The organism is Bacillus sp. FSL R7-0646 (assembly GCF_037969865.1).
Classification (GTDB): Bacteria; Bacillota; Bacilli; order Bacillales; family Bacillaceae; genus Bacillus; species Bacillus licheniformis.
In genome coordinates this window covers 675,172-732,842 of the sequence record NZ_CP150217.1, presented here as the reverse complement: position 1 = coordinate 732,842, position 57,671 = coordinate 675,172, and the positions used below count along the sequence as shown (strand labels likewise).

The following is a 57,671-nucleotide window of genomic DNA, read 5'->3' as shown; positions in this document are numbered from 1 at the left end:
CGTCATCGCGATCCTTCTGTCTCTGACACCGAATAACACGATCCTTGATCTGGTCGGCTATGCGTGGGCCGGGTTTGGTTCTGCATTCGGACCCGCCATCCTTCTCAGCTTGTACTGGAAGCGGATGAACCAGTGGGGCGCATTGGCCGGGATGATTACAGGGGCCGTGACCGTGCTGATTTGGATTCTGACCGGCCTGCAGGAGAAGACGGGTATCTATGAAATGATCCCTGGTTTCTTCCTGAGCTTGATTGTCGTTTACGCTGTCAGCATGATCACGAACAAACCGGCAAAAGAGGCAAGAGATATGTTTGAAGAAATGGAACAGACGCATGAGGAAGAACATTCTTAAATGATCAGGTTACGAAAGCCGCCGGGCGATATCCGGCGGCTTTTTTGCTCAGACGGAATTCTTTTGATGCCACGCCGGCAATATAATGATAGGAGTATAGGCTTCTTGCAGATGAATGGTTCCAGGACATCCCCCGGCACTTCAAAAACAGTTGTCCATCCAGGGCGTCTGTGAGAAAATCATATCAATCATATAAGATATTGTCGGAAAGGAGATCATGGGCATGGATTGGCATATTGAAACTGAAACGCTGTTAAAGCTTGGAATCGCAACATTAATCGGAATGGTCATCGGTCTCGAAAGGGAGCTGAAAAACAAGCCGCTCGGCTTAAAAACGTGCATCGTGATTGCGATCAGTTCCTGTGTTCTGACAATGATCAGCATTGATGCGGCATACCATTTTCCAAGGTCGAACAGAATCATGATGGACCCTTTGCGGCTTCCCGCACAAATCATATCGGGGATCGGCTTCATCGGAGCGGGCGTGATTTTACGCAAAAGCAACGACGTCATTTCCGGCCTGACCACTTCAGCGATGATCTGGGGAGCGGCCGGCCTCGGCGTCGCCATCGGAGCGGGCTTTTATAAAGAAGCGTTTGTCAGTCTGATTTTCATTTTAATCAGCGTCGAGTTTTTGCCGTGGATCGTCGGCAAAATCGGGCCCAACCGCTTGCAGGAAAAAGAAATCCGCGTCCGCATGTCCCTGAATGACAAGGATAAACTGACGGATATCTTAAAGGAAATGAAAGCGAAAAAAATCCGGATTCATTCCGTCCGGATCGATGATATGCGCGATAATGAATTTCCGATCATGGAAACGAAAATCATGGTTCATAAGAAAAGGTATGTCACCGATGTCTATTACGATATCAAAGCGATCGACGGCGTTGTCGGAGTTAAATGTGATACGCTGTAAACGCAAGCTTGATTCAAAAGAAGCAGCCGAAAAAAAGGCTGCTTTTTCTTTTATGAATCATCAATATGAACGGTCGGTTCTTGAGGATGATGGCTTCCTCTCGCCTAGAATTGATTATCCACTCTTCTCTCCTTTTCAACTGTTCGAGTAAACAATATGAGGACAATCAAAACCTGTATATGTAAGTCCTTATCAACAAGATGGAAATTTGCTATATTCAGTCGTTTTTTGGCTGATTGATGGCTAGAAGATACCTCAAAGCAATGCCTTGTGTAAATTTTCAATGTAATTAACCGATTTTGTCAGTCATTCAATTTAATGAATTTTATTTAAGGCTGCGTCATCTGCCATCACCGTCACATCTTTATGTTTCCTTAAAATTGAAGCAGGGAACTCTTGGGAGACACGGGTGCTGTTCAGCAGCCGTGCCAAGGCTTCAGATTTTTCATTTCCAGACACGAGCAGAAGGATCCGCTTACTTTCCATTATTGTTTCAATGCCCATTGTTAATGCCTTTGTCGGTACTTCGTCCAAGGAACGAAAGAACCGGGAATTTGCCTGCCGGGTTGATTGATCCAAATCAACGATATGGGTTCTGCTTTTAAAGCTTGTCCCCGGTTCATTAAAACCGATATGACCATTCAATCCCATTCCTAATATTTGTATGTCAATTGCTTTTTCAGAAACAAGTCTGTCGTAGCTGAGGCATTCTTGTTCCAAATCTTCCGCCATCCCATTGGGGATATTGATATTCCTTCGACTAATATCCAGATGTTTGAATAATTTTTCATTCATATAATAATGGTAGCTGTTTTTATTTTCTTTAGCCAATCCAACGTACTCGTCTAAATTAAAAGCAGTAACATTCCTAAATGAAATTTCCTTTTGCCGATACTTTTTTATCAGGCATTTATATAAACCAATCGGTGTCGAACCTGTTGCAAAGCCGATAACAGGATTATTTGAATTTTGAATGAGCTCAGCCATTAGATCAGCCGATTTTCCACTCATTTCTTCATAACCTGATACATGAATAATTTTCACGTTTTTCTCCTTTCCACAAAATAAAATGTCCAAGACTGACTACTGTATTAAACTGCACTGCAAAAAGGCCAAGCATTTTCGCCACACCTTTTTCAGTAAGACAATCCATTATTCAGGCACTTCTGCCGATAACGATCATTCACTCGATTACATTTCCTTTAGAATCATATACACCGATAAGTTCAGGATCTTCAGCAACGTTTTTTAAGATGGCTATATGTGCATTCGTGACAAAGACTTGTGTACGAAAAGCAAATATTGCCGTATCGCCGACTTTTGCTTCAACTGTGTTTAATGAACCGTAATAATCAATATGATCAGGCGTCATTTCAATAGCTTGAACCTTCTTAAGATGATCTTTGTTTGTTCCAACGAGCGCCGCTTTCATATGTGAACGCGGATAGAAACCGCCGCCGAAAACATAAGCATGATGATTAGATATGTGGGACACTTCGGTTACATATACCATCGCAGGCCTTTCTGCAAGTTGTTTCGTTGCATGTATGGGTGTCGTTCCAATTAAAGCATGGCCGGGTTCGCCTTGAGTTGCACCATTTTCCTTTAACAATTTCATTGTTGCACAAGATGTTGCACTTGGCATATTCATCTCAAGCTTTTTATACCCTCTTTCCATTAAAAACGATTTTACGGTTTGCATGGATGCTACATTCGGAGTAACTGCTGGAAGGCCGTCTTGGATCAATATGCAAGGAAAGCTTGTTAAACCTGCAATTTCAAGTCCTTCTAATTGTTCAATCGATTCGATATCCTTAACGATTTGCTCAAAAGTGAACCCTCCCTCTTGACCTTTATATATATAATCCTCTTTGTTTGCGATACGCAAAAAAACTTTTTGTTTTCTTCCCATTTTCTTAGCGACTCTATTAATGTTTTGAGCATTTTCAAGGCTGAAAACCGTAACATAATCAGGATGAAGCTCCAATATTGCGGGTATCATATGAATAGGTATTTGAACAAGATGTCCGACATGCCCAATTTTGATTCCATTTTGGCTGAGTGTGATTGCTTCCCACGGGTCTACAGCAACCGCTTTGCCGATTCCGCTTTCGGCTATAGCTTGTGCCACCAACGGATTACGACCAAATTGCTTTGTCATAAAAAACAGTTCAATATCCTGTTTTCTGGCTTTTTCACTTAACACTTTTGCATTTTTTTTGACGGTGTCCAAGTCTAATACATAAGTGTTAGGTGAAATGATTCCCTGCTGATGAAAACTCAATGCAGCCTCTATTAATTTTTTGTTATATTTTAATGTAGATTCCAAAAACATCAGTATGTCTCCTCTTTTCCTTTTTGCATTAAATGAAGGAATGAACTGCCGTTTTCAGTATTGCGAAGCCCTAGATAATCAGCAGAAGTTGCAGCAATGTCGGATAGCGTTTTTCTTTCCCCGATGTGAACAGGCGATAATTTTTTGTGATAAGCCAGCAAATATGTTTTTTCCCGTGTGTGTTGGTTGTGGCCGATCGTGGGATCATTCCCGTGATCTGCACTAATCATCAGCAGATCCTGATCTGTCATTTTCCGGAGAATTTCCGGCAAATATCGATCTACCATTTCAATCCGATTCGCATAACGGACGGGATTCTGTGCATGTCCGGCCAAATCGGTTTCTTGTACTGTGGCAGCAATCAAGCCTTTTTTGACGCGGTCCATCTCCTGAATAATATCCTTCATGACTTGTTCTGTATCTACACCTGGAAATCTATTTGCACCTTCACAATAAATGATGTCCTGCATTTTTCCGATAAGAGAGACTTCCATTCCCCTATTTCTCGCCAATGTCGGCAACTGATTTTCGGGAGAGATACCAAATCCTAAGTGACGAACTTGATATCCTTGCTTGTATACGTTAGATTTAGGCGAATTCACCCCTATTAATCCGTCTTCTCTTCTTTCAACCGATCTCTGCAAGTGTTCAGGTGTTACGTTTTCTCCTCCAAGAACAATCACGCGATTTACTTTAACATGATGACGGACGCATCTTCCTATTTTCAATACTTCATCAAACGGAATATAATCCAGCGGAGCGCTTACATTATAAATTTGCCCGTAATCTGTTTCGATATTATCAGCCACGACCACTAAATCGTTTACCAATAGATACGGCAAATCTGAATTCGGTATGTTAACTTTATAACCTTGATCTTCCAAAGCGAGTTTAACATGATTGAGATGTTCCGCAAAAGGAGCTAAATATGTCTTTTTAGGCTTTGTTCCCATGATTTCATTATGTCCTTCAAAACTGTCCGCTCCTTGATGCATCAGGTTTAAAACACCATAGCTGGCAATATGATCTGTTTTTTTCAATTTAGGATGGTGCAATATTTTATTAATACCCAATTTTTCGAGATTCGGAATGTTTAAAGAGGGCACCGTATCAAGTATGTGATAGAAAGTATTGGCGCCAACATCTGAAGGATGATAATCGCTTGCATCTTCCATATAACCGACACCTAAGCTGTCTAATATTATGATAATGACTCTTTTATTCATTTATATCATCGCCTTTTGAAGAATTTACGCTGAGATCTTCTGTTGCTCGATGAACGGATGTGTTTAGAATTCTTAAAATGGTCTCAGGACCGCTTCTTAATGGATTAATGCGGATCATTTTTTTTGCCAGTGATGGATCCGCAGATAAAAAAGTGCCAGACACTCTATAAAACATTGGTGCAAACTCGTATTTTGATTCAGCACCTATCGGATGGGGTGCTGCTCCCAATTCATTAGCATGATGAAGCACTTTTTCTGCAATTGGTTTAACAAACTCTACAAGTAAGACTTTTGATTGTGCATTTGCCAAATAAGCCTTTTTAACACCCTTAATGGCTCCATTATTAAGCGAGTGAACTAACTGATCATTGACACTTGCTTGTATTGCCAGCATAACCGGAGCATATATCAGACCCCTTAAAGCTTCTAAAGCTTCATAACCTTGAACTTGGCTTCCGCCTGAATAGTTTATTTTTTCTATTTTTTCTATTAAATTTTTTCTTCCTAAAATGACTCCAATACCTTCCGGACCTAATAGCTTGAACAATGAAAAGGTGGACAAATCGGCTTTGAGTTGCGCTCCAATCTTTTCTGCTTTCATCGCAGCATAGTTGTCATCCGTAATAATAACTAGATCAGAATAAATGGAACGTATTTTTTTTATCGTTTCAGCCAAATCATAATGGTCATCTATTTTTTGCCTCGTATGCTGAATCAATACACCTTTTAACTTCGGGTGTTTGAGGATGGCTTCTTTTATTTGTTCAGAATCGTGAAAATCCGCGTATATTGGCAAGATCCCCATCGACTCTAACGTTGTTTTACTTGTTGGATATATCGGTGCATCATGGACAAGGATCTCGTCACCCGGCTTTAAAAAGCTCATAAAACCAAACCTCAATGCCCCTGTTCCTGCACCACGAACTAACATTGCTTTCTCTGTGCCAAAGAAATCAGCTAGTGTCTCTTCTATTTTTTTTGTGAACCGCGGTTTATTGATTCCTTTTACAACGCCTAAATCGCCAAGTGAAAGCAATTCTTCTCCTCGAAAATGTCTTGTCATGACATCAACCAATTTAAATTGTCTATGCATGGCTTCTTCAATTGATAGGCTATCTAGAGGATAAGTATCCATGCTCATTCACTCTCCCCTTTCATAAAAGCGCGAGGATTTTTAATCAACATCTTATCAATTGATTCACCAGTTATTCCATAGGTTTGCAAGAGAGGGATAAACGTGTCTATCAAATATGAATAGCCCACCCCGCCTTTATATACAAGATGTGATTTTCTTGTGATATCCATGGACAACAGAACCTTGTCTATATACCCTTTATCCTGTATTTTTTTCAATATTTCGGCCCGAACACGATCAGGCATATAATTTTCTTTACCTATTGTATCGAATTCTACATATACACCTTCTCTCAGCATTTTCAATATATAATCGGCATCCCCAGATAAATCAACATGCCCTATCACCACTCGGTTTAAATCAACTTCATGTTTTTTAAAAAATTCTACTTGTTCATGTCCTAATGTTCCTATGGAAGTATGGGTTGATATTGGTTTTTTTGTTTGCTTATGTGCCACAACAACCGCTTCAAAAACTTTTTGTTCGGTTTCCGTCCATTTATTGTAACTTGTTCCAATTTCACCGATGACCTCGGCATTGGCATCTGTTCCTCTAATTCCTTCAACAATCTCCATAATCATTCTTTCTGCCAGCTTTTCTTTCGATTCACGAAACACATGGATCGGGTAAAAAGAATCTTGATAGAAACCAGTTGAAAAGACAATATTAATGCCTGTTTCTTTTGCAACTTTTTGGACGTATGTAATATTTCTCCCCATTCCAATATTCGTAACATCAACAATATTCCGTACGCCCTTTTCGTATAAACTTTTAAATTCTCTGACGGTTTCAGGAAATACATCCAACTTACAATCCTCATTGTTTTTTACTTTGGAAAGGTCTATCGTTGTATGTTCATGCATATAGGTCATTCCGTCTTTCAACATTCGGAAACTTCCCCTCTTTCGATGATTTAGCCAACCTGCCATAAACCGACTGCATAGAGAAGATTAGCGACAATCCCCAACAATATAACTGCAATTGGGCCGACAGCCAATTCAACAAGCGGTTTTGATGCTATTCGGTTTATTAAATAAAATCCAATAACCCAGAAGAAGCCAATGCCAGGAGCAATTTTTTCCCCTGCCATCGCACTGCCAATTAATATAGCCATTCCTAGAACATCTGACAGCGAAGTGCGGATATGCTCTCCCATCTCCCTTACACCAGGCAGTTTGTCCATGCTTTTTGATACTGCGGATAATGATATGACCTCTAAATACATGACTAAAAAGCCCAACAGAAATGCTAAAATCGGTATATCCCTGAAAATAAGACCCACTGCAAATACCAGTGTGGTACCAGCTAAACCATAAACCCCCGTTACGATTGCAGTTGAAAAAACTAAAGGGATGAAACCAATTCCACGTGCAAATGTAGCGATTGCCGCCTCTGTGTAAAGCTCTTTATTAATCAATGCTTGAGGCATTGCATCCACTGCTAAAATCAGCATAGATGATGTTAAAGAAACAAGCCCTCCCATAAGAGCTAATAACCAGCGGTTTTTCTTAATTCGATTTACACGCTCATTAAATATATTCACTAAATTTGCATTAGTAGATTCATCTCCTCCTCTAATTCTCGCTGCATAATAAATCATCATTAACATTCCTGCTAATAAAGCCATCCCTTCAGGACTGAGCGAAATTTCATATCCCGCCGCTTGAAATGTTCCAAACTTTTCGAATAAGAGAAAAGAAGCTAAAGTTACAATTGCAGTGACGGCGGCTTTTTTTAAACCGTGCTGATATCCGACCGCTACAGCTGGAAATACTGTAAATGCGATAATAATAGGCTGGCCAATAAGACTTAAAGAGTCTATAAAATTCACGGGAAACTTGCCAAATAAATCTACTACAAATTGCAATCCTAAAACGATCCCAATACTATAAACGGCACCAATAACTCCTGCAGTTGCCATGCCTATTTTGTTTTCCGGAGTCCAAATGCCAATGATGTCACAAGCCAATAAAATACTGTGTCCAATAATGATTGTTGCTCCTATGGAAAGCGGAATACCAAACCCTATGATTAATCCAAAACTTAATGCAAAGCTTGTTGCAGCAAGCTCCCCTCTTGTCATTCTCCCCTCTAGGTATTCGGGCATAATCGGACGCAAACCATCATTAAATACAGCTACCCCGCGATTGACTAGTATAGAACCTAATGCACCAACAGCCGCTATGACAAGACATTGAATCAAAGAAAGGTCCATTACATTATTCACCTCTATGATTTTTCTCACCTTCTGTACATCATGTCATCCACGCTTCTTTTATTTCGAGCATCCAAGAAAGCGCTTTCCTTAACTGAAAAAAATTTAAGCCTGTATAACAAAATATATATTGGAAAAGTTCGCTTATTTTAATAAATAAGGAATTAAAATGTTTAATATATTTTGTGATGTTGAAGCGGTGAAACCAAAAGCAATTTTGCCGCTTTCTACTTCCTTCTCGATCTCTTCCTTGTTTTTTATGGTACTTGGAGAAGCCAAGGTGACGCATTTATCTTTACCTAATAATGCAATTGCCATTGCAAGAGCACCGCCAGATCCGGTTTCACAGGCGCCAATATAATAATCTGCCTTATTGTTTTTCACAGCCATAACAGCGTCCAAATCACCTTTGACCAATACTTCTACATTATTTCCCCCAATTTCTTTAACAAGTTTTTCAATCGCTTGTTTTTTCAACTGTCCGCCTATTACAATTCTCACCATAATAAAATCCTCCTATTTATTAGATTCTATGACTTTATGAAGATGAAGATAAAAATAAACGAGCTCACCTTCTGGAAGTTCTAGACCTGCCAGTGAATGTATAAAGTCTATCACTTCTTCTATTGCACTTTTATATGGTGTTTCATACATTTCATTGATGATGGCATTTGCAGGAACTTCTTCGCTTTCTCCCTCCTTAATTCTAGTTAAAGCCATCGCCATGTGCGTCCAAAACATTTCAGAGTCTTTGATCACCTCCTTTTTCAGCTTTTCTGATAAGAAAACAAATGTGTTCAATGTTGTGTTGAAAGCATTTTTTGTAATCACTCGACTCGTTAGTAAAATAGACAACTTTTCTTCCAGCTGTATTTGATTCACGCCAGTTCCTCCAATATACTGTATTTAGTATTTTAAATTAGATTTTAAATGCTAACCCATCGCCTCATTTATTGAATGACAAGTCGGATGGGCCGGCATTTTAGTAGCGCGGTATTTTCTCTCCCTTTTCTACGCTTTTTTGGGTGTCTAATATCTGTTTCTCATTAACCAAATTCCACTTTTCTGCTATTTCTTTTTCTCTGTCTCCTTCAATAACAATAACGGCTTCTGTTGTATCCTTGGAAATTTTCTTTGCTTTCGGTGAAAAAAAATCGATTGCTTTAAACGTTTGAATCATTCTTTTGTCATCAGCATTCCAAACTGCTGCATCAATTTGTTTTGAAAGAAGCATATCAAAGAGCTGCATATAATTCACATTGACAAATTCAGCATTTTTGTTTTCAAATTCAGCCAATGTTAATTGTTTCTGATCTAGAGATTCCAAATCAACACCTACTCTTACGCCATCCTTGCCTATTTCCTCATCTGGATGAGCTAAGAAGATTTTATGGGAAGATACATAACTACTTTCCCTGAATTTTTTGAAAATTTTCAAATTTGGATATTCTGCTATGATATGATCTGCCGTCATCTTAGAAACAATTGCAAAATCACTTCTTTTTGTTCGGACTGCTTCGATTCGATTCACTCCGCCACGCATGTAGATCAAGTTAACTGTTTTTCCGGTTGATTCAAACCCTTCCACAATCCCTGTTGCCAGACCCTCATATTTTCTTGAATACGGAAGTGGCATTGAGCCGATTAATGGTGCAATACCTGCAATCTCAAGTAATAAATTGTTATCCTTACTTACCAAAAACGTTCCTAAATGCCCTCTAGCCTCCAATTGAATCGCTTTCATATCAACTAATAAATTCAGCGCACTTTGCACAGTCCCCCTGCCGATGGATAACTTATGACAGTAGTCTGAGATACGGGGAATTTTTTCACCTGCTTTGATATTCATCAATTCTTTAGCAATATTTTTAGCTGCCAAACCATTTTTAGAGTAAAATTTTTCCCACATAATTAATCTTCCTTAAAACAATATACTATATTCTGTATAATCAATTATAAGAGTTGTGTCCTAATTTTGCAATAGTATTTTATTCAGAATACGTTAAGAAAAATTTGTTGGTGCTTCATAAATGAATGATAGGTCTCCATATCCCTTTTCTGCGTAATAAAAGAAGCAGCCAAAGGGCTGCTTCTTTTTTATGAATCATAAATATGGACGGTCGGTTCTTTGTCTCCCGGCTTTTTCAGAATGACGGCTTCCTGCCCGGCTGACGAATTAATGTTGATCTCAACGTTCAGTCCGCTTTTGCCGTAGTAGTCCATCACTTCACCGGTCAAGAACTGGGTAAAGGCGATGACTTCGCTTTTGCCGTAAAACTGCATCGGGATGTTGATTTTCATGTCCTGCATTTGGTCGTCTTTATAGAGAGCCGTGCCGACAACCCCTGTGTAGTTTGGAAAATACGTATCGACTTTGTTTTTAAAGCGTTTGAAGAGCTCCGCGTCATCCGGATGCTTCTCCGAACCTTCTGTTGAAGGGAAGAACGTGTACTCTTCATTGATTTTATCCCAGCCGCCGATCTCGCTTGTCCCTGCTTTCACATCGGTTTTGGCGATAAAGTTTCCAGGGACGATCGATGACTTAGGCGCCTGCTTGTAAAGCATGATCGTCAGCGGAATATTTTTTAGATCATCCATGTTTCTGATCCGTTTCGCCACTTCTTCAGCGATTTTTTCGCCTTCCTGCCTCAGCTTTTTGTCGCTGATGGTCACTTCTTTTTGCGGGTCGCCGACATTTTCGCGGTAGTAGTGGACAGAGTTCAGCGCAAGGCCGATCACGACGCCTCCGAGCTCAATCGTATCCTTGTCTTTGCGGATGAGGTAGTCGTGCTCAAGCATATGGGCGAGGTATATCGGGCTTTCTTCGTTTTGCTTCTCTGTTGATCCGCTTCCGGAAAGGGCCGGGTTCAGTCCGAGGTTTTTGAAGTTTTTATCGTCTTTCTCCGCTTTTTTCAAGTCGTCCCCCGTTTTTTTGCGGGCGAGCCAGCTCGATACCGTATCCTCATCCAGGTATTGTCCTTCTTGAAAAAGGTAATCGTCAGTAGAAAATGAATCTTGCGCAAGGCGCATCATGCCTGTCTCAAATTCATCGATATCCAGCCGCGTATTCAGGCGTTCGGTCGTCAAGCCGCGGGCTTTCCCCGCCTTGAAAGGAAGAACCATTTTATAATAAGAATCGGAGATGTTGTATTTCGGAATGATGGCTTTTTCTTTCGACTTATCCGTTTTCTGCACCATCTCCTGCTCTTCTTCTCCCCCAAAATTCGGCGCACAGGCTGAGAGCATGAGCATACCCGCAGCAGCCGCCAAACATAATATCTTTTTCAATAGAAAACACTCCTCTTATTTCTTTAGCTCACTGATCAGTCTTGCCTCATCCCATACTTCGATGTTTAGGTCTTCAGCTTTCGCCAGTTTGCTGCCTGCCGCTTCGCCGGCAATGACGAGATCGGTTTTTTTGCTTACACTGCCTGTGATTTTTCCGCCGAGCGCTTCGATTTCCGCTTTCGCGTCATTCCGCGACATCTCGCTGAGCTTCCCGGTCAGGACGATCGTTTTCCCCGCAAAATACGAATCGCTCGCTTCAGCGGCCGCTTTTTTCGGGCCTTTATACACGGTGTTGACCCCGAGTTCTTCAAGCTCGTCCAACAGCTTCAGAATCTCTTCTTTTTCAAAATAGGTGACGAGGGCGTCCGCCATCTTGTCGCCGATTTCATCGACTTCGATCAATTCTTCTTTTGTCGCTTTTTTAAGCTTATCGAGCGTTTCAAAATGCATCGCCAGCGTCTTGGCCGCTTTGGCGCCGATGAAGCGGATGCCGAGTCCGAAGAGAAGCCGTTCCAATGAGTTCTTCTTCGATTTTTCAATCGAATTCAATAAGTTGTCGGTCGACTTTTCCCCCATCCGCTCGAGATTGATCAGCTGCTCGCGCGTCAGCTTATACAGATCGGCGACATTATGGACGAGGTCTTCGCGGAACAGCTGGGTGATGACGCGCTCGCCGAGACCATCTATATTCATCGCATTCCGGGAAACAAAATGGATCAGGCCTTCCCTGATCTGAGCCGGACATTCCGGATTAATGCAGCGAAGCGCGACTTCTCCTTCGATTCTGACAAGCTCGCTTCCGCATTCCGGGCATTCCTTCGGCATGTTGAATTCTTTTTCTTTGCCCGTCCGCTGTTCGACGAGGACGTTGACGACCTCCGGAATGATGTCTCCCGCCTTTTTGACGACGACTTTGTCCAGCAGTCTGATATCCTTCTCTTTAATTAAATCTTCGTTGTGGAGAGAAGCTCTTTGGACGGTCGTTCCCGCCACTTTTACAGGTTCGAGAATCGCAGTCGGGGTCACTGCGCCCGTCCGGCCGACGCTTAATTCAATGTCCAAAAGCGTCGTAACAACCTCTTCGGCAGGAAACTTGTAGGCGATCGCCCAGCGCGGGCTTTTCGCCGTAAAGCCGAGCTCTTCCTGCTGGTCAAGGGAATCGACTTTAATGACGATCCCGTCGATTTCATACGGGAGGTCGGCGCGTTTTGTCTTGAGCTCTTCGACAATCTCAATGACTTCTTCGATCGTGCTGCATTTTTTTCTTTCATGATTGGTTTTGAAGCCGAGTTCGTCGAGGAAATCGAGTCCCTGGCTTTGCGTTTCAACGCCCATTTCATCAAGCTCCGCTATACTGTAGACGAAGATATCGAGATTTCGTTTCGCGGCAATTTTCGGATCGAGCTGCCTTAATGAACCGGCAGCGGCGTTCCGCGGGTTGGCGAACGGCTCTTCATCACGTTCGATCCGCGCTTTGTTCAGCAGTTCAAAGGAGCGCTTCGGCATAAAAGCTTCGCCGCGCACTTCAATAGAAAGATCGCGTTTCATTCTGAGGGGAATGTTTCTGATGGTTTTCAAATTTTCCGTAATATCCTCGCCCGTCGTACCGTCGCCTCTCGTCGCACCTCTGACAAATACGCCGTTTTCATAGCGCAGTGAAACAGCAAGACCGTCTATTTTAAACTCGACGTTGTATTCAACGTCTCCGACCGCCTGGCGGACGCGGCGGTCAAAGTCGCGCAGATCTTCTTCATTAAACGCGTTGCCGAGGCTCAGCATCGGCGTTTTGTGCTGCACTTTTTGAAAGGCGTCCAAAACGGCTCCGCCGACGCGCTGAGAAGGAGAGTCCGGCGTTTTCAGGTCGGGATGCTCTTCTTCAAGAGCAATCAGCTCTTTCATCAGCTTGTCATATTCGGAATCAGGCACGCTTGGATCGTCAAGGGTGTGATATTCGTAGTTGTATTTGTTAATCAATGCATGCAGTTGTTCCACACGGCGTTTAGCTGCTTCTTTTTCCATTGGTTTCGTCCTTTCATTTCAGGTCTTTTGCCATTATTGCTTTTCAATTGGCGCAAAGGCCGCGAGAAGACGCTTCACTCCGGTCGGGCTCGGAAAGGCGATGTCAAGCTCTGTCGATTCGCCGGATCCCTTGACGCTGACAACGGTTCCGACGCCCCATTTTTTATGGGAGGCTTTGTCGCCGACTGCCCAATTGACGCCGTCGCCGCCGGTTTTGCTGTACGATGCAGCCGGACGGGTAACGGGGCCTCTCCGCTCGGGCTTTCTTCCAAACGGCGTTTTCAGATCTTTTTTCTTCTCGTTTAGATTGTCCAATAATTCCTCCGGTATTTCCGCAATGAACCTTGATTCCGGGTTCATATTCGTTCTTCCGAACAACGTCCGCATCCGCGCGTTCGTTAAATAAAGTTCTTCCTCAGCCCTCGTGATGCCGACGTACGCGAGTCTCCGCTCTTCTTCCATCTCCGCTTCCTCCATCAGGGAGCGGCTGTGCGGGAACACTCCTTCTTCAAGCCCCATCAGGAACACGACCGGGAATTCGAGTCCTTTTGCAGCATGAAGCGTCATTAAGATGACCGCGTCTTGATTTCCGGTCTCTTCTTCCTTCTGATCAAGCTGATCGATATCGGCGATGAGCGCCAAATCGGTCAAAAAAGCGACGAGCGATTTGTCTTCGCTTTGCTGCTCAAAGTTTTTCGTTACGGAGAGAAATTCGTCGATATTCTCAAGGCGGCTCTGCGCCTCCAAGGATTTTTCCGCTTTCAGCATTTCGCGGTATTCGGTTTTTTCAAGGATTTCTTCCGTAAGCTCTGTGACGGATAAGTATTCCTGCATATTCGTCAGGTTTTCGATCGTCTGTCTGAACTCATCAAGCGCGTTGGCCGCTCTAGCACTGAGGCCGATAAAGTCAACCTGGCCGAGCGCTTCAAATAAAGACATACCGTTCATGTCGGCATAGGCCGCGATTTTATCGACTGAAGTCGCACCGACGCCGCGCTTCGGGACGTTCACGATCCGCGCAAAGCTGATATCGTCGTCAGGGTTTGCGACGAGGCGCAAATACGCGAGGATGTCCTTGATTTCTTTTCTGTCATAGAACTTCGTGCCGCCGACGATGTTGTAGTTGATGTTCGCCTTCATCAGCGTTTCCTCAATGACCCGCGACTGGGCGTTCGTCCGGTACAAAATCGCGATATCTGAGAAGGATCGTTTTCCAGAGCCGACGAGCTCCCTGATTTTGCCCGCGACAAATTGGCCTTCGCCAAATTCGTTGTCGCCTCTGAAGTAGGAGATTTTCGCCCCTTCGTCATTTTCGGTCCAGAGGTTTTTCGGCTTTCTGTTTGAGTTGTTCTGAATCACTTCATTGGCCGCGTTCAATATCCGCTTTGTCGATCTGTAGTTTTGTTCGAGCAGAATGACGCTCGCATTCGGATAGTCTTTTTCAAACGACAGGATGTTGGCGATATCCGCTCCGCGCCATCTGTAGATCGACTGGTCGGAGTCCCCGACAACGCAGATGTTTTGGAAGCGCTGCGCCATTTTTTTGACGAGCAAATACTGCGCCCTGTTCGTATCCTGATACTCATCGACATGAATGTATTGGAATTTCCGCTGGTAGTATTCAAGCACTTCCGGCACCCGGTCAAACAGGACAATCGTCGTCATAATCAAATCGTCAAAATCGAGCGACTGGTTTTTCCGCAGTTTCTTCTGATAATCTTTGTAGACATCGCTGACGACTTGTTCAAAAAAACCGCCGGCTGTTTTCTCGTATTCTTCCGGGGCGATCAACTCGTTTTTCGCACTGCTGATTGATCCTAGTATGCTTCTCGGATCGAATTTTTTCGGATCGATGTTTCTTTCTTTCAGGATTCCTTTAATGACGGAAAGCTGGTCAGACGTATCAAGAATCGAGAAATTCCGGTTGATGCCGATTCTGTCGATGTCTCTCCGCAAAATTCTGACGCACATGCTGTGGAACGTCGAAATCCAGATGTCATCCGCTCCCGGTCCGAGAATGCTTTCCACACGTTCTTTCATTTCTCTGGCCGCTTTGTTCGTAAATGTAATCGCCAGTATGTTCCACGGGGCAACGCGCTTCTCCGCCATTAAATACGCAATGCGGTGCGTCAATACCCGCGTCTTTCCGCTTCCTGCTCCTGCCATGATCAAAAGCGGACCGTCCGTCGTTTTGACCGCTTCCTGCTGCATCTTGTTCAATCCGCTTAATAATTGGTCGCTAATGTAATTCAATTCCGTTCACCGCCTATTCAAACATATGTTCTATTATAAACCAATCCGGTTCGTTGTGCTCATCCTTTTACGGCCTGTACCGTTTTCAGCGCTTCTTCGAAGTTCTCATAAATCGCGTTTCCGACTACGATCACATCGGCGTGTTCAGCCATTTTAACCGCCGTCTCCGCATCTTTGATGCCGCCGCCGTAAAACAGCGTCGTTTCCTGAAGCACGGCTTTCGTTTCCTTAACGGTCTCTGAATCACCCAGCATGCCGCTGTATTCAAGATAAAAGACCGGAAGGCGGAAAAGATGTTCAGCTACGCGGGCGTACGCTTTAATATCCTCAATGTCAAGCTCGGTATCTGCGTTCGTCAAAGCGGCAGCCTTGCAGTCCTGATTCAAAATACAGTACCCTTCAACAACAATCTCTTCCGGCGACATCAGCTCGCCGTATTCTTTCATCGCCTTTTTATGTAAGCCGGCAATCCAGTCTGTATCCCTGCTGTTGAGCACAGTCGGAATAAAATAGAGGTCAAACCCCGGGACGATCGCATCGATCGTCGATACTTCAAGAACGCACGGCACTAAAAAGCGGCGCACCTTTGACATCAGCCGAAGGACGTCATCTTCTGTGACATGGTCGCTTCCGCCGATCAAAACCGCGTCTGTTCCGGATTCGCACAGCTGTTCAAGCTGATCATCCGTAATATCTTTATTCGGATCGAGTTTAAAGACGTGCTTCCACTCGGTAATATCGTACATGAAAAAGCTCCTCCATTCGCGTTCTTACCATTTAAATATTATAACAAATTCAGCCCCTTTCGAAAAACGGATAACAAATAAACGATAAACGGGCAGAAGCACAAAAAAACCGCCGGTGCTCAGTGCCCTGAGCCAGGCGGTTTCATGACATCATGAAGATGATTCAGATTGATTTGCTTTGACGCGGTCCAGCGCCATGATATAAGCGTCATTTCCGTAGTTCAGGCAGCGCTTTACCCTGGAAATGGTCGCGGTGCTCGCTCCGGTTTCCGTCTCAATTTTATGATACGTGTTGCCGTCGCGCAGCATTCTGGCTACTTCGAGCCGCTGAGCCAATGATTGAATTTCATTTATTGTGCATAAATCATCGAAAAAACGATAGCATTCTTCGAGATCTTTTAGTGATAGTATGGATTGAAAAAGCTGGTCCAGCTCTCTCCCGCGCAATTTATCGATCTGCATCTTTACACACCTTCTCCTTTGCTAATAGAAACCTTGCTGAGATCGGGAACGATATTGATCCACGTTTTTCCCGGCACGAACGGAACGGTTTTGCCGTCCGCCGTCGGTATGATCCGGCCGTTTTCGTTCTTCCAGCTGATCCGATGGACTTCCCCGTTTTGCAGAAGGAGTCCTTTTCCGCCTGAACGAAGGTCAATATCCCTTCTCCCGTACGCATCTTTCATATGATGTTCGGCTTCCGCTATTAGAATGTTTTGAAGAACAACCGGTTCTTCTGTTTCAAGGTCTGTTGTCAAAACGCCGTCTGACTTTCTCACATAGCCTTCAACCTTTTTATCATAACCATATTCGACACGGTTTGTAACGGATTTTGTTCCATAGTCTAACCGTATAGAATAAAGCGCATCCGAAGGTTTATCAGGGCTTGCTTTAAAAGTGAGCGGTTCTGTGCGGGTTTCGATGGCATATCCTTTGTCATCTGCTGCTTGCTTTACGTTTTTGTATGATGTGTACGAATTATGCGGCGCTTCCCGAAAATCGGCTCTCCAAAACAGGGTCCCGTCGTGATCCATTCCATTGATATGATCGGCGTCGCCGTTCAACAGGCGGTCTTTTGCCCCCGGACTCCAGCCGTGATGCACAAGGATGCTGTCAAAACCGAGAGCCAAATCAATGAAATACTCCCGGGCGCTGCGGACTGGGCCAACCGCTTCAGGCATATCGCTTTGATAGATCGCCAACAATCGTGTGATCGGTCCTTCACTGAGAGCTTCAATGACAATGTCAGCCTTGCTTAATCCCGACTGCGGCCTTGCTTTTGAATGATTGTTCACCACAACGGCAATGGGCCGCTGCCGAATATCTCCGTCCGCCTTCAACCCTGTCAGCGGATGAATGTTCTTTTCCTTTTCCTGCTGTTCCTGCGACTGGCACGATGCAAGCAGTAAAAGCGAAGCAAAACAAAGCAGTACTCTTACATATCGATTCACCATAGATTAGCTCCCGCTCTTTTATATTTTAACGCATTATCGATGGAAAGAGTACAGTTTTTTTCATCACATCAAAGATCCCTTTCGGCGTCACCCTGATATAAGGCAGATGGGTGCTTTGCAAAAAGAGCAGGGTGTAGATCGGGTCGTCGAACGTATAGCCTCTTTCAAACAGAAGCTCTTTTAACGCTTTTTCCCTTTCAAGCACCTTTTCATACGTCTCAATTGATGCGCCGCCGCTTAAATGAAGAGGAATTTCGTGCAGAATTTTTCCGTTTTCCGCTAATACGATACCTCCTCCGATTTCTTTCATCCGTTTGAAGGCCAAAAGCATGTCTTCCTTGTTTTTGCCGATCGCGATAATGTCTCCCGTTGTCGAATAGGAGCTGACGAAACCTTGGATGCGGGTTGCAAAGCCTTTCAGCATCGTATTGACACGCCACTTTCCGTATTTGTCGAACAGCGAGAGATAGCTTTCATCATGATCAAAAGAAAGCTGGTTCACAGAGTTGTCAATCTCAATCGTATAAGGCTCCATAATGACGGAATTCCTCATTTTCAAGCCGAGCGGCATGGAAAACTGCAAATCATCCATCGTTAGATCATATGAAAGGTTCAGAGGGACAAGACCCCCTTTTTGCCAATCCGGAACTGAAAACGCATTCATATTTATGCCGCCTGATTTGATCAGCCGACCTTTTGCCAAAACCGTCTCCGGATTCGGTTCATCAGGGCTATTCAAAATGTTGAGCGTCGCGTATCTGCCCGGTGCAACCACCCCAAGGATGTCCTCCATATGGTAATACTTCGCGATATTAAACGAAGCCATATTATAGGCGTCGATCAGCGGCACGCCCTCTTCGATGGCGATTTCAATCAGCTTGTTTGTCATGCCTTCTTTATAAAAGTTCGGCGTTGCGCCGTCCGTTGTATAAAACATATGGTCATAATGGTGAAAGCCTTCTTCGTGCAGCTCGCGCAAAATTTTTCGCAAATCAGGGCGGATGGAAGACTGCCTCAAGCCGACGTGGTAACCAAGTTCAAGCCGCTTCAGCACTTCCTTTCCAGTCATGGCTTCATGATCGGCGTCAGCGCCGAAAAGCTTCATCTTCGTCAGCGTTTTTTCCGATGCCCCCGGAAAATGGCCCTCGATCCGCTTTCTCCTTCTTTTCGTGCACTGCATGCAATGAAGGATCAGATCATCGCCGTCCAAAAGGCGCGGCCAGCCTGTCATTTCTCCTCCCTGGATGACATCCGGGTGTTCTCCCCAATGTTTTCGGTAATCGATCGATAAGATTTGATCTTCATTCAACACTTCGGTCTGCAAGTCATACCTTGACCACCAATAGTAGTGGACAGGCTGTTTTTTCAGTTCCTCCAGTATAGAAAACGCTTTCTTTTTTCCGCAATGTAAAAGCAGAAACAAGTTGTCATTTACGAATGTGGTCGTTCCAAACTGTGACACATATTCGGCCAAAGTTTGGGGATTATAAATTTGAAAAGGATGTACATGCGGCTCAATATACCCGGGTACAATGTATTTTCCTTCACAATCTATTGTAGTTTTAACAGCCGTCTTCGGCAAGTCACGGCCGACATAAACGATTCTGTCATGATGAATCCATACGTTTGCTGGAATCCATTGCTTTACATACGGGTTCAGTACAGATGCATTTCGTAAAAGGAGCGTTGGCTGCAGCCTTGAACTTACAACATCAACTTGCGATCTGATGTGCTTGTTTTTCCAAATTAAGGTGCGTTCGGACATTCACATACTCTCCTTTACATGTAATGATCCTATGTTAACACATTTACTATCGTCACGCATTACCAATCCGTTACAATTTTTTGAAAAAACACTTTATTTAATTATTTAAATAGGAGGAATAAAGTATGAAGCAAAACATCGGACTGTTTGACGCCGTTTTTCGGATTGCCTGCGGACTGACGATCCTGTCGGCGGCAGCGGCAAAGTTTACGAGAAAACCGTGGTGCAGAATGACGCTTTTCTGCATGTTTATGGGGGCGATGAAGGCCGCTTCCGGCATTTTACGATTTTGTCCCATGACATATGTTTGCCAAACGTATATGAAGCAACAGGGAGAGACTGGCGAACAATCATAAAAAGCACCTTTTATAGGTGCTTTCAGACCGTTGACAAAATAGGTCGGATTTCTAAGATCCGACCTATTTTTGTCCAGTTTATTTTGTTTTTTCGATGAAAAGGCTGGCGATTAGGGCCTTTCCACGTCCAATTCGCCAGTTTTTTAGATTCATGGCAGCGAAAACAAGCATCGCCTGCATGGACAATTTTTTCTTTCCCCGCAGGGTTGTCCAGCGCAGGCCACGCTTGTGTTTTAAATCCGCAAAAACCCGTTCGATGGTTTCGCGCATGGAGCGATGCCCAAACACGTATTGAATCAGAACCATTTTGATCAATACAACGGGATCAATGCTTGGACGTGCTTTTGAAGAATAAAGAGGGGCAACTTTTTCATAAATAAATGAAAAATCCATGGCTTCTTCCATCTTCCTGACCAGTTGATCTTCAGGGACAAGTTCACTTAAGGCAACGACTTCAAGCTGTTTACGCTGATCTTTTGAGTGCTTGGGCAACATAATCTAGATTCCACTCACATTTTTTTAAAAAAGCTTGTCGATGAAGCCACTTTTTATGACTTTGTCGACAAGCCGAAACATCCCAAACCGGGATGCTTTTTTCTATTCGGTCAATTTTTCAATCTGGCCCATCACATCGCTGATCTGCTGAGCGCTTTGCACCAATTCTGACTGCTCCAGCTTCTCGACTGTTAATTTTCCTTCCTCAACACTTTTCAAAACATCCTCAGCGCTTTTTTGCAGTGTTTCATTATGCTTCTCGATGGTGTTATGAACCTCGGCTGCGGCATCAGGAGGGGTTAATTCATTAAAATCGGCTGCAGCCTGCTGGATAGACTCAAGCTGAGTTTCCAGCTTTTCTTTTGCACCCGTGTCGTTTACAGCCTGTTCAGCCAAGGAAGGCGCCTCCTCCGCAAATGTCTTCACTTTTTGGATATAGCCGGCCGCTTCATTTGTATAGTTCAATCCGTCATTCACCTGATCAAGCATTCCGCATCCGCCCGCACCTAAAAGGCCAATTCCGGCAAGAACTATAAGAACTCTTTTCATTGTTTGCCTCCTTATCGTTTCTTTTTCATTTTTTCTTTCAAAATCGGAATTAATTTTTCTTTCGCCAAAGGCAGACCTTTCTTCACCAATTCACGCTTCAGCCATTTCCCGAGCTTAGACACGGTCAGTCTCCTTTCCCTTTTGATAAAAATGAAAAAACTCCACCGATTTGGTGAAGTGGATAAACAAAAAGACCTTCACCAAATCAGATTTGGCAAAGGTCTCGCTAACAATTAGATTGCCAGTAAAGCCGAGGATCTAGGACATCCCGTAATGACGACTTTACTGTGACAGCTACTCCCCTTTGGAGTATTCATTTTTATTACTTTCATTTTAAAGCACGAGGCTTATCCAGTCAAATTCCTGCTGACCGGCTTATGCAATGAAAGAAATGCCCTGTCCGTAAAAAAACACCTTCTTGGGAAAGAAGGTGGCAGATTGTTGACGAAATCCTAAAACGGTTTAAAGTTTTAGGATTTCGTCACCTTTTCAGCGTGATTGAAAACCTTGCAGTCTAGGAAGGCCGAGCATCGGAGCGGACTTTCACAGGAGGTGATGACGGCGGCGTTCAGGCAGGACGCCTGGGCGGTTAGCCGCCGATCCTTCCTCTATTCGTGAGCACCGACTTAGCAGGCCTGACAACGAATGCGAGGGTTTGTCGACACGCTGAAAGCACCTTTTCGGTGCTTTTCTAATTAGTTAGGCGCCGTTTCCCCTGCTGACTTCACCCGCAGACGGAAATGTTTCAAGCCGTACATGCTGCTGTCGGCCATCGGCACGACCGCAAGCTTTTCCATCGAGGCATACTGCTTTAAGAGCGCCTCAATGGCGATCGCCGCTTCCAGCCTTGCGAGCGGGGCGCCCAAACAAAAGTGGATGCCGTGCCCAAATCCGATATGCGGGTTCGGATGGCGGTGAATATCAAATTCGTGCGCCCTCTCAAATTTCGTTTCATCACGGTTGGCAGAAGCAAGGAAAGCGATCACACCTTCTCCTTTTTTCAAGCTTACTCCTCTGATCTCGGTATCCTGTTTAACGAAGCGCACAATCATCGGCGCTGGCGCCCGGAAACGGACGGCTTCCTCGACTGCCTGCGGAATCAGTTCAGGATGCCTGGCGAGCTCGTCATACACGCCCGGTGTTTCGAGATTGCTGTAGACCGCATTTGAAACTAAATTCGTCGTCGTTTCATTCCCCGCCATCAAGAGCAGATTGCAAAATGGAACCAATTCATCAGGGGACAGCTTGTCCCCTTCTTGTTCGGCTTTGATCAAAAGCGAAATCAGGTCATTGCCGAGGTTTTGTCTTTTCTCTTCAATCATCTTTTCAAAGAATGCGGTCAGCTCTTCTTCGCCTTGGTCCCTGATGTTTTTCCACTCGTTCACATCTTCCGGCCGATCGCTCTTCGGCAGGCTGACCAACAGGTCGGACCATTCTTTGAAATGATGCTTATACACCGAAGGAACGCCGAGCAATTCCGAAATGACGATTACGGGCAACGGATATGAAAAATCCTGTACAAGGTCGATCTCTTCCCTGCCGCGGACATCAGCGAGCAATTCATTCGTCAGTTCGCGAATGCGCGGCTCCCACTCCTTCATGACGCGCGGTGTAAAAGCCTTGTTGACGATCGATCTGATTCTCGTGTGTTTCGGCGGATCCATGCTGATCATCGTTTTCGCAAACGTATTGCCAGTTCCAAGCTGAGGGAATTGATTTGAAAAAAAGTCTTTGTCGCTGATCACTCTTTTGACATCGTCATAGCGGAACACACTCCACACTTTGCTGTCTTCATCATAGTGAATCGGTGATTCGGTGCGCATTTTTTTATACCACGGAAACGGATCATACGGGTCTTGTCTGTTCTTTCCGTTAATCAGCGCTTTCTGAATGGGGTTCTGCTGTTTTGTTTGACTCATTCGCTTTCACTCCTTCGGTTGCTTGTCAGCTGATTCATGAAGTTCAATATGTTAGTTTTAAATTAATAGATTCCATCTGGCCATTCAACCAACAAATGGCAAAGAAGTGTCGAAAAAGTGATTGAGGAGGCGGCTGAATTGGCTGACAGCTACCGCGGGGACAAGCGGATCACAAAATCGAAAACAAACTTAAAAAAAGCCTTGTTTGAACTGCTTGCTGAAAAAGAATGGGGAAAAATCTCTGTGCAGGATATTACGCAACGGGCAAACTTGAATCGAACGACATTTTATCAGCATTATCAAGATAAATACGATTTGCTTCATCAACATATGAGGGATATGTTTGAGGCGATGAAAGAGGATATTTTTTCGCCGCTTGATATAGATAGCAGCGGGAAAAAGCCAGAAGCATACTGGTATGTGCTGCGCTTTTATCATCATTTGCAACAGAACAGCGGCGATTTTGCGATTATCATCAACAGAAGATATGAGCTGAACATTAAGGAGCTGCTCAATGATTTTTGGAATGACAGCTTTTTGACGGGAATCAAAAAAACGGCAGCTGCTGATACTGACCGCTCAGTGCCTCTCGACATTCAGCGGCGGTTTGTGATTTCCGCCTTCGCGGGCACAGCCGCATGGTGGCTTGAAAACGGCATGCCTTATCCGCCCGAATTGATGGCTGAATCGATGATCAAGATCATCCAAAAAAATTGAGCTCAAAAAAAGAGACAAAACGGGTGCTCCCGCTCTGTCTCTTCACCTATTATTTCTGTGCTGCCTTGAGCGCACGCGAGCCGATGTCCATCCGGTAAAACAGCCCCGGTTTTCTTACTCGATCCACCGCTTGATAGGCTGCTTCCCTTGCCGCATCAAACGTCTCTGCAAACGCGGTGACATTGGCGACGCGGCCGCCGTTCGTCACAAACTGATCGCCGCTTTTTTTCGTGCCTGCGTGAAAGACGACGGTCTGCTCCATGTCAGGCTCAAGCGTGCCGATCGGCGCGCCTTTTTCATAGCTTTCCGGATAGCCGTCAGATGCAAGAACAACGGTGACTGCCGCCGTATCCTTCCACTTCAGCTCCACTTCTCTGTCTGCGAGGAGATCAACCAAGACCTGGACAAGGTCTGATTCAAGACGCGGCAGGACGACCTGGGTTTCGGGATCCCCGAATCTCGCGTTGAATTCGATCACTTTTGTTCCTTTTTCGGTCAGCATTAACCCGGCATACAAGACTCCCGTAAACGAACGGCCTTCTTTAACCATCGCTTCGGCCGCCGGCTCCAAAATCGTTTTAACGGCGTCTTCGACGACCGCATCCGAAATCTGCGGCACCGGAGAATACGCGCCCATTCCCCCTGTATTCGGGCCCTTGTCTCCGTCAAATGCCCGCTTGTGATCCTGTGCAATCACCATCGGATACACTTTCTCACCTTTGACAAAAGCCATCAGCGAAAATTCTTCACCGCTCAAAAATTCCTCGATGACGACAGATGCGCTTGCTTCGCCGAACTTTTCATCTTCTAAAAAGTCATGCAGACACTGAACCGCTTCTTCGGCTGTCATCGCGACTGTGACGCCTTTTCCGGCGGCAAGCCCGTCGGCTTTAATAACGATTGGAGCGCCTTTTTCCTCAACATACGCCTTTGCGTTTTCAAAAGATGTAAACGTTTCGTATTCTGCTGTCGGAATCTGGTATTTTTTCATAAGATCCTTGGCAAACTGCTTGCTTCCTTCAATCACAGCTGCATTTTTCGACGGTCCAAACACCGGAAGGCCCGCTTCTTCAAATGCATCAACAAGCCCTTCGATTAAAGGGACCTCAGGACCGACGATCGTCAGTCCGATATTGTTTTCCTTTGCGAAAGCGAGAAGCCCTTCGTGATTGCCTTCGTCAAGATCAACGAGTACGGCGGTCCCGGCCATTCCGTCATTGCCGGGCGCCGCATATACAGTGCCGACAAGAGGGCTTTGCGCCGCTTTCCAGGCGAGCGTGTGCTCCCTGCCGCCTCTGCCGATAATCAATACGTTCACGCTGGTCACTCCCTTAATGTTTGAAATGGCGGATTCCGGTGAACACCATCGCGATCCCGTATTCATCCGCTTTTTTAATTGAATCTTCATCACGAACCGAGCCGCCCGGCTGAATGATTGCCGTCACACCGGCTTTAGCCGCTTCTTCGACCGTATCAGGCATCGGAAAGAAGGCATCTGATCCGAGCGCGCTTCCTTTTGCTTTCTCCCCGGCTTGCTCAATTGCGATTTTCGCCGAGCCGACGCGGTTCATTTGCCCGGCGCCGACGCCGATCGTCATATCGTCCTTTGCCAGGACAATCGCATTCGATTTGACGTGCTTCACGACTTTCCAAGCAAGCTTCAGGTCAGCCCATTCCTGTTCGGTCGGCTCCCTTTTCGTCGGAATCGTAATGTCAGCGTCGTCAAAGCCGTGCATATCCAGATCCTGAATCAAGAGCCCGCCTTGAACAGATGTCAGCTGTTTTTCGTTTTTCACAGGCTGATTGACATCGAGGGTCAAGAGGCGAAGGTTTTTCTTGGATGTTAAAATATCAAGCGCTTCTTGGCTGAATGCCGGCGCGATAATGATTTCCAAAAAGATTTTGTGAAGCGTTTCAGCAGTCGCTTTGTCCACTTCGCGGTTCAGGGCGATGATGCCGCCGAAAATCGATGTTTCGTCAGCGGCGTATGCTTTGTTAAACGCCTCTTCGATCGTGTTGCCCGTCCCGACGCCGCAAGGGTTCATATGCTTGACGGCAACCGCAGCCGGCTCGGTGAACTCGCGGACAATTTGAAGTGCCGCATCCGCGTCTTTGATGTTGTTGTAGGAAAGCTCTTTTCCGTGCAGCTGTTCAGCTGAAGCGATCGACCCTTTGACAGGGAGCGCGCTTTGATAAAAGACTGCTTCCTGATGCGGATTTTCGCCGTAGCGGAGCGATTGTTTTTTCTCAAAAGTGACGGTGAACTGTTCAGGCTCTTTTTCACCGGTTACATTTGTTAAATAGTCAGCGATCAACGCGTCATATGCTGCCGTGTGGCGGAACACCTTCGCCGCAAGCTCGCGTTTTTTCTCAAGAGAGACGCTGCCGTTTTCTTTCAAGTCGTTCAGCACAGGGCTGTAATCGCGGGGATCGACGATGACCGCCACGTCCTGGTGGTTTTTCGCTGCAGCGCGAAGCATGCCGGGGCCGCCGATGTCGATATTCTCAATCGCTTCTTCGAATGTGACATCTTCTTTAGAAACCGTTTCTTTAAAAGGATATAAATTGACAACGACAAGGTCGATCGGCTGGATACCCTGCTCATTCAGCTGCGCCATGTGCTTTTCGTTGCCGCGTACGGCAAGAAGCCCGCCGTGAATATTCGGATGAAGGGTTTTCAGACGGCCGTCCATGATTTCGGGAAAGCCCGTCACTTCAGAAATGCCGATGACGTCAACGCCGTTTTCCTGAAGAAGTTTGCTTGTGCCCCCTGTTGAAATCACTTCAACGCCAAGCTCTGTCAATTCTTTTACAAAAGGGACAATGTTCGTTTTATCAGATACGCTGATTAATGCGCGTTTGATCGTCATTCCTTTTCACCTCTGCCATTTAGTTCAAGAAGCTCTTTGATTACTTCGGGATAAAGTTCATGCTCCAATTTGTGTATCTTTTCTTCAAGAGACGCGAGTGTTTCGCTTTTTTCAAGCTCAACGGCGCGCTGGGCGATAATCGGACCGGTGTCCATGCCTTCGTCAACGTAGTGAACCGTGATGCCTGCCACTTTCACGCCTGCTCTGTACGCTTGTCCGACCGCGTCGATGCCGGGAAACGCCGGCAGGAGCGACGGATGGATGTTGATGATTTTATTCCGGTAAGCCGAAAGAAGCGTATCGCCGATCAGCCTCATATACCCCGCCAGCACAATCCATTCCGCTCCGTGAAGGCGGAGCTGTTCAACGATCACTTGTTCAAATGCAGCTTTATTGTCGAACGATTTCGGCTGGAAGGCGAACGACGGGATTCCGGCTTTTTCCGCCCTTTCAAGCACTTTCGCATCGGGCTTGTCACAGACGACGAGGACAATTTCGGCATCCCAGTTCTCTTCTCTCATTCTTCTTTCGATTGCTTCAAAATTCGTTCCGCTTCCTGATGCAAATACCGCGAATTTTTTCATGAAAGACCGGCACCGCCAAACACAACGCCGCTTCCGGCTTTCACTCTGCCGATGAGATAGGCTTTTTCACCGTTGTTTTCGAGCGTTTGGATCACGTCTGTCATATCCTCTTCTTTCACCGCAAGAACAAAGCCGATTCCCATATTGAAAACATTAAACATTTCCTCGGATTTCAGGCCGCCTTTCTCCTGAATGAACGGGAAGATAGGAGGAACGGGCCAGGAGCCGATGTCGATTTCAACGCCGAGGCCATCGGGCATCATGCGCGGCAGGTTTTCGATAAAACCGCCGCCGGTCACGTGCGCCATGCCGGCGATTTTGCCTGATTTCACCGCTTCAAGGACAGGCTTGACATAGATTTTCGTCGGCTCTAAAAGCTCTTCGCCAAGAGGCCGTTCAAAAGGTGCATACGTCTCATCAAGGTTCAGACCGGCATCTTCAAGAAGAACTTTCCGAACGAGAGAGAAGCCGTTGCTGTGAAGGCCGCTTGAAGATAGTCCAATTAAAAGGTGCCCTTCGCTGATATTTTCGCCCGTGACGATGCCATCTTTTTCGGCAGCTCCGACCGAGAACCCGGCGATATCGTATTCATCCTCTGTATAAAGCCCCGGCATTTCCGCCGTTTCTCCGCCGACAAGCGCTGATCCCGACTGTACGCAGCCTTCTGCGACGCCTTTTACGATCTCTTCAATTTTGACGGGATCGGCTTTTCCGACCGCAAGGTAATCGAGGAAGAAAAGCGGCTCCGCTCCTTGAGCGAGCACATCGTTGACACACATCGCGACGGCATCGATGCCGATCGTGTCATGCTTGTCCATCGCAAAAGCGAGCTTCAGTTTTGTGCCGACACCGTCCGTTCCCGAAATGAGAACCGGCTGTTTGTACGGCAGTTCCGACAGGTCAAACATGCCGCCAAACCCGCCAAGTCCGCCCATTGCGCCGATTCGCTTCGTTCTTTCCACATGTTTTTTCATTCGTTTTACGGCTTCATATCCGGCTTCAATATCAACCCCGGCGTTTTTATAGCTTTCAGACAACACAATCACTCCTTATTCCGCGCTTGTCCATTCGTGATATTCAAAATCAAAAGAGCAGCCGCATTGCCTCTGCTGCCCTTTATTCATTTCAGCAGGCCAGGCGCTTCAATCGCGCCGGCCGGTTTATTTTGTCAAAACGATTTCTTTCACGTGAGGAAGAACAGTATCCTGATAAATTTCGGTCGGATATTTTCCTGTAAAACAGGCCATGCACTGGCCGCAGTTTTCACCTTCATACTGTCTTCCGATCCCGGAAAGGAGTCCTTCAATGCTCAAGAATGACAATGTATCGGCGCCGATTTCCTGACGGATTTCTTCCACTGAATGAGAGGACGCGATCAGTTCTTCGTGCGTCGATGTGTCAATTCCGTAAAAGCACGGATGGGCAATAGGCGGGGAACTGATTCTGACGTGCACTTCCGTCGCTCCGGCTTCGCGCAGCATCGTCACAATCCTGCGGCTCGTCGTGCCCCTCACGATTGAATCGTCCACCATGACGACGCGCTTTCCTTCAACGACCCCGCGGACGGCTGACAGCTTCATTCTCACGCCCTGCTCCCTGAGCGACTGTGACGGCTGAATGAACGTTCTGCCGACATAGCGGTTTTTGATCAATCCGAGTTCGTAAGGAATTCCCGTCGCTTCGGCATAGCCGATCGCCGCTGAAATGCTTGAGTCAGGAACGCCTGTCACCACATCTGCTTCAATGCCTGATTCCTCGGCGAGCTTTTTGCCGAGATTCTTTCTCGCGCTGTGGACGTTAATGCCGTTAATATTGCTGTCAGGTCTTGAGAAATAAATGTACTCCATGCTGCAGATCGAACGGTTGATGTTGATGGAGAACCGCTCTGACTTCATGCCTTCATCATTGATGATCAGCATCTCGCCCGGTTCTACATCGCGCAGATATGTCGCGCCGACCACATCAAATGCGCACGTTTCAGAAGCGACGACGTACGCGTCGCCAAGCATTGCGACAGATAGCGGTCTGAGTCCGTTCGGATCAAGCGCCACGATCATTTCCTTTTCCGTCATGATCAGGAAAGCATAAGCGCCTTTCAGCATAGAAAGAGCGTTTTTGATTTGATCTTTCAGCTCGAAGTGGCCGCTTCTTTTAATTAAATGGGCGAGCACTTCCGTATCTGAAGACGTTTGAAAAATGCTGCCCTGGTTTTCAAGCTGCTGTTTTAGCTGAGTGGCGTTCACTAAGTTTCCATTGTGCGCAAGCGCAAGGCTGCCGTTGTTTTGCGAATGGAAAAGGAACGGCTGGACGTTTTCGAAGCCGCCGCCGCCCGCCGTTGCATAGCGGACGTGGCCGATCGCTCCCTTTCCTTTCACCTTTTTGAGCTCACCGTTTTGAAAAACTTCGGTAATCAGCCCCTGGCCTTTGTGGGCGGACATTTTTTCGCCGTCTGTCGCGACGATGCCGGCGCCCTCCTGGCCTCTGTGCTGAAGGCTGTGAAGGCCGTAGTACGTAATTTGCGGTGCTTCTTCATGCCCCCAAATCCCAAATACGCCGCATTCTTCATTTAAGCCTTTGATTTCAGCAAGCATGGGATAGCTCCTTTCCATGCGCTTTCGAGCTCTTCTGTCTGCGCATGAATCCATTGTTGTCCTTCCTGGCTTTGAACAGCCAGCACGCTGTCTGACGTTACTTCACCGATTAGATCGGCGTCTTTGACAAGCTTTTCGAACGCTTCTTGATGGTCTTTTTTCACAGAGACGATAAACCGTGATTGTGTTTCGCTGAATAACAATGCAGGTTCGCCTGCAAGCGTCACATGGGCGCCGAGCCTTTGAGAAGATATAACGCTTTCCGCCAGCGCCACGCCGATGCCGCCTTCTGAGACGTCATGCGCCGATTGAACGAGTCCGGAGCGGATCGCTTTCAGAAGAGCTTTTTGACGCGATTGTTCGACATCCAGGTCAATCGCAGGCGCTTTGCCGTAAATCTTTCCTTCGGTCAGTTTTTGCAGCTCGCTTCCGGCGAACTCAGGGAATGTTTCGCCGATGACATAAATCAAATCGCCCGCTGCTTTAAAGTGCTGTGTCGTAATATGCTCCGTATCTTCGATCAATCCGACCATTCCGATGACAGGCGTCGGGTAGATCGCGCTTCCGTTTGATTCGTTGTAGAGAGAGACGTTTCCGCCGATGACCGGTGTGCTGAGCACGTTGCACGCCTCGCTGATCCCGTCTGCCGCTTTTTCGATCTGCCAGAAGATCTCCGGCTTTTCCGGATTTCCAAAGTTGAGGTTATCCGTAACGGCAAGCGGTTCTGCTCCGGAGCAGACGATATTGCGGGCCGCTTCTGCGACGGCGATTTTCCCGCCTGTTTCCGGATCAAGGTACAAGTAGCGGGCATTGCAGTCCGTTGTCATGGCGAGCGCTTTTTTCGTGCCGCGAATCCTGAGGACGGCTGCATCAGAGCCCGGTGCGACAACCGTGTTCGTCCTGACCATGTAGTCATATTGGTCATAAACCCATTCTTTGCTCGCAATGGTCGGCTGCTTTAGCAGCTCGAGAAGCGTTTCTTTCGCATCTTCGACTTTTGGTGCAGGGACGTCTGTTTCAAGGAACTCTTTGTAATAATCCGGTACTTTTGACGGCTTATGGTAAACAGGCGCTTCCTCTGCAAGAGCATCGACCGGAAGCTCGGCAACCATTTCTCCGTTATGGAAAAGGCGCAGCATCTTGTCATCAGTCACATGGCCGACAGCAACGGCTTCAAGATCGTACTTGTCAAAAATATCGATGATTTCCTGTTCGCGGCCGCGTTCGATAACCAAAAGCATGCGCTCCTGGGATTCCGAAAGCATCATTTCGTACGGCGGCATGCCTGTTTCGCGCTGCGGAATCAAGTCAAGGTTCATCTCGATCCCAGACCCGGCTTTGGATGCCATTTCCGCGCTTGAACTTGTCAGGCCTGCCGCACCCATGTCCTGAATACCGACCAAAGCGTCAGATTTGATGACTTCCAGACACGCTTCAAGAAGCAGCTTCTCCATGAACGGATCGCCGACTTGAACGGCCGAGCGCTTTTCTTCTGATTGGTCAGACATTTCCTCTGAGGCGAACGTTGCGCCGTGGATGCCGTCGCGCCCCGTTTTCGCGCCGACGTACATGACGGTATTGCCGACGCCTTTCGCCTGCCCTTTTTTAATATCTTCATGGTTGATTAAACCGACACACATCGCGTTGACAAGCGGATTGCCTTCATAGCAGCCGTCAAACTGAACTTCCCCGCCAACGGTCGGAATGCCGATGCAGTTTCCGTATCCGGCAATGCCCGCGACTACTTCTTCAAACAAGTACTTCACACGCGGTGAAGTGAGTTCGCCAAACCGGAGAGAGTTCAAAACAGCGATGGGACGCGCGCCCATTGAAAAGACGTCGCGGATGATGCCGCCCACACCCGTTGCAGCTCCCTGATAAGGCTCAATCGCTGACGGATGGTTGTGCGATTCGATTTTGAAGACAACCGCCTGATTGTCGCCGATATCGACGATTCCTGCGCCTTCCCCCGGTCCTTGCAGGACGCGTTCGCCTTTTGTCGGGAACTTTTTCAGGATCGGCTTGGAATTTTTGTAGCTGCAGTGCTCTGACCACATGACTGAAAAAATCCCGATTTCCGTATAGTTTGGAAGCCTTCCGAGAATCGATTCAATCATGGCAAACTCGTCATCGCTGACACCCATTTGCTGATAAAGTTTCTCTTCCTTAATTTGTTCTTGACTTGGTTCAAGCAGTAGCGACATGAGTTTCCCTCCAATTTTTCACGATAGATTGAAACAGTTTAAGACCGTCGGCGCTTCCGAGCAGAGAATCGACTGCGCGTTCTGGGTGAGGCATCATGCCTAATACATTGCCTTTTTCATTGACGACGCCTGCAATATCGGCGACGCTTCCGTTGATATCCGTTCCGTATGTGAAAGCGATTTGATTGTTTTCTTGTAATCCGGCAAGCGTTTCTTCATCACAGTAGAAGTTTCCTTCGCCGTGAGCGACCGGAATCGTGATGGATTCGCCTTTGCCGTAGGAAGATGTAAAAAGCGTTTCATTGTTTTGGACGATCAGTTCAACCGGACGGCAGATAAATTTCAAATCTTTGTTGCGTCTCATTGCGCCCGGCAAAAGACCGAGCTCCTGCAAAATTTGAAATCCGTTGCAGACGCCGAGCACCGGCTTCCCTTCTTCAGCCGCTTTTTTGACGGCCGGCATAATATTTGCGAAGCGGGCGATCGCGCCGCATCTTAAATAATCACCGTATGAGAATCCTCCCGGAATGAGGACGCCGTCATATTCATCAAGACTTGTTTCTGTATGCCAGACGTATTCAGCTTCTTCGCCAAGCTCATCCTTAATCGCGTGGAACATATCGATATCGCAGTTTGAGCCAGGCAGCACAATCACCGCAAATTTCACTGTGCGACAACCTCCTCGACTTCGTATCTGTAATCTTCAATCACCGTGTTGGCCAAAAGTTTTTCGCACATTTCTTTGACGAGAACGTCAAGGTCGCGGTCCGATTTTTCGATTGTGAGCTCCATGTATTTGCCGATGCGGACGTCCTGAACTTCTTTGTAGGACATGCTGTGCAAAGCATGCTGAACGGCGCTCCCCTGAGGATCTAAAACACTCTCTTTTAAGCTGACATACACTTTCACTTTGTACATATTACATGCCTCCAAGTCTTTTGAATATTTCTTCGTATGCATCCGTCAATCCGCCCAGATTTCTTCTGAACACATCTTTATCAAGCTTTTCATTCGTTTCTTGATCCCACAGCCGGCACGTATCCGGGGAAATCTCATCGGCCAGCAGGACCTCGCCGTCTTTATCGAGCCCGAACTCAAGCTTGAAATCTATCAATCTGACATCGCAAGCCGCGAAAATCGTCTGCAGCTCTTCGTTTACCTGTCTCGTAATCGATTTGATTTTCTCCACCTGTTCAGGCTCAGCTGCTTTTAAAATCCGGATATGGTCTTCTGTGATCAACGGATCACCGAGCGCGTCATCCTTGTAGTAAAACTCGATAATCGGCTGCCCCAGCTCCGTGCCTTCCGGAATGCCGAGCCTTTTGGACATGCTTCCGGCAACGACATTGCGGACAACGACTTCAAGCGGGATGATCGTCACTTTTTTAATGAGCTGCTCCGTTTCAGAAATTCGTTCAACAAAGTGGTTGTTGATTCCCTTCTCGTGAAGCCTTGTGAAAATCAGGCTGGAAATTTCGTTATTTAAACGGCCTTTTCCGTCAATCTCGGCTTTTTTTTCTCCGTTAAAAGCCGTCGCTGAGTTTTTGTATTCGACAAACAAAGTGTTGTCATCATCCGTCCGGTAAATCTTTTTCGCTTTTCCTTCGTATAAAAGTTCATTTTTCACAATATTCACAGAAGGCCTCCTAACCCGAATGTTGGAAATATTTAAGCACTTAGACCCCCGCCTGTAAAAGCGGGCGGTCTATTCTATGCCAAGCCTAAACGTTCAAAAATGTAGTCGACATTTTTCAAGTGGTAATTGTAATCAAAGCAGTCGTTAATTTGTTCCGGAGACAGTCGGGACGTAATTTTTTCCTCAGCCTCGACAAGCTGGCGGAACGGCACTTGTTTCTCCCATGCTTCCATTGCTTTCGGCTGAACGGTGTCATACGCTTCTTCGCGCGCCATGCCGGTATCAATGAGAGCGAGAAGGACGCGCTGGGAGTAGATCAATCCGAGTGTGCGGTCCATGTTGCGCTTCATGTTTTCAGGGAACACGGTCAAGTTTTTCACAATGTTGCCGAAGCGGTTCAGCATGTAATTCAGCGCGATCGTCGCATCAGGCAGAATGATGCGCTCTGCTGATGAATGCGAAATGTCGCGTTCATGCCAAAGCGGTACATTTTCATAAGCGGTCAGCATGTAGCCGCGGATGACGCGCGCCATTCCCGTCATGTTTTCCGAACCGATCGGGTTGCGTTTATGCGGCATGGCAGATGAACCTTTTTGGCCTTTTGCGAAAAATTCTTCGACCTCGCGTGTTTCGCTTTTTTGGAGGCCGCGGATCTCAACGGCGAATTTCTCGATGCTTGTCGCAACAAGCGCCAGTGCAGCCATGTAATCGGCGTGGCGGTCGCGCTGCAGCGTCTGCGTTGAGATCGGCGCAGCTTTTAAGCCGAGCTTCTCACATACGTACTGCTCGACGAATGGATCGATGTTCGCGTACGTTCCGACGGCGCCTGAGATTTTACCGACTTCGATGCCTTCTTTCGCTTGCTTGAAGCGTTCCAGGTTGCGCTTCATCTCTTCATACCAAAGGGCGAGCTTTAAGCCGAATGTCGTCGGTTCTGCATGCACGCCGTGTGTGCGCCCCATCATCACCGTATATTTATGTTCCTTTGCTTTTTCTTTCAAGATGTCAATAAACCTCTCAATGTCCTTGAGCAAAATCTCGTTCGCCTGTTTTAATAGATAAGAAAGAGCGGTATCGACCACATCTGTTGATGTCAGTCCGTAGTGCACCCATTTTTTCTCTTCGCCAAGCGTTTCCGATACGGCGCGGGTAAATGCGACGACATCATGGCGCGTGTCCTGCTCGATTTCGAAGATGCGGTTGATGTCAAATGACGCTTTTTCCCTTAAAACCTTCACATCTTCTTTCGGAATGACGCCGAGCTCAGCCCAAGCTTCACAAGCCAGTATTTCAACTTCAAGCCATGCTTGGAATCTGTTTTCATCTGTCCAAATCGCAGCCATTTCCGGTCTTGAATAACGTTCGATCATTGTTTTCGTCCTCCATCTCTTTCAATCCACTTTTCTGTCATCTGCCCGATCCATTCATTGTCGGGTGTTCTTAAAAATGTGATGTGCCCCATTTTGCGGCCTGGTTTGACTTCATGCTTTCCGTATATATAAAGCTTCGCTTCTTTTAAAAGTTCGGGATCTTCTTCAGCCATGTACACTTCGTCCCCGAGAAGGTTCACCATCATCCCTTCCTTCAGAAGATCCGTTTTACCGAGCGGCAGCCCGCAGACCGCACGAATATGCTGTTCAAACTGGCTCGTTTCGCAAAGATCAAGGGTGTAATGGCCGGAATTATGCGGCCGCGGCGCCAGTTCATTGACGAGAAGGCCGCCGTCTTCCTTCAGGAAAAGCTCAACGGCCAGTGTTCCGACAAGCTGAAGCTTTTCGGCAAGCCTGAGGGCAAGTGCTGCCGCTTGTTCCTGAATCGCCTCATCGACCCGGGCCGGGACGATGCTCTGGAATAAAATATTTTGTTTATGGATGTTTTCTGCCGCCGGAAAGACGGTTGTCTCTCCGTGAACCGATCTTGTCACGATCACGGACAATTCCATTTTGAAAGGAACCCAGCTTTCCAAAATGCATGTGCCGTGCTGTAAAAGAGCTGCGGCTTCCCCGATTTGTGCTTGTTCTTTCAGGACGTGCTGCCCTTTTCCGTCATACCCGCCGCGGCAAGTTTTCAGCACCGCCGGAAGACCGAGCTCCGCTACGGACGCTTCCAATTCCGCCCGGTCGTGAATGATCCGGTACGGCGCGACTTTACAGCCCGCTGATGCAATCGCTTTTTTCTCGGTCTCCCTGTTTTGCGTAAGGAGCAAAAGCTCGCTCCCCTGCGGAAGGTAAGCGTGCTCCTTCAGCCAGTTCAGCGCGTCATAATCGATGTTCTCGAATTCGTAAGTGATCACGTCGCTCGCTTCGGCAAGCTTCCGTATCGCTTCCCCGTCATTATAGCTAGCCGTAATCTCAAGGTCGGCGACCTGGCCGCACGGTGATGAAGGAACAGGATCAACCACCGCGATTTTATAGCCCATTTGTTTGGCCGCGACGGCCATCATTTTGCCCAGCTGTCCGCCTCCGATAATGCCGATTGTCGCTCCCGGAAAAATCGTTTGTTTATACAAGCTGATCACTGCTTTCCAACACGGTTTGTCTGATGCTTTCCCTTCGTTCGTCCAATCTTTCGGCAAGCTCTTTGTCAAAAGCTGACAAAATCTGCGCCGCAAGCAGTCCTGCGTTGACCGCTCCCGCTTTGCCGATGGCAACGGTCGCAACGGGTACTCCGCCCGGCATTTGAACGATTGAAAGCAGCGAATCGAGACCGTTCAGCGCTTTTGACTGAACCGGCACACCGATGACGGGCAGCGTCGTTTTGGCTGCGACCATTCCCGGCAGGTGAGCGGCTCCGCCCGCTCCGGCAATGATGACTTTCAAGCCTCTTTCCCGAGCCTTTTCGGCATATTCAAACATTAAATCAGGCGTCCGATGTGCGGAAACGACCTTTTTTTCGAACGGAATTCCCAGTTCATCGAGTATGCCGCAGGCATGTTTCATCGTTTCCCAGTCAGATGTGCTTCCCATGATAACACCAAGAAGAGGCTGCATATCCTTTTGTCCCACCTTTAGCTGTTATTCTTCGCAAATAAAAAGCCCGGCATGTATTGCATTTGTAGGAAGCAACACAAACCGGGCATGGCGCGTGTATCGTCAGTTAGTCCGCTTCTCGCGATCTCCATGTCAGTTTATTGTCCACTTTCCTGCATAGTCCGATGATTTACGGTCATCGGGTAGAGACTTATGGGCCATATTCCCAAGATTATATGAGGATGTGTTTTCATGTCATGTTTATCTTAACAACGGACTGTGATAATGTCAACGACATTATCGAACGATAGTATATTTTGTTGTTCTAATGTTCGGGTTTAGAGTAATTTCCCTTCGAATATAATTTTTCTTCCGCACGGAACAACCTGAATCGTTCCATTTTCCTTTGTTTCTTTGAAGACCGGCTCCTCCATTCGGCGCACCGGCGTGTAGCCTTCTTCCTGCATCTTCGTCAACACGGTTTCGATCGTTTCGCCTTCCGTTACTTCAAAGCGCTTTTTTTTCGGCTTTGTCATTATTCTTTAATTCTCCTTTTCTTTACGGCTTTAACCCAGAATCCGCCGTGTATCGTCTTCGGTTCGTAGGAAATGATAAATGCTTTTGAATCGATTGATTTAATTGTTTCGTACAGCTGCAGCTCGTATTTTCTCGGCGTCAAAATCTGCATCGCCGTTCTGTCTCCCTCAAGTCCGCCGACGACCCAATGGGTGACCCCGTAGCCTTTTTCCCTGAGCTGTTTCGGCAGATCCAAATCAAGCTCTTTCGTAATGGCGTTAACGGTAATATAGCCCAAAGCGAGCTTTTCTTCAATCTTCGTGCCGACGATGATGCCGATTCCAAATCCAACCGCATAAGCGATCACGTTTTGGATTTGATTTAAATTATCTAAAACAAGACCCAGCCCGACGACGTAAACAAGCATTTCGATTGTCCCGATAAAAGCGGCGAGATACCGCTGGCCTTTTAGAGTCAGTATCATGCGAAGGGTTAAAAACGTTACATATATAATATTGATAACCAGAATAATTCCAACCATGATCACACCGTTCAATAGTGCTGAGTGAAGCAATTGAAATCCCTCCTTTAGATGCAAAGCAATCATATTCTACTAGAGAAATTCTCCATACACAATCCTGTAATGGCCCTGCTTCACCACAAAATTTTTCGACATTGCTCACTTCCATCAGTTTACCCTTTTTCTGCCGGTTTCAAAGCATTTAAACGCCATTAAAAAAGACGTTCAAATGAACGTCCTTAGAGCTGGTGTTTATGATCCCGCTGACGAACTTCATCTAATTTGTGCAGCTTCCGGTGTTCCTTTTCCAAATCGCTCAGCGTGTATGACGAGAGGTCTTTCAAATTGTCCAGCCGTCCTGGTTTTGCGAGCTGCCTGATTAAATACTCCTTTTTTTGCTTTACAGCTTTTCGAAGAAAGTTAGCCATCGATCACTCCCCCATCCGTTCGTATGATTGGTTACAATATAATACATATTATTCTTATGAGTCAACTCAGAATTAATGTTAAGAAAAAACCGGTTCTTCTTAAAGAACCGGCTGTATCTCCTTATACAGGGATAAGCGAGGACAGCAAGTATCCGCCCACCAGCTTCCAAGTTGCCCCAACGAATACCAATTCAAGCAAAAAGACGGTAAACACGCAGTACATCAGGTCAAACCGCGGTTTTTCGCTTTTTTCATAAATTGATTGAATCAATGTAAAAGTGCCGAAGGTCAATCCCATAAAGATGACGATCGAGAGAATCACCGTCGCGGCCGTGAAGTTGATAATCGCGAAAATCATCCACAGAGCGGCGGGGACGATAAACGGAACCAGTAAAGAGCCGTACTTTGCCGTGATATCGAAAAATGAAGCTTTATACCTGAGCATAAAATTCGATACAGCCCAGCTCGCTGCCGCCATCCAAAACATGAAAGCCATGCAGTAGATAAACACAACCAAAAACACTTCCATAAACGGCACCGACACGCCGAACCCGAGAATTCTCCCCCGGCCCGCAAGCAGCTGATAAAAGTTGCCGAGCGAAAAGAAAACAGCTAAAAGCGTCATTGAAATAACGGAATACTTAAAATAAGACCGGTCATAATCAAGTGCAGTGCGCACCGGGGACTTTAAAATATCGAGCACAAAGCTGAAATAACGGAACAAAGCGGCAATCACACTCTCCATCACCGATTTGACTTTTGCTGCAGACGGATTCGTCTCCTTGCTCTTCTTCGCTTTTTTCCGGGAATTCCTCGACATCCTCGAAGCAGGTTCTTGTTCTATATCATCTTCGTTTCGTTTGTGATGTTCTTCAATCATATAAGCAACTCCTCTTCTATTCAAAAGCTTTACATAAATGAAAAGCACTTTTATAAATTACATAAGCTGTGTGAAACAGTCAAGACAAACCTCTTTTTATCATAGATGCAGCAGCCCTTATATATGACGAAAAACGAAGGCGGAAGGTTCCGATTTTGATGAATTGGAAATAAAAAAAGGCGCTCGTTCAAATGAACAAGCGCTTTTTCCTACAGCCTATTTCAAGAAAATGAAATAAAGAATAAATACGACAGCCAGTCCGTACATAATCGGATGGATCTCTTTTGCTTTGCCTTTAAAAATCATCGTGATCGGGTAGAAAATAAATCCGATCGCGATTCCGGTGGCGATGCTATATGTCAGCGGCATCGCGATCATCGTGAAGAATGCGGGCACCGCAATCTCAAATTTGGTCCAGTCGATTTTGTTGAGATTCGCCACCATCAGCACGCCGACGATGATTAAAGCAGGCGCCGTCACTTGTGAAGTGATAACGCTGAGTACGGGCGAGAAGAACAGCGACAGCAAGAACAAAACGCCGGTTACAATCGCCGCAAAACCGCTTCTCGCTCCGGCCGCTACCCCGGCGCTTGACTCAACATAAGCGGTCGTTGTCGATGTACCAAGGATCGCTCCGGCCACAGTTGCGGAAGAATCGGCAAGCAAAGCTCTTCCCGCGCGCGGCAGTTTGTTATCCTTCATCAAACCGGCTTGTGATGCAACACCCACCAAAGTACCGGCCGTATCAAAAAAGTCGACGAATAAAAACGTTAAAATGACGACAAGCATTTGCACCGTAAAGATATCATGAAGGTGGATAAAGGCTTGTCCAAATGTTGGCGCAAGACTAGGAACGGCACCGACGATTTTGTCAGGAACGTCAATCTGTCCGAAAATCATGCCGACAATCGCCGTGATCAGCATCCCGAAGAAAATGCCGCCGTTGACGCGCAATACCATTAAAATGACAGTGATGATCAGTCCGAAAACAGTCAAAAGAACGGGACCTGAATGAATATTCCCAAACGACACAATCGTATCCGGGTTGGATACGACGATTTTGGAGCCCTGCAAACCGACGAAAGCGATAAACAGGCCAATCCCCGCACCGACAGCCATTTTCAGCTCATAAGGAATCGAATTGATAATTTTTTCCCTTAAACCGGATAGCGAAAGAACGATAAAAATAAGTCCGGAAACCATAACGCCTGAAAGAGCCGTCTGCCAAGGAATCTGCATATTCAGGATGACTGAGAATGCAAAGAATGCGTTAAGCCCCATTCCGGGCGCCAGAGCGATCGGATACTTCGCGAGCAGCCCCATGATAAAACAACCGACGGCTGCTGCAACCGCGGTTGCCGTAAAGACCGCGCTTTGATCCATTCTCAATGCATCCGGGAAATTTTCCACCGACGCCAGAGAAAGGGTAAGCGGGTTGACGATCAAAATATATGCCATGGACAAAAATGTGGTGAGTCCGCCGATCATTTCTCTCCGATAATTTGTGCCCAATTCTTCAAACTGAAAGTAACGCTTCAAAATGGTATACTCCTCTCGTTTGTCTGTCGCTTTTATTGTTTCATAAACCTTTGCTTTTAAACAAAAAACGCCCCAACTGGCGGGACGCTTGACTACGGCATATTTCATACTGAAAAAATGATTTTTCACGGATAAAATATTGTATACAAGCGTAGTCAAGCTATTTACGGTAGCTTGGTAGAAACTTATGGGCCATATCCCCATGATTATACGACAAGTCTTTTTTAAATTACTATACTATTGTAGCAATATCTAACGTTGAACACAATACAAAAAAACGAACATTCATGATTTTAATGTTCGCTTCGTTCGTTGTTTTTCCAAATTCTGATCGTGGTCTGAAGGGGCTCAATCCCCGGTTTTCTTTCAATTCAAATAAAACACGCTCTTTTTTTAGCGTGATATTCTGTTTCCGCGTCATATCCTCCGACAAGACCGCGCTTCGAACACCGTTTGAACTGTATCGTAGACTTTAATGCCTTGTTCAGTTGTCACTCTGTGATCGGAAGATTCATGGCACAGCGGCTGCGGCGATGAAAACGGAAGATATAAGCGTTATATCATCCAATCTACTGCTCCACCAATAAAAAATGCCCCAGCTTCATGCGGCTGAGGCATTTTTCTTATTCCCACTCGATTGTTGCAGGCGGCTTGCTCGTAATATCGTAAACCACGCGGTTAATGTGCTTCACTTCATTGACGATCCGTGTCGAGATTTTCTCAAGGACATCCCAAGGAATTCTCGCCCAGTCTGATGTCATGCCGTCAATCGATGTCACGGCGCGAATGCCGATCGTATAGTCATAAGTTCTTGCGTCTCCCATGACGCCGACGCTGCGGATATCAGGAAGAACGGTGAAGTATTGCCAAATATCTTTTTCAAGATCAGCTTTGGCGATTTCTTCGCGGAGGATCGCGTCTGATTCGCGGACGATTTCAAGCTTTTCCTCCGTCACTTCTCCAAGAACGCGGATGCCGAGGCCCGGACCTGGGAACGGCTGGCGCCAAACAATTTCGTCAGGGATGCCAAGCTCGGTTCCGAGCGCGCGCACTTCGTCTTTGAAGAGCGTATTCAGCGGTTCGATCAGTTCAAACTGCATGTCTTCAGGAAGGCCGCCGACATTGTGATGCGACTTGATCGTCTGAGCCGTCGCTGTTCCGCTCTCGATAATGTCAGTGTATAGCGTTCCCTGTGCAAGGAAGTCAATTCCTTTCAGTTTTTCCGCTTCATCGTCAAACACGTAGATAAACTCATTACCGATGATTTTGCGTTTTTGTTCAGGGTCTGAGACGCCTTTAAGCTTGTTCAGGAAGCGATCTTTCGCATCCACTTTGATCACGTTCATGTTGAAGCCTTCACTGAACGTTTTCATCACGCCTTCCGCTTCACCTTTTCGAAGGAGCCCGTGGTCTACGAAAATACAAGTCAGCTGGTCGCCGATCGCTTTATGGATCAAGACCGCAACGACAGAGGAGTCAACCCCGCCGCTCAACGCGCACAGTACTTGCTTGTCGCCGACTGTTTCGCGGATTTTCTGCATTTCAATCTCAATAAAGTTTTCCATTGACCATTCGCCGACGCATTCACAAACACCGAAAACGAAGTTCTTCAAAAGGTCGTTTCCGTATTCTGAATGGCGGACTTCCGGATGAAATTGAACGCCGTACCATTTCTTATCCTTCTTGCTCATTGCTGAGTTCGGGCAATGATGGCTTGTCGCATCAACGGTAAAGCCTTCTGGAACTTCAACTACTAGATCACCATGACTCATCCAGACGACTTGTTCGTTTGGAAGATCTTTAAACAGATCCGGTTCACCCTCGATATGAATGTTTGCTTTTCCGTATTCGCGCTGGCTTGCCGCTTCTACTTTTCCGCCAAGGTAATGCGTCATCAGCTGCATGCCGTAGCAAATTCCAAGAACAGGGATGTCCAGTTCGAAAATCTTTTCGTCGCAGCGGAAAGATCCTTCGTCGTAAACGCTGTTCGGACCGCCGGACAAAATAATTCCTTTCGGATTCATTTTTTTGATTTCCTCTGCCGTCAACGTATGAGGATGCAATTCACTATATACACCAAACTCACGAATGCGGCGGGTAATCAGCTGGTTGTACTGACTTCCAAAATCCAACACAAGAATCATTTCATTTACTAACTTCGTCATGGTGTCACCTCTTTATCAAATTGTCTTTTTGCACAGAAAAAATGGCGGCAGACACACGGCCGTCCTGCCCCCATTCACGGGACAAGGCCCGGCTTGTCCGATAGATAAGCCGCCGAGCCTGCCAGCAAGAATATATAAGGGTTTTTAATATTCACTTATTCTAACAATACGACTGAAAGCGGTCAAGACTATCTCTTTTTAATTAAATTTTCCCATAACTCCGCCGAATCATTCCAAAGCTTTGCGGCGTCTTCCTTTCGATACAAAGCCCGTTCATATTGAAGAGTCAAAGCCGTCATGTCCCCGCTTTGAAAGCGTTCATCAACCGTCTTCGCAAACTCGCGCAGCGTCTGGCCTTCTTCTTTTTGCATGCCTTGACGCTTCAGCTGGCGGAGCAGTTCGTCGTAGGCTTTAAAGAAAACCGCTTCATCACGCCGTTTTTTCAGCCTGTTGATGATGATGTGCGGCATCCATTTCACCCTTGTATAGTAAAGCACCGCTGCAAACGCCAGCAACAGACCGAGTACGGCCGCACCAGTCAAAAGAGTACGGTCTGCATCATCGCTTCCGGCATGGGAATCGGCTTTGGCATCACGCTTTGCCTGGGATTCGGGCTTCTCTTTGTTGTCTTGTTCTTTTGCATCCTGCGGACGCTGGCCTTCATCATTTTTCTTATCATCTTCTTTTTTATCAGAAGCCGCGCCGGCTTGCTGACCGCTGGACTCTTCAACGAGCTGCTCGGGATTTAAAAAGCCTTTCGTCGGTTCAAACGTAACCCAGCCTTGTCCTTCAAAATACACTTCAACCCAGGAGTGGGCATTGTTGTTTGTCACCTCGTACATCGTGCGTTTCCGGTCTGCCGTCGTTCCTGCATATTCACCGGATGTGTAGCCTTTCACCCAGCGGGCCGGTATTCCGGCCGACCGCAGCAGTACGATCATAGCCGTGGAAAAATTGTCGCAGTAGCCGATTTTCGTCTCAAATAAAAACTGATCGACGTAATCCTGGTCTCCTTTAGGAACAGCGACATCTTCCGTCTCATAAGAAAATTCGGAAGAACCGAGATACTTCTCAATCGCTTTCGCTTTGTCATATATATTATCTTCGTCTTTCGTTAAATCGTGCGCCAATGTTTTCACGCGGTCGGGAAGGGAAGTGGGAAGCTGCAGGTACTTCTCATGGCTCCTGGCCCATTTCCCCTCCGACTCCAAGCTGACTTTCCTCAGCTGATCGACATCAAAGACGGGTGATTTATAGGTGACCGAATAGCTTTCCAGATTCTGAATGTCCGCGCCTGTCTTGCCGGCCGGTTTTATTTTCTCCGTATTTAAGTTCATGCGGAGCGGCACAAAGAAATTATTGAGCTTGATTTCGGTCGTCCCGATCGGATACAGGACATGATCGTACCGGTAAGCGGGATCGATATCGACGATCGCTTTGCGCGTTTCGGTCTTCACGCTTTCGTCGTACCACTGGTAATCCAGTTTATCCTCTTCAAGCTGAATGGATGCGCCTGATTTTTCGTCTTCAATCCAGCCTTTTCCTGTATAGCGGCTTTTTGTTTCCACCCTGAAATAGCTTCGTTCATTTCCCTGCCATGTAAATACCCATGTATCGTCTTTTGAAAATGGACCGCCCAATGCCTCATCATTCGTTCCATAGCCGACTTTGCTTCTGCCTGAGGAAGCAAAATCGCCGGTCGCAGCCGTCTGCAGAAACGGCACCGGATCAGGCCAGACGGGATCGGCTTTTGGCGAGACCGCGCCGATGCACACGGCGGCGGCAGTCATCAATAAGAGCGGTGCAAACCATTTGGCAAACCGCGATTTCGAGGATTTGAGCGCTTCTGATTCCCTGATCCGTTCCAAATACAGCAGGCCGAGAAGCAAAAAGCCGATCAGCACGATCCTGACGATCGCATATGACGCGTCAAACGGCGTAAATGTATCGATCACCGCGACATAAACAACGGTCATAATAAAAAAGAATAAAATTCTGCGCTGATAGATCACCCAGTAGTGCAGCAAGTATACGAGCAGCCAAAGAAGGACGTAAAAGAGCAGCGTCCGAAACAACGGCGACATATCCCGCCACATGCCGGAGAAAATATAGGAGAAATTTCGCTTTAAATCCTGGAAAAACAGGGCAATCCATGAAGGTGAAAACACCGATCCTTCGTAAAAAATCGTGTGCAGTGCAAACAGAACGAAGCCAAGGCTGACCGGAAATCTGATAAACCAAGGGACCTTAAAAAATGTAAGCAAAAATACAAGAGCGATAAATAAAATAAAAAAGACGGTGTGCCCCGTATCGGTAAAATACTGCAAAGGACGGAGCCACTCCCACAGCAGCAAAAAAGTCAGCACATAAAAAAGCAATAAACCGAACCTGTTTCTTTTTCCCCCGGACAACATTTTCTCACCTCGCTTCAGCCAAACCCCGGGAAAAATGTTCCCCGTAAATGACGTTTACTTCGATTCCCCGCGCTTTTAAATGCTGGACAGCCGCGCTTTCCTCGCTTGATAGATCTCCGCCTTTTTTCTTCACCAAACAAATGACGGGCCGCCCGCCGGAGAGCGGTTTCTTCAAAGCCTGCACCAGTTCGATCGTGATGCGGCTTGTCACAATATATTTGACGGCTTTTCTCATATCGGAATGTCCCAATTCCCCCTCTATCAGACTGTGAAACGGCTGGACTGCATTGCAGTCGGCAATCGCCAAGTAGTAGAACAGCTTTCTCAGCTGCTCTTCCCCCTGCCGAACCGGGAAGACATTCCGCTCCTTACCAATGGAAACAAGCCCTGCATTCGTCCCGCTCCGCATTGCCGAACGAATGATGGAAGCGGTAAACGTGACGATCTCTTCAAAAGCCTCAGACGGGGACTGATCCATAAAGACGAGCAGGTCATCCCCTTTCGTCTGCTCAAATTCCTTCGTCATCAGCTGGCTGCGGCGGGCTGACGTCTTCCAGTCGACCCATGCAAAACGGTCGCCCGGCTGATATTCTCTGATACCTGACGCCAGTGTACTGTCCTTGCGGCGAAGCTCTGAAACGCGGCCTGCATGCTCGTCATAAGAGCCTCCGCTGGCGCGGTAAGCGATCTCCTGATAGGAAGGCAAAACGAGAAAGGAAGCTTCCAATTGAATCTCGCATTCCCTTTCCAGCAGGCCGAGCGGATCACCTGTACGGACTCTGATTTTTGCTAAACGGTGGTCTCCTCTCGGAACCGAATCGATCGTGTACGCCATTTTAATTTCTTTTTTAAACCAAGGAAAGAGAAGCTGTTTGGCCTCTGCCGAACCCCTGTTTTTCCCCAGCGAATCAGGCAGGCAGTCTTCCACGATCATAAACATGATCGGAAAAGGCCATTTTCTCTTCAGCACGACGAAAGCCTCCAATTGATCACCGGCTTTATACTGCCCTTGGCTCAGCCTCCGCTCCGCTGTCAAGTTCTTCAGCGGATAAAAAGCAAACAGGAAAGCATAAAGCGCAAAGGGGAGAAATGAGTAGAACAGAAACCAGCTGACAAATCCCCCTTGAAACATCGCATAGCAAAACGTTGAAGCAAACAGAAGAAACAGAATAAACAGCTTCCATCCGTACATCACAAGACCGATGCGCTCTCTCATCAGCTGCTCATCGGCCTTCCGACGGGAACTTCGGTTTTTGACATGATGTCCTGAAGGACAGCTTCAGGCCGCTTTCCTTCAAATTTCGCCTCTGACCGCAGGATCATTCTGTGCGCAAGGGTAAAAGGCGCCAAATACTGAATATCATCAGGAATGACATAATCGCGGTTATATAAAAATGCAAACGCCTGAGCCGCCTTCATCAAGGCGATTGAGCCGCGCGGACTCACCCCGAGATAAACGGCGGAATGACTCCTCGTTTTTTGGGTGATCCCAACAATGTATTCTTTAATCGCAGCGTCTACATACACCTTTTCAGCTTCTTTTTGAAATGCGGCAAGCTCTTCCTTCTCTATGACAGGCTCAATTTCCTCAATGGGGCTGCGGTTTTCCTGAAGATCGAGCACTTGAAGCTCTTCGCGGACTGTCGGATATCCCATTCTCAGCTTGAATAAAAAGCGGTCAAGCTGAGCTTCCGGCAGCGGGTATGTCCCCTCATACTCGACAGGGTTTTGCGTGGCCATCACAAAAAAAGGCTTTGAGAGCGGCATTGTCACACCGTCTACTGTCACACTTCCTTCTTCCATCGCTTCCAGAAGCGCCGACTGGGTTTTCGGCGATGTTCTGTTGATTTCATCGGCGAGGATGATGTCCCCCATAATCGGACCTGAACGGTATTCAAATTCCAGCGTTTTTGGATTATATATGGAAACCCCTGTTACATCTGAAGGCAGTAAATCAGGCGTAAACTGGATTCTTTTAAATTCAGCGCCTGTTGATTTTGCCAGGGTGCGAACCATCATCGTCTTTCCGACGCCGGGTACGTCTTCCAGCAGAACGTGTCCGTTTGCAAGAATGGCAGTCAGGCTTAAAACGGCAATATGTTTCTTTCCTACCATTACTTTGTCAATATTATCAGCTACTTTTCCCAAAACGGGATGCAGCATTTCTTCGTATGACATCCTCTTCCTCCTCATTGCTGACGAATCGAATTTATTTAACTTTACCATAAACGATGTGCTCCCAGAAAACAACTGACTGGCGGAAAATAGAATTTTGTCTTTTTTCATTTCGAATTTACAGAGTGATGAAAGTAAAAAAAAGCGGTCAGTGACCGCTTTTTATTTTTCTTTAGAAGGCTCTATGTGAACATGGGAATGAACGATCGAGTGCTCCTCCTGCATTCTTCTCTCTATTTCATCGGCGATGTCATGGCTTTCTGCAATGTTGAGATCTGACCTTACCTCCACGATAATTTCCACGTGGATGGCGCTGCCCAAATAACGCGCTTTTACATCTTTGATGTTGCCGACGCCGGGAACTTTCCGGATCGTTTCTTTATAGGTTGAAATATGTTTAATATCGAATCCGTCCGTCAAGGAATGGGCCGCCTCTTTAAAAATCCCCCAAGCCGTTTTGCAGATGATTAATCCAATGATAAACGCGGCTGCCGTATCGACCCATGCAAGGTTAAATTGCGAAGCAAAGATGCCTGCGAATGTTCCGATGCTGACATAGGCATCTGATTTATTATCGGCGGCGGCTGCATAGAGGGCATGGCTGTTCACCTTTTTTGCCAGCCTTTTATTGTAGAGGAAAACCAAAAACATCACGACGGCGCTGCCTGCAGCCGTCCAGGCCGCAATCATGTCCGGTGTCGTTTCCTTCGGATTAAACAGCATTTCGCCCGAGCTGTACAGCACTTCAAGACCGACCACCATCATGATAAATGAAGCGATCATCGAGGCGATCGTCTCAGCGCGGAAATGTCCGTACGGATGGTCTTCATCAGGCGGCTTCTGCGAAATCCTGAGGCCGATCAGCACCGCTAATGAGGCGATAATATCGGTTGTATTGTTCAGTCCGTCGGCTCTGAGGGCTTCGGAGTGAAATGCAAGCCCGACGGCCAATTTAACAGCCGACAGTACAAGGTAAGCGATGATGCTGACCCATGCCCCGGTTTCACCTTTTTTTAATTCATCATACCGTTCCATAAAAAGCTTCCTTTCCCATCCGAGTTTTCGCTTTTAATCATACAAAGCAAAACTTGAGTGAGTCTATAGAAACATGATTCACTTCTTGCAGAAATATAGTCAGAGTAGAACTTTTTTTATTTAAGGAAACAAATTTCAGTTTGGTCAAAACCGTTAAAACCCGCTCTATATAAGGATTTTTCGAAAACCTCAAATTATTCAAGCGTCATAGGATGGAAAGGACGGTTTCTTCTTTCAGAATATTTTTTCTTTAGAATCCATGAATGATTCTTCTGAAAAACATTAAACAAACTCAAAATTTAAACGATATTAAAAAAGTCGAAAATAGTCCTTAAAGCTCTGACGATTAAAATATCATAATAAAATAGACTTTTTCCTTTTTTTGGATTATTATGTTTCAGACATTATTACATAGATTATGAGGTGGACATTACGATACATGCACCGACAATGGCCAGCGCAGATAGCAACCTTTTTATATCGCTGCTGCAATAGGAGGAACTGTCGGCGTCAGCCTGGCATATATCGTTCCGCTTATCCTGCTTTTAATCGGCGGATGTAAAGCATTGTTCAGTGGCGGGAATAAAGGCCTTGTCTATAAAAATGGTGGTTCTATGTCACGATTATTGGCTCCATCGTATTCGTCATGATGTTCGCTTCAAGCGGCTCTTCTACTCAAGAGAGCAAATCGTCCGGAAGCAGCGCAAAGACGACAGCCGCAAAAACTAGCGAAGAAAAAAGCAATGACGATGCCAAAGAAAAAACTGAATTCGGTTTAAATGAAACAGCTGATCTTGACGGCACACACATCACAGTTACTAACGTTAAAAAATCGATGGGCAATGAATATTTCAAACCAAAAAACGGTAATGAATATGTAGTTGCAACACTTAACATAGAAAATAAAAGCGATAAAGATATTTCCTATAACCCGCTCGATTTTCAAATTCAAAATGAAGATGGACAAATTACGCACAATACGTTTGGACCATCAGATGATAACGACCTATCTTCTGGAAATCTGACACCAAACGGCAAGGTATCTGGAACAATCACTTTCGAGACTAAAAAGAGCAAAACATATAAAGTTATCTACACTCCTGAATTTTGGAATGACAAAAAGATTACTTTCAACCTTAAATAATTCAAAAAAACTTGCAAAGAAAACTTTGCAAGTTTTTTTAATTGCATTTCTTCCGCCCAAGTACGATCGGATACCGGTTCAACAAAAAGATGCAAGGCACCATTACAAGCAATGTCATGCCGGTGTAAAGCGCGCTCCACAACAGGGAGCCGTATGTCTCATCAAGGGAAACCTGTGTGAAGTAGTAGACGACGGCTTTCAGCATCCTGATGACCGGATAGTGCAGTACGAGAATGATCAGCGAGTTTTTGCCGAGGAATTGGAGAAGCCTTGCTTTTTCAAGGTGAAAGCTGCTGAAAATGACGCCTGCCGTCCCCAGAAATGAGGTCATATAAAAGAGCGCCATGTTTCCGTACTCATTGGCCCTCATATCCACTCTGACGTTCAGGGTCTGCAAGCAGCCGACCGCGATGAATACAAGAAGCGTGAGCAGCAGCATTCTTCGGTCTCTCATCTCTTTCAGATTATTTTTCAACAGAAAACCGGCCGAATAAAAGACGATGGCGGTCAGGGCCACTTCAATATTCCACGGCAGCTTGATGCCGAGATATTGATAATTCAAAAAGCCTAAAGCGGCTGAGACCAATACGGCTATGACGATAAACAGTCTGCCTTTCCCCCATCTCTTCACGATGAAAAACAGTATTTCAACGATGAATAAGCATGTTAAAAACCAGAGCGCCGGGTTGTGTGTCAGCATGTAGTCATCAGGCATCGAATAAAAAATCCCTTTAAACGGTACAACCGGGTCGACATCCGAACTGCCGGTGAACGTAAAATGCCTCTCGACGAGAACCCAGAATAAATAGGCAAGAACGGAGAAGATGAAGTACGGCAAAAGGAGCGTCTTTATTTTTTTTAAGAGAAAAGATGTAAAAGTCATATTCCCATCATGGTAAACGAGGCCGGACAGAAAGAAAAACAGCGGCATATGAAATGCGAAAATGAACGTTTTCAGCCAATCCGGCGTCGGTGTATGGCCCAATACGACCAATATAATTCCCACGCCTTTCGAAACATCAATCCACTCTATTCTTTTCTGCAACACGGGTATCTCCTTTCAGACCGCTTCGCCCCATAAGAAAGGGTTTACACATAATGTACCATCATCCCCGCCTTTCTTCCTCCGCGAATCACGCCTCAAGGCGATTTTTAATCGTCAGGAAATATTTTGTTCATCTTCTTGTAATGATCGATTCTATTTTTTAACATACTCAGCACATACTGCGTTTCTTATTCTCATCATGAGGAACCAGACCATGCAACCCGTCTTATAATGTAATGATCTTTTCATCAGAACAAAAGAGGACAGGTGAAACATGAAACTTGAAAAATTCGTTGACCGGCTCCCCATTCCGCAAGTGCTTCAACCCCAAAGCAAAAGCAAGGAAATGACCTATTATGAAGTCACCATGAAAGAATTTCAGCAGCAGCTTCACCGCGATCTGCCGCCGACTCGGCTGTTTGGATATAACGGAGTTTATCCCGGCCCTACCTTCGAAGTGCAGAAACACGAAAAAGTCGCAGTCAAGTGGTTAAATAAGCTTCCGGATCGCCATTTTCTCCCCGTCGACCATACGCTTCACGATGACGGCCATCACGAACATGAAGTGAAGACGGTCGTTCATTTGCACGGAGGCTGTACGCCTGCTGACAGCGACGGATATCCTGAGGCTTGGTACACAAAAGACTTCCATGCAAAAGGCCCTTTCTTTGAAAGGGAGGTGTATGAATATCCGAATGAGCAGGATGCTACAGCTCTTTGGTATCATGACCATGCAATGGCCATCACAAGGCTGAATGTATATGCGGGGCTTGTCGGTTTATATTTTATTCGCGACAGGGAAGAGCGTTCATTGAACTTGCCGAAGGGAGAATATGAAATCCCGCTTTTGATTCAGGATAAATCATTTCATGAAGATGGTTCATTGTTTTATCCGCGGCAGCCTGACAACCCTTCGCCGGATCTTCCGGACCCGTCGATTGTTCCGGCTTTTTGCGGTGATACCATTTTAGTCAACGGCAAGGTATGGCCTTTCGCTGAACTGGAACCCCGAAAATACCGTTTTCGGATACTGAACGCCTCCAATACGAGAATCTTTGAGCTGTATTTCGATCATGACATCACATGTCATCAAATCGGCACGGACGGCGGTCTTCTGCAGCATCCGGTCAAAGTCAATGAACTGGTGATCGCGCCGGCTGAAAGGTGCGATATCATCGTTGATTTTTCACGAGCAGAAGGAAAAACCGTGACACTGAAAAACCGGATCGGCTGCGGCGGACAAGACGCAGATCCCGATACTGATGCCGACATCATGCAATTCCGCATCTCAAAACCTTTGAAGCAAAAAGATACAAGTTCATTGCCGAGAATATTGAGAAAGCGCCCATTTTACCGGAGACACAAGATCAATGCCCTCAGAAATCTGTCATTGGGCGCGGCCGTTGACCAATATGGAAGACCTGTTCTGCTTTTAAACAACACAAAGTGGCATGAACCGGTAACCGAAACACCCGCACTCGGCAGCACTGAGATCTGGTCGATCATCAATGCCGGAAGGGCGATCCATCCGATCCATTTACATCTTGTTCAATTTATGATTCTCGACCACCGGCCGTTTGATATCGAGCGGTATCAGGAAAACGGAGAACTTGTTTTTACCGGTCCGGCAGTTCCTCCGGCACCGAATGAAAAGGGGCTGAAAGACACCGTCAAAGTACCCCCGGGCTCAGTGACGCGCATTATCGCCACCTTTGCGCCGTACAGCGGCAGATATGTTTGGCACTGCCACATCCTTGAGCACGAAGATTACGATATGATGCGCCCTCTTGAAGTGACAGATGTTCGTCATCAATAAGAAAAAGCCTCCGCATTTGGAGGCTTTTAAAAAAGCACAAATCATCAAAAAAACCATCGCTTGATCCTGTACAATAGGATCATCAAATCGTAAAGGCTGTGGATGAATATGAATGATTACGAAAGAATTCAAAACGCGGTTCAGTTTATCGAAGAACACCTTCAAAACGATTTAAACATCACGGATATTGCGGCTAAATCGTGTTTCTCCCCATTTCATTTTCAAAGGCTTTTTCAGGCGATCTCCGGTTTTTCCGTTTATCAATACATTCGCAACCGGCGTCTGTCTGAAGCTGCGCTTCTGCTTGAGAAAACAGACCGTTCCATTCTCGACATTGCAATCAATTTCGGCTATGGCTCACAAGAAGCTTTCAGCAGGGCTTTCTCACAGTACTTCGGCATCACTCCGGCCAAGTATCGCAAAGCGAAGGTCAAGCTTGATTTTCAATCTAAAATTAATTTCCTCGAATATAAAGAAAGGATGACTGGAGATATGAACATCCCAAAGCCGCACATCACTCATTTAAACGACATACATATGATCGGATATGAGTACCGGACAAATTTAAACGATGAAAAGTATTTCGAAGATATCCCGAAATTCTACAACGATTTCGGCAGAAATGGATACTTTATGCAAATTCCTCAAAAAACGGATCCGAATATGTGTTACGGGCTGTCATGCCGCTTCCAGGATGACGGAGGTTTCTCATTTATTATCGGGGAAGCCGTTCGCGAAACAGCAGCCGGGGAAGTGCCGGAGCCGCTTATCTATACGAAAATTTCCGGCGGCAAATACGCCGTATTTCATGTAAACGGATCGACTGAATCAGTGCAGAACACAAGAAGATACATCTATGGATCATGGCTGATGAATACCAATTACGAGAGAACAGAAGGACCGGACTTTGAAGTGACTGATGTGTGCCGTTCCGTACCGCCGAACGAGATGAAGATGACCATCTATATCCCGCTTCTGTAAAAACGCCGGGGAACCTTCTGACCACAGGTTCCCCGAATCCTTTTATATAGATTTCAGCGCCTCGGCGGGCGTTTGATCACCCGAAACCAAATCGAACGAACGACGGAATGTGTGCTCCTCGGTGAGCGCCGCCAAGATGGTATCGGCCACATCTTCACGCGGAATCGTTCCGCGCTCAAGATTTTCCGCGGCTTTCACCCGGCCTGTGCCCGGTTCGTTTAACAGGCCTCCCGGACGGATAATCGTGTAGTTTAATTCGCTGCCTTCAAGCATCCGATCCGCATAATGTTTGGCGACATAATACGGCTTTAACGCTTCATTCCAATTTTCACGGCGGTGTGCCTGCAATGTGCTGACCATAATAAAGCGGCGAATGCCTGCTTTTTCGGCGGCTTCGATCGTTTTAACCGCCCCATCCAAGTCGACCAAAAGCGTTTTGTCAGCGCCCGTATTGCCGCCTGAGCCGGCGGTAAAGACAATCGCGTCGCAGCCCTCCGCCGCTTCTGCGATGCTTTCAACGGTGCCTTCTAAATTAGCGAGCGCTGTTTCTGTTCCCGATTGTTTCAAAGCTTGCGCCTGCTCTTCATTTCTCACCATTGCCCTGACCTGATGTTCGCTGCTCTCATTCAAACTTTTCGTCAAACGGCGCCCGATTTGTCCGTTCGCCCCAACTACAAACACTTTCATCTGCTTATCCTCCTTGTTGCCAGTTTCTTATTTCATTATTTCACTGTCCAGATAATTGTTCAAACCGTCCGCTCGCCAAAATGCGCAAATGCTAAAAAGGCTTCCCATCCTCACTGCAGGCAGCCTTTCAGATCGTTGACAAAATAGGTCGGACTTTTATAATCTGTCCTATTTTTATCCAATTCATTCTGTTTTCTGGCGATGAGGACTCTTTCAAGTCAAGTCGCCGGATTTTTGAGATTTTGGCAGCAATGTTAAACGTAAATTCGCCTTTTCTCCGCGGGCTGAAGCCACTTTTGTTTTTTATATCCGGACTGTTTATGCTCGAAGCCAAAAGTATGTTGCCAGTGCCAATAAAAGCAAATAAAGGCCGGCAATGAAACGAAACACCCCTTTTTTTTCGGAAAAAGGAGGGTTGATTAACATGACAATAATAGTGGGTGCGAATAATACAATGAGAAAATATTTGTATTCTATAAAAAACGTACATATGGAAAGAAGAATAGAAATATAGAAAACTGCGATAAAACCACTTCCGAACTTTTTCTTCAGCTCTCCTTTTTTTTCTTCAAGCAGATGATCTATCTGTTGTCTATTAAACATAATGACCTCCTATCAGAATTTATGTAATATAGTACTTCAATCATTGCAGCAAACAACGTAAGAATTGCGATAACAATAAAAAATATTTAGAACAACTAAAAAACAAACCAAGAAATACAGTATGTTGCTTTGGAGCGAAAAAGATAGTTTTTTGATTACATGTTTAAAGAGTACCATACACTAAATTGTTAAATCGAGGATTTTTTAGTTATTTTTGTTTGGGTAATCAGCGATTAAACAGGCTTTTATACCAAATTAAAGGCAATCCTTATAATTCAGAGAGACCTAATTCTGCAACTGCGATATCAAAAACTGGCTCTAATTTAAATTTAAGTGAATAGTAGAATTGCCGCCGTGCTCAAGCATAGCGGCTTGGTTTAAACCACTTTTGGTGACTTTGCGACAAACAAAAAGACTTCCCATTAGGTATCATGGGAAGCCTTTTTGTTTTCTATTCTATTCCGCCGATCTCATTGAAAGGGAAATAACGGAACTCAACTTTGCCGACAACGGAGTCCATTGTGATAAATCCGAAAAAGCGGCTGTCTTTGCTGTTTTGACGGTTATCCCCCATCACGAACAAGTGATCTTCCGGCACCTTTTGTTCACCTGTTAATTTCTCCAATGTGAAATTATCGGTTAAATGTTCATGAAGCGTCAGCTTTTGCTTGTTTTTCTTTAAATAAGGTTCATCGTATGCTTTTCCGTTTATATAAAGGACATCATCCTTCATTTCGATCGTATCTCCCGGGAGCCCGATCACCCTTTTCACATAGTTTTCATCCGAATCAGGCGCGTGAAAAATAATTTTATCAAAGCGCTGAATATCGCTGATCTTACTAACCATGACCATGTTGCCGTCCTCTAAAGTCGGATACATTGAATCTCCCAAAACGGTTGACGGCGTAAACAGAAAATAGCGGCAAACCATCACAAGCGCTGCGGCGATGACAAGTGTTTTCACCCACGATAAGATCTCTTTTTTTCTACTATTTTTCATAAGTACTCTCCTTCACTTCCGGATCGTTTCATCGGCATTCCGCTCCTTCTATCATATCAGGCCGTCCGTCTGAATGCTTTCCGCAAGCACCGGCAGGCGCAGCCGTAAAAAAATGGTTGATACATATAATATTAGCGGTTGAAACGAAAAATCCTTTATTCAATGTTGAATTTTGTCAGTTGATCAGCTTATTTACAGCACGAAAAACCGTTATATATGCACAGGCAAAACGCCCCTCTTTATAATACATTATCATATCATGACCCAAAGGCGGTGATTGCCTCAAAATGAGCAGCTACGAAGAGTACTATGACAATTACGATCCATACAGCCCTGAGCGGGAAAAAGAAAGACAGTCAATGAAAGCGCGGCGTTCGGCGGATAGTAATAAAACAGATAAAACGAATAAAACAGATAAAACAGCTAAAGCGGATAAAACGGATAAAACCCGCAGCTCTGACGATGACCGGTTCAAATGCAGAAAAAGAAAGTGCTTTTCTGATGACGATGACGACCGCTTCAAATGCCGCAGAATGAAGTGCTGACCGTTGATCTTTAAAGCCGATTCATATATGATAATCGGCTTTTTTACATAAAATCACGGCTTCACCGCTTCAAACCGGAACATTCATCCATCGGGTGAATACCATGTATCTAAAAGGAGATGGAAAGGAATATGAGTGTTCCGAAAGATGCCGCTTGCTCGATGCCCCATGATCATCAAAGGTCTTTGCACGATTTATGCCGCAAATACATGCACTATCACGTCGTGCTGAAAATGAAGGACGGCAGTTCTGTTCACGGCATTCTTGAAGGGGTGAACCGTCAGGAAGCATCTGTCCTCATTCCCGAAGACGTGACAGATGAAAGGCAGTTTTACGGCGGTTACGGATATCCGCGCCGACGATTCAGGCGGTTCAGGAGAAGGATCTTCCCGTTTGTTTTTATTGCTGCGCTGTATCCTTTTCCATATTATTAAGCAGAAGCCCGATATGATGCCAAATCCCTGAAACTTATTTCCCTTTGTTTCGTATATACAAAAACACGCAAACCTAGGAAGGAGATAGATAAATGGCATCTGCTAAACTGCAGCAGCGATTGGATCAATATAAAGCAATTTACTCTGAGTTAAAAAGCGATTTAAAATGGAAAGTCACAGATCAGCGGACATTAATGATGATTGCTTCCATGTATGTCGTCAACAAGCGGCCTTTTGATAAAGAACGGTTTTTAAAGCTGAGTGAGGCTGTCAAACAGGCCGCCGGTACATTTTCGCCGTTGAGGTCAGCCCATCGCTACACTTTTGCCGCTATGTTTGACGTACGCTTCGAAGAACCTGAAACGCATATCAGACCTTTTTTCACTCTTTATGAAAAAATGACCGGCAACGGATTCAAAAAAAGTATTTTCACTTATTTGTCCGCTCTTATTCTTTTGACAAAATACCGTGATGAGCATGATCATGACAGCAAAATCAATCGGGCTTTGTCTATTTACAAAGGAATGAAGGACAAGCACGTTTTTTTAACATCTGCCGGCGACTACCCGCTCTCCGTGCTTTTGGCCGGTTCAGATATGGAGACAGGTGAACTGATTGACTATATCGAAGCGTTTTACCAAAAGCTTAACCAGGCGGGTTTTCGCAAAGGGAACGATTTGCAGTTTCTCAGCCACATCCTCTCGCTTATGCCGGAGCAGGATTCAGATCAGCTTGTCGCCCGCTCCCTCCGGATATACGATGAATTGACAAAAAAGCATAAAAGACCAAAGCCTGTCCATTACCCGGAAATCGGACTGCTCGCGCTGCTTGAGAACGGCGAAAAAGACATAGATGCCATCACTATCATGGCAGGCGCATTGAACAGCGATAAACTGTTCAGGTGGCAGAAAGACATGAATCTGAAAACGGCCGTCAACTTGTACATGAGCGAAAAAACGGAAGACCCGGCGCTTTTGGATACAGGGCTTTATCAAACGCTTGAAGCTGTTATTCAAGCACAGCAGACGGCAGCAATCGCCATTATGACAAGCTCTGCTGCAGCGTCTCAGGCAAACGGCTCATAAAAAAACAGCCGGCGCAGTCTGTTTGTGCCGGCTGGTGCCCGTTTATTCGTCAATGACCGTAAAGG

General features: G+C 46.1%; 55 protein-coding genes, 2 pseudogenes and 2 riboswitches (2 of these 59 only partly in view). Of the genes and pseudogenes, 10 read left to right on the top strand and 47 right to left on the bottom strand.

The window, feature by feature from the left end; all coding sequences use genetic code 11:
• Positions 1–352, top strand: partial view of a sodium/proline symporter PutP gene (gene putP, locus MKY62_RS03650; RefSeq protein ID WP_003179589.1) — the 3' portion only. 1,130 nt of this gene lie to the left of the window's left edge; 352 of the gene's 1,482 nt are visible here — the last part of the coding sequence; the start codon falls outside the window, past its left edge; it ends in the stop codon at positions 350–352.
• A 217-nt stretch (positions 353–569) separates the two neighbouring features.
• Positions 570–1,268 (top strand): MgtC/SapB family protein, encoded by a 699-nt coding sequence (locus MKY62_RS03645; protein WP_085959527.1) that lies wholly within the window; start codon positions 570–572, stop codon positions 1,266–1,268.
• A gap of 315 nt (positions 1,269–1,583) precedes the next feature.
• On the opposite strand, the gene nagB is transcribed toward MKY62_RS03645, so the two are convergent.
• The 16 genes from nagB to MKY62_RS03565 all read right to left on the bottom strand — a co-directional run bounded on the left by nagB (position 1,584) and on the right by MKY62_RS03565 (position 19,704).
• The gene (nagB, locus tag MKY62_RS03640) at positions 1,584–2,312 is read right to left on the bottom strand and encodes a glucosamine-6-phosphate deaminase (protein ID WP_003179587.1); all 729 of its coding nucleotides are present in this window, start codon (positions 2,310–2,312) and stop codon (positions 1,584–1,586) included.
• Between the two features lie 139 nt (positions 2,313–2,451).
• Positions 2,452–3,603, bottom strand: a complete 1,152-nt coding sequence (locus tag MKY62_RS03635; RefSeq protein ID WP_003179586.1) for a YhfX family PLP-dependent enzyme — start codon at positions 3,601–3,603, stop codon at positions 2,452–2,454.
• Positions 3,603–4,829, bottom strand: coding sequence for a phosphopentomutase (locus MKY62_RS03630; RefSeq protein ID WP_011197620.1), 1,227 nt, complete (start codon positions 4,827–4,829; stop codon positions 3,603–3,605). The genes MKY62_RS03635 and MKY62_RS03630 overlap by 1 nt, the downstream gene beginning before the upstream one ends.
• On the bottom strand, positions 4,822–5,970 hold the full coding sequence (locus tag MKY62_RS03625) for an aminotransferase class V-fold PLP-dependent enzyme (RefSeq protein ID WP_003179584.1): 1,149 nt from the start codon (positions 5,968–5,970) through the stop codon (positions 4,822–4,824). Before MKY62_RS03625 ends, MKY62_RS03630 begins: the two co-directional genes overlap by 8 nt.
• A complete protein-coding gene (locus tag MKY62_RS03620) occupies positions 5,967–6,851 on the bottom strand; it encodes a TatD family hydrolase (RefSeq protein ID WP_003179583.1) in 885 nt (294 codons plus the stop codon). The genes MKY62_RS03625 and MKY62_RS03620 overlap by 4 nt, the downstream gene beginning before the upstream one ends.
• Before the next feature lie 26 nt (positions 6,852–6,877).
• Positions 6,878–8,179, bottom strand: coding sequence for a YhfT family protein (locus MKY62_RS03615; protein ID WP_003179582.1), 1,302 nt, complete (start codon positions 8,177–8,179; stop codon positions 6,878–6,880).
• A gap of 144 nt (positions 8,180–8,323) precedes the next feature.
• A complete protein-coding gene (locus MKY62_RS03610; RefSeq protein WP_003179581.1) occupies positions 8,324–8,683 on the bottom strand; it encodes a DUF2620 domain-containing protein in 360 nt (119 codons plus the stop codon).
• 12 nt (positions 8,684–8,695) lie between these two features.
• Positions 8,696–9,061 carry a PRD domain-containing protein gene (locus tag MKY62_RS03605; protein WP_003179580.1) on the bottom strand — a complete coding sequence of 122 codons (366 nt, stop codon included), beginning with the start codon at positions 9,059–9,061 and terminating at the stop codon, positions 8,696–8,698.
• A 100-nt stretch (positions 9,062–9,161) separates the two neighbouring features.
• Complete coding sequence (gene yhfZ / locus MKY62_RS03600) at positions 9,162–10,088, bottom strand: GntR family transcriptional regulator YhfZ (RefSeq protein WP_003179578.1); 927 nt, start codon at positions 10,086–10,088, stop codon at positions 9,162–9,164.
• A gap of 188 nt (positions 10,089–10,276) precedes the next feature.
• Positions 10,277–11,467, bottom strand: a complete 1,191-nt coding sequence (locus MKY62_RS03595) for a CamS family sex pheromone protein (RefSeq protein ID WP_003179575.1) — start codon at positions 11,465–11,467, stop codon at positions 10,277–10,279.
• A 15-nt stretch (positions 11,468–11,482) separates the two neighbouring features.
• Positions 11,483–13,486: an NAD-dependent DNA ligase LigA gene (gene ligA / locus MKY62_RS03590; protein ID WP_003179573.1), complete on the bottom strand. Its 2,004-nt coding sequence runs from the start codon at positions 13,484–13,486 to the stop codon at positions 11,483–11,485.
• Between the two features lie 33 nt (positions 13,487–13,519).
• Positions 13,520–15,739, bottom strand: coding sequence for a DNA helicase PcrA (gene pcrA / locus MKY62_RS03585; RefSeq protein ID WP_003179572.1), 2,220 nt, complete (start codon positions 15,737–15,739; stop codon positions 13,520–13,522).
• Between the two features lie 59 nt (positions 15,740–15,798).
• Positions 15,799–16,485, bottom strand: coding sequence for a heptaprenylglyceryl phosphate synthase (locus MKY62_RS03580; protein ID WP_003179570.1), 687 nt, complete (start codon positions 16,483–16,485; stop codon positions 15,799–15,801).
• Positions 16,486–16,635: 150 nt separating this feature from the next.
• On the bottom strand, positions 16,636–16,947 hold the full coding sequence (locus MKY62_RS03575) for a YerC/YecD family TrpR-related protein (protein ID WP_003179568.1): 312 nt from the start codon (positions 16,945–16,947) through the stop codon (positions 16,636–16,638).
• Between the two features lie 2 nt (positions 16,948–16,949).
• Positions 16,950–17,936, bottom strand: coding sequence for a DUF3048 domain-containing protein (locus MKY62_RS03570; protein WP_025806296.1), 987 nt, complete (start codon positions 17,934–17,936; stop codon positions 16,950–16,952).
• A gap of 28 nt (positions 17,937–17,964) precedes the next feature.
• Positions 17,965–19,704 (bottom strand): adenine deaminase C-terminal domain-containing protein, encoded by a 1,740-nt coding sequence (locus MKY62_RS03565; RefSeq protein ID WP_003179556.1) that lies wholly within the window; start codon positions 19,702–19,704, stop codon positions 17,965–17,967.
• Positions 19,705–19,829: 125 nt separating this feature from the next.
• On the opposite strand from MKY62_RS03565, the gene MKY62_RS03560 reads away from it, so the two are divergent.
• The gene (locus tag MKY62_RS03560) at positions 19,830–20,060 is read left to right on the top strand and encodes a DUF2892 domain-containing protein (RefSeq protein WP_003179554.1); all 231 of its coding nucleotides are present in this window, start codon (positions 19,830–19,832) and stop codon (positions 20,058–20,060) included.
• A 78-nt stretch (positions 20,061–20,138) separates the two neighbouring features.
• Here the strand turns inward: MKY62_RS03560 and MKY62_RS03555 are convergent.
• From MKY62_RS03555 to MKY62_RS03540, 4 genes and pseudogenes are all read right to left on the bottom strand, one after another.
• Positions 20,139–20,279 (bottom strand): annotated as a pseudogene (locus MKY62_RS03555) (hypothetical protein); the annotation flags it as partial.
• Positions 20,280–20,288: 9 nt separating this feature from the next.
• Positions 20,289–20,555: pseudogene (locus MKY62_RS03550) on the bottom strand (transposase); the annotation flags it as partial.
• A gap of 102 nt (positions 20,556–20,657) precedes the next feature.
• Positions 20,658–21,104 carry a DUF6376 family protein gene (locus MKY62_RS03545; protein WP_059261135.1) on the bottom strand — a complete coding sequence of 149 codons (447 nt, stop codon included), beginning with the start codon at positions 21,102–21,104 and terminating at the stop codon, positions 20,658–20,660.
• Positions 21,105–21,799: 695 nt separating this feature from the next.
• Positions 21,800–23,023 carry a cytochrome P450 gene (locus MKY62_RS03540; protein WP_003179546.1) on the bottom strand — a complete coding sequence of 408 codons (1,224 nt, stop codon included), beginning with the start codon at positions 23,021–23,023 and terminating at the stop codon, positions 21,800–21,802.
• Between the two features lie 138 nt (positions 23,024–23,161).
• Here MKY62_RS03540 and MKY62_RS03535 point away from each other — a divergent pair, with 138 nt between their 5' ends.
• On the top strand, positions 23,162–23,740 hold the full coding sequence (locus MKY62_RS03535) for a TetR/AcrR family transcriptional regulator C-terminal domain-containing protein (RefSeq protein WP_011201578.1): 579 nt from the start codon (positions 23,162–23,164) through the stop codon (positions 23,738–23,740).
• Positions 23,741–23,789: 49 nt separating this feature from the next.
• Here MKY62_RS03535 and purD read toward each other — a convergent pair whose 3' ends face one another.
• From purD to MKY62_RS03425, 22 genes are all read right to left on the bottom strand, one after another.
• Entirely contained in the window at positions 23,790–25,058 is a 1,269-nt protein-coding gene (gene purD, locus MKY62_RS03530; protein ID WP_003179540.1) for a phosphoribosylamine--glycine ligase, read from the bottom strand.
• A 13-nt stretch (positions 25,059–25,071) separates the two neighbouring features.
• Positions 25,072–26,610, bottom strand: a complete 1,539-nt coding sequence (purH, locus tag MKY62_RS03525; protein WP_003179539.1) for a bifunctional phosphoribosylaminoimidazolecarboxamide formyltransferase/IMP cyclohydrolase — start codon at positions 26,608–26,610, stop codon at positions 25,072–25,074.
• Positions 26,607–27,194: a phosphoribosylglycinamide formyltransferase gene (gene purN, locus MKY62_RS03520; RefSeq protein ID WP_003179538.1), complete on the bottom strand. Its 588-nt coding sequence runs from the start codon at positions 27,192–27,194 to the stop codon at positions 26,607–26,609. Before purN ends, purH begins: the two co-directional genes overlap by 4 nt.
• On the bottom strand, positions 27,191–28,231 hold the full coding sequence (purM, locus tag MKY62_RS03515) for a phosphoribosylformylglycinamidine cyclo-ligase (protein ID WP_011197613.1): 1,041 nt from the start codon (positions 28,229–28,231) through the stop codon (positions 27,191–27,193). Before purM ends, purN begins: the two co-directional genes overlap by 4 nt.
• Positions 28,232–28,354: 123 nt before the next feature.
• Positions 28,355–29,785 carry an amidophosphoribosyltransferase gene (gene purF, locus MKY62_RS03510; protein ID WP_003179536.1) on the bottom strand — a complete coding sequence of 477 codons (1,431 nt, stop codon included), beginning with the start codon at positions 29,783–29,785 and terminating at the stop codon, positions 28,355–28,357.
• Positions 29,761–31,989, bottom strand: a complete 2,229-nt coding sequence (purL, locus tag MKY62_RS03505; protein ID WP_059261164.1) for a phosphoribosylformylglycinamidine synthase subunit PurL — start codon at positions 31,987–31,989, stop codon at positions 29,761–29,763. Before purL ends, purF begins: the two co-directional genes overlap by 25 nt.
• Complete coding sequence (gene purQ, locus MKY62_RS03500; RefSeq protein WP_003179533.1) at positions 31,973–32,656, bottom strand: phosphoribosylformylglycinamidine synthase subunit PurQ; 684 nt, start codon at positions 32,654–32,656, stop codon at positions 31,973–31,975. Before purQ ends, purL begins: the two co-directional genes overlap by 17 nt.
• Positions 32,653–32,907, bottom strand: a complete 255-nt coding sequence (purS, locus tag MKY62_RS03495; RefSeq protein ID WP_003179532.1) for a phosphoribosylformylglycinamidine synthase subunit PurS — start codon at positions 32,905–32,907, stop codon at positions 32,653–32,655. The genes purQ and purS overlap by 4 nt, the downstream gene beginning before the upstream one ends.
• Before the next feature lies 1 nt (position 32,908).
• Complete coding sequence (gene purC / locus MKY62_RS03490; protein ID WP_003179531.1) at positions 32,909–33,625, bottom strand: phosphoribosylaminoimidazolesuccinocarboxamide synthase; 717 nt, start codon at positions 33,623–33,625, stop codon at positions 32,909–32,911.
• Positions 33,626–33,699: 74 nt separating this feature from the next.
• On the bottom strand, positions 33,700–34,995 hold the full coding sequence (purB, locus tag MKY62_RS03485; RefSeq protein ID WP_003179530.1) for an adenylosuccinate lyase: 1,296 nt from the start codon (positions 34,993–34,995) through the stop codon (positions 33,700–33,702).
• Positions 34,992–36,134 (bottom strand): 5-(carboxyamino)imidazole ribonucleotide synthase, encoded by a 1,143-nt coding sequence (purK, locus tag MKY62_RS03480; protein WP_011197611.1) that lies wholly within the window; start codon positions 36,132–36,134, stop codon positions 34,992–34,994. Before purK ends, purB begins: the two co-directional genes overlap by 4 nt.
• Positions 36,127–36,615 (bottom strand): 5-(carboxyamino)imidazole ribonucleotide mutase, encoded by a 489-nt coding sequence (gene purE / locus MKY62_RS03475; protein WP_003179528.1) that lies wholly within the window; start codon positions 36,613–36,615, stop codon positions 36,127–36,129. The genes purK and purE overlap by 8 nt, the downstream gene beginning before the upstream one ends.
• Positions 36,616–36,751: 136 nt before the next feature.
• A riboswitch (purine riboswitch) is annotated at positions 36,752–36,854 on the bottom strand.
• A gap of 78 nt (positions 36,855–36,932) precedes the next feature.
• Positions 36,933–37,130, bottom strand: coding sequence for an NETI motif-containing protein (locus MKY62_RS03470; RefSeq protein ID WP_003179527.1), 198 nt, complete (start codon positions 37,128–37,130; stop codon positions 36,933–36,935).
• The gene (locus MKY62_RS03465; protein WP_003179524.1) at positions 37,130–37,684 is read right to left on the bottom strand and encodes a DUF5698 domain-containing protein; all 555 of its coding nucleotides are present in this window, start codon (positions 37,682–37,684) and stop codon (positions 37,130–37,132) included. Before MKY62_RS03465 ends, MKY62_RS03470 begins: the two co-directional genes overlap by 1 nt.
• Positions 37,685–37,869: 185 nt before the next feature.
• Positions 37,870–38,058 carry a hypothetical protein gene (locus MKY62_RS03460; RefSeq protein WP_003179522.1) on the bottom strand — a complete coding sequence of 63 codons (189 nt, stop codon included), beginning with the start codon at positions 38,056–38,058 and terminating at the stop codon, positions 37,870–37,872.
• Between the two features lie 121 nt (positions 38,059–38,179).
• Positions 38,180–38,938 (bottom strand): hypothetical protein, encoded by a 759-nt coding sequence (locus MKY62_RS03455; protein ID WP_003179521.1) that lies wholly within the window; start codon positions 38,936–38,938, stop codon positions 38,180–38,182.
• A gap of 216 nt (positions 38,939–39,154) precedes the next feature.
• Complete coding sequence (locus MKY62_RS03450) at positions 39,155–40,477, bottom strand: NCS2 family permease (protein ID WP_011197610.1); 1,323 nt, start codon at positions 40,475–40,477, stop codon at positions 39,155–39,157.
• 132 nt (positions 40,478–40,609) lie between these two features.
• Positions 40,610–40,711, bottom strand: a riboswitch (purine riboswitch).
• Between the two features lie 389 nt (positions 40,712–41,100).
• A complete protein-coding gene (gene guaA, locus MKY62_RS03445; RefSeq protein WP_003179516.1) occupies positions 41,101–42,642 on the bottom strand; it encodes a glutamine-hydrolyzing GMP synthase in 1,542 nt (513 codons plus the stop codon).
• 188 nt (positions 42,643–42,830) lie between these two features.
• Positions 42,831–45,056 carry a transglutaminase domain-containing protein gene (locus MKY62_RS03440; RefSeq protein WP_003179513.1) on the bottom strand — a complete coding sequence of 742 codons (2,226 nt, stop codon included), beginning with the start codon at positions 45,054–45,056 and terminating at the stop codon, positions 42,831–42,833.
• A gap of 4 nt (positions 45,057–45,060) precedes the next feature.
• On the bottom strand, positions 45,061–46,272 hold the full coding sequence (locus tag MKY62_RS03435) for a DUF58 domain-containing protein (RefSeq protein ID WP_003179510.1): 1,212 nt from the start codon (positions 46,270–46,272) through the stop codon (positions 45,061–45,063).
• The gene (locus MKY62_RS03430) at positions 46,272–47,234 is read right to left on the bottom strand and encodes a MoxR family ATPase (protein ID WP_003179508.1); all 963 of its coding nucleotides are present in this window, start codon (positions 47,232–47,234) and stop codon (positions 46,272–46,274) included. Before MKY62_RS03430 ends, MKY62_RS03435 begins: the two co-directional genes overlap by 1 nt.
• Positions 47,235–47,393: 159 nt before the next feature.
• Complete coding sequence (locus tag MKY62_RS03425; RefSeq protein ID WP_003179506.1) at positions 47,394–48,266, bottom strand: cation diffusion facilitator family transporter; 873 nt, start codon at positions 48,264–48,266, stop codon at positions 47,394–47,396.
• A gap of 646 nt (positions 48,267–48,912) precedes the next feature.
• On the opposite strand from MKY62_RS03425, the gene MKY62_RS03420 reads away from it, so the two are divergent.
• Positions 48,913–49,410 (top strand): DUF4352 domain-containing protein, encoded by a 498-nt coding sequence (locus MKY62_RS03420; RefSeq protein WP_003179504.1) that lies wholly within the window; start codon positions 48,913–48,915, stop codon positions 49,408–49,410.
• Between the two features lie 37 nt (positions 49,411–49,447).
• Here MKY62_RS03420 and MKY62_RS03415 read toward each other — a convergent pair whose 3' ends face one another.
• Positions 49,448–50,458, bottom strand: coding sequence for an acyltransferase family protein (locus tag MKY62_RS03415; RefSeq protein WP_003179497.1), 1,011 nt, complete (start codon positions 50,456–50,458; stop codon positions 49,448–49,450).
• Between the two features lie 271 nt (positions 50,459–50,729).
• Between MKY62_RS03415 and MKY62_RS03410 the strand changes: the two genes are divergently transcribed.
• Both MKY62_RS03410 and MKY62_RS03405 read left to right on the top strand, forming a co-directional pair.
• Positions 50,730–52,271 (top strand): multicopper oxidase, encoded by a 1,542-nt coding sequence (locus MKY62_RS03410; RefSeq protein ID WP_003179495.1) that lies wholly within the window; start codon positions 50,730–50,732, stop codon positions 52,269–52,271.
• Between the two features lie 102 nt (positions 52,272–52,373).
• Positions 52,374–53,252 carry an effector binding domain-containing protein gene (locus tag MKY62_RS03405; RefSeq protein WP_003179493.1) on the top strand — a complete coding sequence of 293 codons (879 nt, stop codon included), beginning with the start codon at positions 52,374–52,376 and terminating at the stop codon, positions 53,250–53,252.
• Between the two features lie 42 nt (positions 53,253–53,294).
• Here the strand turns inward: MKY62_RS03405 and MKY62_RS03400 are convergent, their stop codons facing one another.
• From MKY62_RS03400 to lepB, 3 genes are all read right to left on the bottom strand, one after another.
• Positions 53,295–53,939: an SDR family oxidoreductase gene (locus MKY62_RS03400; protein WP_003179492.1), complete on the bottom strand. Its 645-nt coding sequence runs from the start codon at positions 53,937–53,939 to the stop codon at positions 53,295–53,297.
• Between the two features lie 318 nt (positions 53,940–54,257).
• Positions 54,258–54,542: a hypothetical protein gene (locus tag MKY62_RS03395; RefSeq protein WP_003179490.1), complete on the bottom strand. Its 285-nt coding sequence runs from the start codon at positions 54,540–54,542 to the stop codon at positions 54,258–54,260.
• A gap of 451 nt (positions 54,543–54,993) precedes the next feature.
• Positions 54,994–55,542: a signal peptidase I gene (gene lepB / locus MKY62_RS03390; RefSeq protein WP_003179488.1), complete on the bottom strand. Its 549-nt coding sequence runs from the start codon at positions 55,540–55,542 to the stop codon at positions 54,994–54,996.
• A gap of 287 nt (positions 55,543–55,829) precedes the next feature.
• On the opposite strand from lepB, the gene MKY62_RS03385 reads away from it, so the two are divergent.
• The 3 genes from MKY62_RS03385 (at position 55,830) to MKY62_RS03375 (ending at position 57,606) form a co-directional block, all read left to right on the top strand.
• The gene (locus MKY62_RS03385) at positions 55,830–56,087 is read left to right on the top strand and encodes a hypothetical protein (RefSeq protein WP_003179485.1); all 258 of its coding nucleotides are present in this window, start codon (positions 55,830–55,832) and stop codon (positions 56,085–56,087) included.
• A gap of 131 nt (positions 56,088–56,218) precedes the next feature.
• Positions 56,219–56,521 (top strand): hypothetical protein, encoded by a 303-nt coding sequence (locus tag MKY62_RS03380; RefSeq protein ID WP_003179483.1) that lies wholly within the window; start codon positions 56,219–56,221, stop codon positions 56,519–56,521.
• A 92-nt stretch (positions 56,522–56,613) separates the two neighbouring features.
• Positions 56,614–57,606, top strand: a complete 993-nt coding sequence (locus tag MKY62_RS03375; RefSeq protein ID WP_003179478.1) for a DUF4003 domain-containing protein — start codon at positions 56,614–56,616, stop codon at positions 57,604–57,606.
• A gap of 42 nt (positions 57,607–57,648) precedes the next feature.
• On the opposite strand, the gene MKY62_RS03370 is transcribed toward MKY62_RS03375, so the two are convergent.
• Positions 57,649–57,671: the 3' end of a PD40 domain-containing protein gene (locus tag MKY62_RS03370; RefSeq protein ID WP_003179477.1), read on the bottom strand. It continues 997 nt past the right edge of the window; the window shows 23 of its 1,020 coding nt (coding positions 998–1,020); its start codon lies off the right edge, out of view; its stop codon occupies positions 57,649–57,651.

Bases quoted from the DNA above. Each gene is read 5' to 3' on its own strand.
- MKY62_RS03645 (WP_085959527.1), top strand. From the start codon at position 570: ATGGGCATGGATTGGCATATTGAAACTGAAACGCTGTTAAAGCTTGGA.
- MKY62_RS03635 (WP_003179586.1), bottom strand. From the start codon at position 3,603: ATGTTTTTGGAATCTACATTAAAATATAACAAAAAATTAATAGAGGCT.
- MKY62_RS03630 (WP_011197620.1), bottom strand. From the start codon at position 4,829: ATGAATAAAAGAGTCATTATCATAATATTAGACAGCTTAGGTGTCGGT.
- MKY62_RS03625 (WP_003179584.1), bottom strand. From the start codon at position 5,970: ATGAGCATGGATACTTATCCTCTAGATAGCCTATCAATTGAAGAAGCC.
- MKY62_RS03620 (WP_003179583.1), bottom strand. From the start codon at position 6,851: ATGTTGAAAGACGGAATGACCTATATGCATGAACATACAACGATAGAC.
- MKY62_RS03615 (WP_003179582.1), bottom strand. From the start codon at position 8,179: ATGGACCTTTCTTTGATTCAATGTCTTGTCATAGCGGCTGTTGGTGCA.
- MKY62_RS03610 (WP_003179581.1), bottom strand. From the start codon at position 8,683: ATGGTGAGAATTGTAATAGGCGGACAGTTGAAAAAACAAGCGATTGAA.
- yhfZ (WP_003179578.1), bottom strand. From the start codon at position 10,088: ATGTGGGAAAAATTTTACTCTAAAAATGGTTTGGCAGCTAAAAATATT.
- ligA (WP_003179573.1), bottom strand. From the start codon at position 13,486: ATGGAAAAAGAAGCAGCTAAACGCCGTGTGGAACAACTGCATGCATTG.
- MKY62_RS03580 (WP_003179570.1), bottom strand. From the start codon at position 16,485: ATGTACGATATTACCGAGTGGAAGCACGTCTTTAAACTCGATCCGAAT.
- MKY62_RS03575 (WP_003179568.1), bottom strand. From the start codon at position 16,947: ATGCAGATCGATAAATTGCGCGGGAGAGAGCTGGACCAGCTTTTTCAA.
- MKY62_RS03565 (WP_003179556.1), bottom strand. From the start codon at position 19,704: ATGTCCGAACGCACCTTAATTTGGAAAAACAAGCACATCAGATCGCAA.
- MKY62_RS03560 (WP_003179554.1), top strand. From the start codon at position 19,830: ATGAAGCAAAACATCGGACTGTTTGACGCCGTTTTTCGGATTGCCTGC.
- MKY62_RS03545 (WP_059261135.1), bottom strand. From the start codon at position 21,104: ATGAAAAGAGTTCTTATAGTTCTTGCCGGAATTGGCCTTTTAGGTGCG.
- MKY62_RS03540 (WP_003179546.1), bottom strand. From the start codon at position 23,023: ATGAGTCAAACAAAACAGCAGAACCCCATTCAGAAAGCGCTGATTAAC.
- purH (WP_003179539.1), bottom strand. From the start codon at position 26,610: ATGACGATCAAACGCGCATTAATCAGCGTATCTGATAAAACGAACATT.
- purN (WP_003179538.1), bottom strand. From the start codon at position 27,194: ATGAAAAAATTCGCGGTATTTGCATCAGGAAGCGGAACGAATTTTGAA.
- purF (WP_003179536.1), bottom strand. From the start codon at position 29,785: ATGCTTGCTGAAATCAAAGGCTTAAATGAAGAATGCGGCGTATTTGGG.
- purL (WP_059261164.1), bottom strand. From the start codon at position 31,989: ATGTCGCTACTGCTTGAACCAAGTCAAGAACAAATTAAGGAAGAGAAA.
- purS (WP_003179532.1), bottom strand. From the start codon at position 32,907: ATGTACAAAGTGAAAGTGTATGTCAGCTTAAAAGAGAGTGTTTTAGAT.
- purB (WP_003179530.1), bottom strand. From the start codon at position 34,995: ATGATCGAACGTTATTCAAGACCGGAAATGGCTGCGATTTGGACAGAT.
- purE (WP_003179528.1), bottom strand. From the start codon at position 36,615: ATGCAGCCTCTTCTTGGTGTTATCATGGGAAGCACATCTGACTGGGAA.
- MKY62_RS03470 (WP_003179527.1), bottom strand. From the start codon at position 37,130: ATGACAAAGCCGAAAAAAAAGCGCTTTGAAGTAACGGAAGGCGAAACG.
- MKY62_RS03460 (WP_003179522.1), bottom strand. From the start codon at position 38,058: ATGGCTAACTTTCTTCGAAAAGCTGTAAAGCAAAAAAAGGAGTATTTA.
- MKY62_RS03455 (WP_003179521.1), bottom strand. From the start codon at position 38,938: ATGATTGAAGAACATCACAAACGAAACGAAGATGATATAGAACAAGAA.
- guaA (WP_003179516.1), bottom strand. From the start codon at position 42,642: ATGACGAAGTTAGTAAATGAAATGATTCTTGTGTTGGATTTTGGAAGT.
- MKY62_RS03440 (WP_003179513.1), bottom strand. From the start codon at position 45,056: ATGTTGTCCGGGGGAAAAAGAAACAGGTTCGGTTTATTGCTTTTTTAT.
- MKY62_RS03435 (WP_003179510.1), bottom strand. From the start codon at position 46,272: ATGAGAGAGCGCATCGGTCTTGTGATGTACGGATGGAAGCTGTTTATT.
- MKY62_RS03430 (WP_003179508.1), bottom strand. From the start codon at position 47,234: ATGTCATACGAAGAAATGCTGCATCCCGTTTTGGGAAAAGTAGCTGAT.
- MKY62_RS03425 (WP_003179506.1), bottom strand. From the start codon at position 48,266: ATGGAACGGTATGATGAATTAAAAAAAGGTGAAACCGGGGCATGGGTC.
- MKY62_RS03420 (WP_003179504.1), top strand. From the start codon at position 48,913: ATGATGTTCGCTTCAAGCGGCTCTTCTACTCAAGAGAGCAAATCGTCC.
- MKY62_RS03410 (WP_003179495.1), top strand. From the start codon at position 50,730: ATGAAACTTGAAAAATTCGTTGACCGGCTCCCCATTCCGCAAGTGCTT.
- MKY62_RS03405 (WP_003179493.1), top strand. From the start codon at position 52,374: ATGAATATGAATGATTACGAAAGAATTCAAAACGCGGTTCAGTTTATC.
- MKY62_RS03400 (WP_003179492.1), bottom strand. From the start codon at position 53,939: ATGAAAGTGTTTGTAGTTGGGGCGAACGGACAAATCGGGCGCCGTTTG.
- MKY62_RS03395 (WP_003179490.1), bottom strand. From the start codon at position 54,542: ATGTTTAATAGACAACAGATAGATCATCTGCTTGAAGAAAAAAAAGGA.
- lepB (WP_003179488.1), bottom strand. From the start codon at position 55,542: ATGAAAAATAGTAGAAAAAAAGAGATCTTATCGTGGGTGAAAACACTT.
- MKY62_RS03385 (WP_003179485.1), top strand. From the start codon at position 55,830: ATGAGCAGCTACGAAGAGTACTATGACAATTACGATCCATACAGCCCT.
- MKY62_RS03380 (WP_003179483.1), top strand. From the start codon at position 56,219: ATGAGTGTTCCGAAAGATGCCGCTTGCTCGATGCCCCATGATCATCAA.
- MKY62_RS03375 (WP_003179478.1), top strand. From the start codon at position 56,614: ATGGCATCTGCTAAACTGCAGCAGCGATTGGATCAATATAAAGCAATT.